Origin of the sequence: Burkholderia sp. LS-044 (genome assembly GCF_004803625.1) — a bacterium.
Classification (GTDB): Bacteria; Pseudomonadota; Gammaproteobacteria; order Burkholderiales; family Burkholderiaceae; genus Burkholderia; species Burkholderia cepacia.
On the sequence record NZ_SSWO01000004.1, the window covers coordinates 280,275 to 336,717 of the forward strand.

Here is a 56,443-nt window from a genome sequence, read left to right on the forward strand (position 1 = left end):
GGCGACGGCGAACACAACGCGGGCGGCGCGGGCCATGCAAGCCCCGCCGCAGGCCATCACGCCGAACCTTCCGCTGCGCAATCCTCTAAAGCATAAATGGCCCAATCGACTCTCTATTCCCGCGTGCTCGGCACGGGCAGCTACCTGCCGCCTGACCGCGTCACGAACCAGCAGTTGACCGATCGTCTTGCGAAGGAAGGCATCGAGACGAGCGATGAATGGATCGTTGCGCGCACGGGCATCCATGCGCGCCATTTCGCCGCACCGGACGTCACGACCAGCGACCTCGCGCTCGAGGCGTCGCGTCGCGCGATCGAGGCCGCCGGCATCGATCCGCAGTCGATCGACCTGATCATCGTCGCGACTTCGACCCCCGATTTCGTGTTCCCGAGCACCGCGTGCCTGCTGCAGAACAAGCTCGGCATCAAGAACGGCGGCGCGGCCTTCGACGTGCAGGCCGTGTGTTCGGGCTTCGCATACGCGATGGCGACGGCCGACAGCTTCATCCGCAGCGGCCAGCACCGCACCGCGCTCGTGGTGGGCGCGGAGACGTTCTCGCGCATTCTCGACTTCAAGGACCGCACGACCTGCGTGCTGTTCGGCGACGGCGCGGGCGCGGTGATCCTGTCCGCGTCGGAAGAGCCGGGCGTGCTCGGCAGCGCGCTGCACGCGGACGGCAGCTACTCGCATATCCTCTGCACGCCGGGCAACGTCAATCGCGGCGTGATCGAAGGCAGTGCGTTCCTGTACATGGACGGGCAGGCCGTGTTCAAGCTCGCGGTCAACGTGCTCGAGAAGGTCGCGATCGAGGCGCTCGCGAAGGCGAATCTCGCGCCCGAGCAGATCGACTGGCTGATTCCGCACCAGGCCAATATCCGCATCATGACCAGCACCTGCCGCAAGCTCGGCCTGCCGCAGGAGCGCATGGTCGTGACGGTCGACCAGCACGGCAACACGTCGGCCGCGTCGATCCCGCTGGCGCTCGACACCGCGGTACGCGACGGTCGCATCCAGCGTGGCCAGCACGTGCTGATCGAAGGCGTCGGCGGCGGCTTCACCTGGGGCGCGTCGGTCTTCCGCTACTGATCCGCGGCGCGCGACTGCTGCGCGCGGATCCCACCGGCGCGCCATTCGTGCGCGCCGTCCGAATCGATTCAATTGGGGACGATATGAAATTTGCATTCGTATTTCCGGGGCAGGGCTCGCAGGCGGTTGGCATGCTCAACGCATTCGCCGATCTGGCCGTCGTGCGCGAGACGCTCCAGGAAGCGTCCGATGCACTCAATCAGGATCTCGGCAAGCTGATCGCCGAAGGCCCGGCCGAAGAGCTGAACCTCACCGCCAACACGCAGCCCGTGATGTTGACCGCGGCCTATGCGTGCTATCGCGCGTGGCAGCAGGCGGGCGGCCCGGCGCCGTCGATCGTCGCCGGCCACAGCCTCGGCGAATACACGGCGCTCGTCGCCGCCGGCGCGCTCGCGTTCAAGGATGCCGTGCCGCTCGTGCGCTTTCGCGCGCAGGCGATGCAGACGGCCGTGCCGGTCGGCCAGGGCGGCATGGCTGCGATCCTGGGGCTCGATGACGACACGGTGCGTGCGGTATGCGCGGAAGCCGCGGAAGCGGGCGTCGTCGAAGCAGTGAACTTCAATGCGCCTGCACAGGTCGTTATCGCAGGCAACAAGGCCGCAGTCGAAAAGGCCTGCGAGATCGCGAAGGCGAAGGGCGCGAAGCGCGCGCTGCCGCTGCCGGTGTCGGCGCCGTTCCATTCGTCGCTGCTCAAGCCGGCGTCGGATCAGTTGCGCGACTACCTCGCGAACGTCGACGTGAAGGCGCCGCAGATTCCGGTCGTCAACAACATCGACGTCGCCGTGGTCAGCGATCCGGCCGCGATCAAGGACGCGCTGGTGCGCCAGGCCGCGGGCCCGGTGCGCTGGGTCGAGTGCGTGCAGTACATCGCAGGCACGGGCGTCACGCACGTGATCGAATGCGGTCCGGGCAAGGTGCTCGCCGGCCTGACGAAGCGCATCGACGGCAACCTGACGGGTGCGTCGGTGTTCGATCCGGCGTCGCTCGACGAAGCGCTCAAGCTGGTGACCGCCTGACGCGGCGCCTTTTCTCAAGAGACGGATATTCGATTCATGGACAAGACTCTCGATAAACAGGTTGCGATCGTTACCGGCGCATCGCGCGGCATCGGCCGTTCGATCGCGCTCGAACTCGCGCGCCTGGGCGCGACGGTGATCGGCACGGCGACGAGTGAGTCGGGCGCCGCGGCGATCACCGCGGCGTTCGCGGAAGCGGGCGTCGCGGGTCGCGGTGCGGTGCTGAACGTCAACGACGCGGCAGCCGCCGAGGCGCTGATCGACGCGACCGTGAAGGAATTCGGTGCGCTGAACGTGCTCGTCAACAACGCGGGCATCACGCAGGACCAGCTCGCGATGCGGATGAAGGACGAGGATTGGGACGCGGTGATCGACACCAACCTGAAGTCGGTGTTCCGCCTGTCGCGCGCGGTGCTGCGCCCGATGATGAAGGCGCGTGGCGGCCGCATCATCAACATCACGTCGGTGGTCGGCTCTGCCGGTAACCCGGGTCAGGTCAACTACGCGGCCGCGAAGGCCGGCGTCGCGGGCATGACCCGTGCGCTCGCACGTGAAATCGGCAGCCGCGGCATCACCGTGAACTGTGTGGCGCCGGGCTTCATCGACACCGACATGACGAAGACGCTGCCGGAAGAACAGCAGGCCGCGCTCAAGACCCAGATTCCGCTCGGCCGCCTCGGCAGCCCGGAAGACATTGCCCATGCCGTCGCGTTCCTCGCATCGCCGCAGGCCGGTTACATCACCGGTACGACGCTGCACGTGAACGGCGGCATGTACATGTCGTAACGATTTTCGTTTACCATCCGCGCCGTATCCCGTTTTTCAGGCGGATCGGCGCTTGATCGACCATCAAGCCAACGCGCGTTTTGGCGTCAGCAAACCTGATAAAATGCGCGCACTTGTAAATCTGAACTTTCCCTCGGAGGGGTAATGGACAACATCGAACAACGTGTCAAGAAGATCGTCGCTGAACAACTGGGCGTCGCGGAAGCCGAGATCAAGAACGAAGCTTCGTTCGTGAACGACCTGGGCGCCGACTCGCTCGACACCGTCGAACTGGTGATGGCTCTCGAAGACGAGTTCGGCATGGAAATCCCGGACGAAGAAGCAGAGAAGATCACGACCGTTCAGCAAGCGATCGACTACGCTCGCGCAAACGTCAAGGCGTAACAGGCGCCTTTCGCGCTTGTCCGCCACGTCGCCGCGATCTTCGCGATTGACGCGCCATCCTGCCGGCCTCGCGCCGGACGGACTAACAGCCACAGGGCTCGCAGGGCTGGTTCCTGTGGCCACTGTGGCTTTTGTTTTTGTCATCCAATAATGGAAAAGAGGTTACCGTGAGCCGCCGTCGTGTTGTTGTTACAGGCCTGGGGCTGATTTCGCCTGTTGGCAATAATGTTGCCGACGGCTGGGCCAATCTCGTCGCCGGCAAGTCCGGCATTGCCACCGTCACGAAGTTTGACCCGTCGAACCTCGCCGTCCATTTCGCGGGCGAAGTGAAGGGGTTCAGCGCCGAGGAGTACATCCCGGCGAAGGAAGCCCGGAACATGGATACGTTCATCCATTACGGCATCGCCGCCGGCGTCCAGGCCATCAAGGACAGCGGGCTGGAAGTGAACGAAACCAATGCGGAACGCATCGGCGTGCTGGTCGGTTCCGGCATCGGCGGCCTGCCGATGATCGAAGATACGCACCAGACCTACGTCGATCGCGGCGCGCGCCGGATTTCGCCGTTCTTCGTGCCGGGCTCGATCATCAACATGATCTCGGGTCACCTGAGCATCATGTTCGGCCTGAAGGGCCCGAACCTCGCGGCCGTCACGGCCTGCACGACCGGCCTGCACAGCATCGGCCTCGCGGCGCGCCTGATCCAGGCCGGCGACGCCGACGTGATGGTCGCGGGCGGCGCCGAATCGACGGTGTCGCCGCTCGGCATCGGCGGTTTCGCGGCAGCGCGCGCGCTGTCGACCCGCAACGACGATCCGGCCACCGCGTCCCGACCGTGGGACAAGGACCGCGACGGCTTCGTGCTGGGCGAAGGTGCGGGCGTGATGGTGCTCGAGGAATACGAAGCGGCGAAGGCGCGCGGTGCGAAGATCTACGCGGAAGTCTCGGGCTTCGGCATGACGGGCGATGCGTACCACATGACCGCGCCGAACATGGACGGCCCGCGCCGCTGCATGGTCGCGGCACTGCGCGACGCCGGCGTGAACGCGGACGAGGTCCAGTACCTGAACGCGCATGGCACGTCGACGCCGCTGGGCGACAAGAACGAGTCCGATGCGGTGAAGGCGGCTTTCGGCGAGCATGCGTACAAGATCGTCGTGAACTCGACGAAGTCGATGACGGGCCACCTGCTGGGCGGCGCGGGCGGCCTCGAGTCGGTGTTCACGGTGCTCGCGCTGCACAACAACGTGTCGCCGCCGACCATCAACATCTTCAACCAGGATCCCGAGTGCGATCTCGATTACTGCGCGAACACCGCACGTGACATGAAGATCGACGTGGCCGTGAAGAACAACTTCGGCTTCGGCGGTACCAACGGCACGCTGGTGTTCAAGCGCGTCTGACGCCGCAGTCACTTGACGAGTCCATTCGATGCGCCGGCCGGGCGTCCGCAGCGCTTTGCGTTGCGGGCCTCGGCCGTGTCATATGTCGTGCTGGCCGCGTTCGTCGCGTCGGCTGCCGCGTCGGCCTACCTGTTCTGGGCGCCGCGCGCGGGCGCTGCTGCGGGCGCATGCGTGTCAGCCGTGACGGCTGCGCTGCTGGCCGTATGCGCCGCACGGGCCTGTGCCCGCCGGCTGCCGGCCGAGCTGCGGATCGACGCGTTCGGGGAAATTGCGGCGTTTGGCCGCACCGGGCGCCTGCTGGCCCGTGGCCGCGTGACGGGGCATGCGCACTGGAGCAGCCTGCTGCTGGTGCTGTCGGTCGGACAGGGTGCCCGGCGGGCCCGGCCGCTGCTGATTCCGGCCGATGCGCTCGACGCCGCATCGTTCAGTGCGCTTTCCGTGCTGGCGAAGACGGCGGGCGCGGCGGGGCGGGCATGACGGCGGCGCGGTTACGTACCGTAACCAGCGTCCGGCGCGGGAACGTTACAATGACGCTCCGCGTTGCATCCCTAGTTAACGGATTTGTCAGGTGAGTGAAAAAGAAATCGATCAGGCTCTGGTCGAACGCGTACAGAAGGGCGACAAGGCGGCGTTCGAACTCCTGGTCTCCAAATACCACCGCAAGATCATTCGGCTGATCTCGCGCCTCGTGCGGGATCCCGCCGAGGTCGAGGATGTGGCCCAGGACGCGTTCATCAAGGCGTATCGTGCGCTGCCGCAATTCCGCGGCGAATCGGCGTTCTATACGTGGTTGTACCGAATTGCCGTCAACACGGCGAAGAACTACCTTGCGACGCAAGGCCGCCGGGCGCCGACCTCGACCGAGGCCGATGCGGAGGAAGCGGAAACTTTCTCCGACGCAGACCAACTAAGGGATATCAACACGCCTGAGTCGATGTTGATGAGCAAGCAGATTGCCGAGACGGTCAACGCTGCCATGGCTCTGCTGCCCGAGGAACTGCGCCAGGCAATTACGCTGCGCGAGATCGAGGGCCTGAGCTACGAAGAGATCGCGGAAATGATGGGCTGTCCGATCGGGACGGTCCGGTCGCGGATCTTCCGTGCACGCGAGGCAATCGCTGCCAAATTGCGTCCGCTGCTCGATACGCCCGAAGGCAAGCGCTGGTAAGCGCGACAGGCGGAGCGACGCGGGTCGGGGTCTAGTTACGTAGAGTCGTGAAGTCACGACGGGGTGTGCAAGATGGGGAGCATCATGGGGTCGGTCAATACGCAGTCGCAAGCGTGCTCGCGCGGCGAGCGCCTTTCCGCGCTGGTCGACGGCGAAATGTTCGATGGCCCGGACAACGGGCAGTTTCTGGCTGAGCTCAACCGCGCGGATCGCGCTGCGTGGGCCCATTACCACCTGATCGGCGATGCGCTGCGCTCGGACGAACTGGCGCTGTCGCCCGCGCTGAGCGTAGCGTTCACCGCGCGCATGTCGGCTGCGCTCGAAAGCGAGCCGCACCTGCTCGCGCCGGCGGCCGCGCCCGTCGCGCGCAAGCTGCTGTCGCTGCGCCGGCGCGTCGTGCCCGCGTTCGCGGTTGCCGCCGCGGCGGCCACGCTGACGTGGATCGTCGTCCCGCAAATGCAGACGGCCGGTGCCCCGGGCGCCGTCCAGGTCGCGTCGGCCGGTGCGCCGCAAGGCGGCAACCTGCAGCGTGTGACGGTTGCGCAGGCATCGGCCCAGCCGGGGCTGCAGGACGTCAACATCATCCGCGACGCCAGCCTCGACCAATACCTTGAAGCGCACCAGCAATTCGCGCAGCAGCCCGTCGTCACGGGTTCGATGCCGCTGATCCGCGCTGCCGTGACCACCACGCCAGGCCAATAAACCCGATGCGGACTTTGCAGTTGAATCAAGCCATCTCCGGATGGAAGCGGCTGCCGGCCCTCCTGCTTTGCGCAGCCGCCCTGTTGTCCGTTCAATCCCTTCCTGCCAGCGCCCAGCAACCGGACGATCCCGTCGCGACCCGCAAGGGTGCCGCGGACTGGCTCGACCGCGTCCAGCAAGCGGCGCAGCAGCAGAGCTACGAAGGCACGTTCGTCTATCAGCGCGGCGGGTATGTGCAGTCGTCGCGCATTGCGCACGTCGCGTCCCGCGACGGCGAGTTCGAACGCATCGAGACGCTCGACGGCAAGCCGCGCAAGCTGCTGCGCCACAACGACGAGCTGTACACGTTCGTACCCGAGCGCAAGCTGTGCGTGGTCGAGCGCCGTCAGACGCGCGACTCGTTCCCCGCGCTGCTCGGCGCGAGCGGCGAGCACGTGATGTCCGTCTACGACGCGAAGTCGCTCGGCAAGGATCGTGTCGCGGGGATCGACGCGCAGGTCGTCGAGCTCGTGCCGAAGGACGCATACCGCTTCACGTACAAGCTGTGGGCCGATGCGCGCACGGGGCTGCTGCTGCGTTCGCAGACGCTCGATGCGAACGATCATGTGCTCGAGCAGATCGCGTTCTCGCAATTGCAGACGGGCGGCGCAAGCGGCGACAAGGCCGCGATTGCGGCCGGCATGCGCAACCTGAGCGGCTGGACGGTCGTACGTCCGCCGGTCGCGACGGTCGACATGGAAGCGCAGGGCTGGCAACTCGCACCGAGTGTCGCCGGTTTCCAGAAGATTCGTGAGGTGCGCCGGCCGATGGCCGCGCGCGACGCGGGTGAGCCGCCGATTCCGGTCGATCAGGCCGTCTTCACCGACGGTCTCGCGACGATTTCGGTTTTCATCGAGCCGGCCGAAAAGAATACGCGCAAGGAAGGCGCGGGCAGCACCGGTGCAACGAACGTTCTCGTGAAGCGCCGCGGCGACTACTGGATCACCGTGCTCGGCGAAGTGCCGCCGGCTACGTTGCAGCAGTTCGCGTCTGCCATAGAATACAAGGCTTCCAAGTAACGCTACGGCTTCCGACATGATGAAACTCACGCTGCGCAAATGGCTCGCGGCGGCGGCGCTGTCTGCCTGCCTGCCGCTCGTGCCACATACCGCGGTCGCGGTGACGGCTCCCGCTGCCAGCCTGCCCGACTTCGCCGATCTGGTCGAAAAGGTCGGGCCGGCCGTCGTGAACATCCGGACCACCGCCAACGTGCCGACGAGCAGCGGCCCGCGCGGGATGCTCCCGCCGGGCTTCGACAACGGCGACATGTCGGAATTCTTCCGGCGCTTCTTCGGCATTCCGCTGCCGCAGGCGCCCGGCAATGGTGGCGGCAACCCGAAGAACGCGCCGGCGCCGGACAATCCGCCCGACACCGAACAGAATCGTGGCGTCGGTTCGGGTTTCATCGTGTCGGCCGACGGTTACGTGATGACCAATGCGCACGTCGTCGACGATGCGGACACCATCTACGTGACGCTGACCGACAAGCGCGAATTCAAGGCGAAGCTGATCGGCGTCGACGATCGCACGGACGTCGCGGTCGTCAAGATCCAGGCGTCGAACCTGCCGGTCGTCGCGATCGGCGATTCGAACAAGGTGCGTGTCGGCGAGTGGGTCGTCGCGATCGGTTCGCCGTTCGGCCTCGACAACACGGTGACGGCCGGCATCGTCAGCTCGAAGAGCCGCAACACGGGCGACTACCTGCCGTTCATCCAGACCGACGTCGCCGTGAACCCCGGCAACTCGGGCGGCCCGCTGATCAACATGCAGGGCGAGGTGATCGGCATCAACTCGCAGATCTACAGCCGTACCGGCGGCTTCATGGGCATCTCGTTCGCGATTCCGATCGACGAGGCGATGCGCGTGGCCGACCAACTGAAGGCGACGGGCAAGGTCACGCGCGGTCGGATCGCGGTAGCGATCGGCGAAGTGACGAAGGACGTGGCCGACTCGATTGGGCTGCCGAAGGCGGAGGGCGCGCTCGTCAGCAGCGTCGAGCCGGGCGGTCCGGCCGACAAGGCGGGCATCCAGCCGGGCGACATCATCCTGAAGTTCAATGGCCGTTCGGTCGACACGGCGTCGGATCTGCCGCGCATGGTCGGCGACACGAAGCCGGGCACGAAGGCGACGGTCAGCGTGTGGCGCAAGGGTCAGGCACGTGATCTGCCGATCACGATCGCGGAAACCCCGGCCGAATCGACGGCGAAGGCCGAACAGCGCAAGAACGCGCCGCAGAAGCCGCGCCAGGCCAACTCGCTCGGTCTGACGGTCAGCGATCTGACGGCGGAGCAGATGAAGACGCTGAAGCTGAAGAACGGCGTGCAAATCGACGGCGTCGACGGCCCGGCCGCCCGTGCGGGCCTGCAGCGCGGCGACATCGTGCTGCGTGTCGGCGACACCGACATCACGAACGCGAAGCAGTTCGCCGAAGTGACCGCGCAGCTCGATCCGCAGAAGGCGGTCGCGGTACTCGTGCGGCGCGGCGACAACACGCAGTTCGTGCCCGTGCGGCCGCGCCAGAAATAACGCGCCGATGTTCACGCTCTACGGCCGCGGCTGGTGCCACCTGTGCGACGACATGCGCGACGCCCTGGCGCCGGTGGCGGCCGAATTCGGTGTTGCGGTCGATTACATCGACATCGATACCGATGCGGCACTCGTCGCCCGCTACGACGAGGACGTGCCCGTGCTGCTGCTGGACGGTGCGGAAGTGTGCCGCCACCGGTTCGACGCCGCGAAGGTGCACGACGCGCTCGCGGCCCGGCGCTGAAGCCGGGCTGCTGCCTTGCGGCGGCGCCTGGCACCGGGCTTTGCCCGGCGGGCGGCCCCGGCAGGGTGCCGCGCGGGCCGGCGTTGGAAATACCGCCCGGCGAAGGCCTTTTCGGCTAAAATAAGCCGTTTTTTCACCGACTTACACAAGGCGTGCTCAGCGGTCGTCGAGCGCGCCTTTTTCGCTTGATCGGCACTGAATGGATCATATTCGCAATTTCTCGATCATCGCGCACATCGACCATGGCAAGTCGACGCTCGCGGATCGCATCATCCAGGTATGCGGCGGCCTCGCCGACCGTGAAATGGAAGCGCAGGTGCTCGACTCGATGGATATCGAGCGCGAGCGCGGCATCACGATCAAGGCGCAGACAGCCGCGCTGTCCTATCGCGCGCGCGACGGCAAGGTCTACAACCTGAACCTGATCGACACGCCGGGGCACGTCGACTTCTCGTACGAAGTCAGCCGTTCGCTGTCCGCGTGCGAAGGCGCGCTGCTGGTCGTCGATGCGAGCCAGGGCGTCGAGGCGCAGACGGTCGCGAACTGCTATACGGCGATCGAGCTCGGCGTCGAGGTCGTTCCCGTGCTGAACAAGATCGACCTGCCGGCCGCGAACCCCGAGAACGCGATCGAGGAGATCGAGGACGTGATCGGCATCGACGCGACCGACGCGACGCGCTGCAGCGCGAAGACGGGCCTCGGCGTCGAGGACGTGCTCGAAGCGCTGATCGCGAAGGTGCCGCCGCCGAAGGGCGATCCGGCCGCGCCGCTGCAGGCGCTGATCATCGACTCGTGGTTCGACAACTACGTCGGCGTCGTGATGCTGGTGCGCATCGTCAACGGCACGCTGCGTCCGAAGGACAAGATCAAGATGATGGCGACCGGCGCGCAGTATCCGGTCGAGCACGTCGGCGTGTTCACGCCGAAATCGCGCAATCTCGAATCGCTGTCGGCGGGGCAGGTCGGCTTCATCATCGCCGGTATCAAGGAACTGACGGCCGCGAAGGTCGGCGATACCGTCACGCATGCGACCAAGGCTGCCGCCGAGCCGCTGCCGGGCTTCAAGGAAGTGAAGCCGCAGGTGTTCGCGGGGCTGTATCCGGTCGAGGCGAACCAGTACGACGCGCTGCGCGAATCGCTCGAGAAGCTGAAGCTGAACGACGCGTCGCTGCAGTACGAGCCGGAAGTGTCGCAGGCGCTCGGTTTCGGTTTCCGCTGCGGCTTCCTCGGGCTGCTGCACATGGAAATCGTGCAGGAGCGGCTCGAGCGCGAGTTCGACATGGATCTCATCACGACGGCACCGACGGTCGTCTACGAGGTCGTGCAGAGCGACGGCTCGACGATCATGGTCGAGAACCCGGCGAAGATGCCGGAGCCCGGCCGCATCGCCGAAGTCCGCGAGCCGATCGTCACCGTGAACCTGTACATGCCGCAGGACTACGTGGGCTCGGTGATCACGCTGTGCGAGCAGAAGCGCGGCTCGCAGATCAACATGCAGTATCACGGCCGCCAGGTACAGCTCACGTACGAGATCCCGATGGCCGAGATCGTGCTCGATTTCTTCGATCGCCTGAAGTCGGTGTCGCGCGGCTACGCGTCGATGGACTACGAGTTCAAGGAATACCGTTCGTCGGACGTCGTGAAGGTCGACATGCTGATCAACGGCGACAAGGTCGATGCGCTGTCGATCATCGTGCACCGCTCGCAGTCGCAATACCGCGGCCGCGAAGTGGCCGCGAAGATGCGCGAGATCATCCCGCGCCAGATGTACGACGTGGCGATCCAGGCCGCGATCGGCGCGCACATCGTTGCGCGCGAGAACATCAAGGCGCTGCGCAAGAACGTGCTTGCGAAGTGCTACGGCGGCGACATCACGCGAAAGAAGAAGCTGCTCGAAAAGCAGAAGGAAGGCAAGAAACGGATGAAGCAGGTGGGTTCGGTCGAGATCCCGCAGGAAGCGTTCCTTGCGATCTTGCGCGTCGAAGACAAATAACAGGACTGTTCCTTTTATGAATTTTGCGCTGATTCTTTTTGTGCTCGTCATCTTGACGGGCGTAGCGTGGGTGCTGGACAAACTGGTGTTCCTGCCGCAGCGACGCAAGGCGGCCGACTCGGCGATCGAGGAGTTCGATCGCCAGCAGTCGCGCATCGACAAGCGTTTCGCGGATGAAAACGCGGTGCAGACGCGTTCGAAGCTGCGCGACGAAAAGCTGCGCCAGCCGTGGTGGCTCGAGTACACCGCGAGCTTCTTCCCGGTGATCCTGGCGGTGTTCGTCGTGCGTTCGTTCGTCGTCGAGCCGTTCAAGATTCCGTCGGGCTCGATGGTGCCGACGCTGCTCGTCGGCGACTTCATCCTCGTCAACAAGTTCGAATACGGGCTGCGCCTGCCGGTGACGAACACGAAGATCACGCAGGGCAGCCCGCTGTCGCGCGGCGACGTCGTCGTGTTCCGCTATCCGAAGGACGAGTCGGTCGACTACATCAAGCGCGTGATCGGCCTGCCGGGCGACACCGTCGCATACCAGGACAAGCAGCTCACGATCAACGGCCAGCCGGTGCCCGAAACGCCGCTGCCCGATTTCTTCGACGACGAGCGCCAGAATTACGCGAAGCAGTTCGAGGAAACGATCGGCAACAAGAAGAACGCGATCCTCAACAACCCGGCCGTGCCGCCGTTCGTGATGGGCGCATACGACTATCCGTTTCGCGACAACTGCACGTACAACAGCCGCGGCGTGATCTGCAAGGTGCCGCCCGGTCACTACTTCATGATGGGCGACAACCGCGACAACAGTGCGGACAGCCGCTACTGGGGTTTCGTGCCGGACCAGAACATCGTCGGCCGCGCGTTCTTCATCTGGATGAACTTCAGCGACCTCAAGCGCATCGGTTCCTTCAACTGATCGCATCCGGGTCACTCGCAATACGCGACGCACGGGCCGCGTCGCGTATTGCCGAACTACTTTAAGAACCGGCGGTAACACCGCCTCGTCACGCCTTTTCGCGTCCGGCCGTGCCGTTTCGGCCCGACCGGCGCCCGCGTTATACTCCTGCACATGCCCCTATCCCAGTTGGAAAGCCGGCTGCGCTACGAATTTCGCAATGCGGAATTGTTGCGCCAGGCTTTGACCCATCGTAGTCACAGTGCCACGCACAACGAACGGCTCGAGTTTCTCGGCGATTCCGTTCTGAATTGCGCGGTGGCTGCCCTTTTGTTCCAGCGTTTCAGCAAGCTGGACGAAGGCGATCTGTCGCGCGTACGCGCCAACCTCGTCAAACAGCAGTCGCTGTACGAAATTGCTCAGGCCCTGAATATCTCGGAGGGGCTGCGGCTCGGCGAGGGGGAGTTGCGCAGCGGCGGGTTCCGCCGCCCGTCGATCCTCGCGGACGCGTTCGAAGCCATCATCGGGGCGGTGTTCCTCGATGGCGGCTTCGAAGCCGCCCAAGGGGTCATCAAGCGCCTCTATATCCCGATTCTCGACCACATCGATCCGCGCACGCTCGGCAAGGACGCCAAGACGCTGCTGCAGGAATACCTGCAGGGGCACAAGATCGCGCTGCCGACCTACACGGTGGTCGCCACGCATGGTGCGGCGCACAATCAGCAATTCGAAGTCGAATGTACGGTGCCGAAGCTCGACGTGAAGGTGTCGGGCTCCGGGGCGAGCCGGCGCGCGGCCGAGCAGGCCGCCGCGAAGAAGGCGCTCGACGAGGTGATGGCGGCCGCGCCGATGCTGGCCGCCAAGCCGAAGCGCTCGAAAAACGCACGCGGGTCGAAGCATGTCGAACCCGAAATCGTACCGGGCGTGAAGGGTGTGCAGGAAGCGCTCGACCTGCGCTCGCCGGAGCGCAAGGAACGCGCGGCGGCGCGCGAGGCGAGGGCGGCCGGTGCAGCGCCCGCGGCAACCGCGGCGGCCGCAGCGACCGGTAATGAGCCGGCCGCGGCGCCGATGGCCGCGATTCGCGCGGCGCATGTAGACGCAGTTGCCGAGAAGGGTGAGCGGGCGGCGAAGCCGGCGGTCGACAAGGCTGCCGAGAAGCCAGCTGAAAAACCGGCCGAGCGACCCGACAAGTCCGCGGAGAAGCCCGCTGAAGCCGTGCCCGCCGCACGCGCAGCCGACAAGCCGGCTGAGCAGGCCGCCGATCCGGCCCCCGCGTCTGCCGACAAGACTTCCGCCGGTACCGACTCCGCTTCGCGCACGGCTGCGCGCACGCGCGACACGGCGGCACCGGATTCCGAGACGCCGCCGGGCGGCGTGAGCCTCGCTGCCGCGCAGGCGCGCGTGGCCGATGCCGACCACTGAATTGCCCATCGATCGTGCCGCGCGCCGCGCGGCCGTTTCCGAACCTGTCTCCCAAACGATATGAACACTCCCGCTCCTACCGGTTTCCGTTGCGGCATGATCGCGATCGTGGGCCGCCCGAACGTCGGCAAGTCGACGTTGATGAACGCACTCGTCGGCCAGAAGATCAGCATCACGTCGCGCAAGGCGCAGACGACCCGCCACCGCATCACCGGCATCAATACGTTCGACGACGCGCAATTCGTGTTCGTCGACACGCCGGGCTTCCAGACCCGCCACAGCACCGCGCTGAACCGTTCGCTGAACCGCGCGGTCACGTCGACGCTCACGTCGGTCGACGTGATCCTGTTCGTGATCGAGGCCGGCCGTTTCGGGCCCGACGACCAGAAGGTGCTCGACCTGATCCCGCCGGGCATGCCGACGCTGCTGATCGCGAACAAGATCGACCGCGTGACCGACAAGGCGTCGCTGTTCCCGTTCATGCAGCAGATGAGCACGCTGCGCGAATTCACCGAACTCGTGCCGCTGTCGGCGCAGCGTCCGGAAGACATCAAGCGCCTGCTGGACACGATCAAGCCGTACCTGCCGGAAGGCGAGCCGATCTACGGCGAGGACGAGCTGACCGACCGCAGCTCGCGTTTCCTCGCCGCCGAAATCCTGCGCGAGAAGGTGTTCCGCTGGACCGGCGACGAACTGCCGTACACGAGCACCGTGCTGATCGACAAGTTCGAGGAGGAAGGGCGCCTGAAGCGCATCTTCGCGACGATCCTCGTCGAGCGCGATTCGCACAAGGCGATGGTGATCGGCAAGAAGGGCGAGAAGCTCAAGCAGATCAGCACCGAGGCGCGGATGGACATGGAGAAGCTGTTCGACGGCCCCGTGTATCTCGAGACCTTCGTGAAGGTGAAGAGCGGCTGGGCCGACAACGAGGCAGGGCTGCGCGCCTATGGGTACGAATGACGCACTGACGTCGACCGAAGACGCGGTGACGGCCGGCGCGAACGACGCGCCGTTGCCGGCACCGCCCGAACCGCCGCGCAAGGCGCGGCGCGCGACGTCTCGCACGTCCGATTTCCGCGTCGCCGAGCAGCCGGCGTTCGTGCTGCACAGTTACCCGTATCGTGAAACGAGCCTGATCGTCGACGTGCTGACGCGCGATCACGGCCGGCTCGCGCTCGTCGCGAAGGGCGCGAAGCGCCCGCACTCCGCGCTGCGCGGTGTACTGCAGACTTTCCAGCCGCTGCTGCTGTCGTGGTCGGGCAAATCCGAGGTGCGCACGTTGACGGGCGCCGAGTGGGTCGGCGGGATGCTGCCGCTCGGCGGCGACGGACTGCTGTGCGGCTTCTACGCGAACGAGCTGCTCGTGAAATTCTGCGCGCGCGAGGATCCCCAGCCGCCGCTCTTCAATCACTACGTGCTGACCCTCACGCGCCTCGCCCACGGCGAGCCCGCGGTGCAGGTACTGCGCTCGTTCGAGCGCGTGCTGTTGCGCGAGACCGGCTACGCGATGGCGCTGAACCGCACGGTCGCGCGCCGCGCGGTCGAGCCTGACCGCCGCTACGTGTTCGATCCCGAGCGCGGCGTGCGCAACGCGGACGACGAAGTACCGTCGCACTGGCCGGTCATTTCCGGGCAGACGTTGCTCGACATGGAGCAGGACGATTACCATCGAGCCCAGACGGTTGCGCAAAGCAAGACGCTGATGCGCTTCCTGCTGAACACCTATCTCGGCGGTACGCCGCTTGCCACGCGTCAGATCCTGATCGACCTGCAAAACCTATGAGCTTCTTCCTGACAACGCCCACCGCCATCGACCTCGGCGTGAACATCGACCACGTCGCGACGCTGCGCAATGCGCGCGGCACGACCTATCCCGATCCGATCCGCGCCGCGCTCGCCGCCGAGGAAGCCGGCGCCGACGCGATCACGCTGCATCTGCGCGAGGATCGTCGCCACATCGTCGATGCGGATGTGCGCAAGCTGCGCCCGCTGCTGAAGACCCGCATGAATCTCGAATGCGCGGTGACGGCCGAGATGCTCGATATCGCCTGCGAAGTGCGCCCGCACGACGCGTGCCTCGTGCCCGAAAAGCGCGAGGAACTGACGACCGAAGGCGGTCTCGATGTCGCCGGCCGCTTCGAGGCCGTGCGTGCGGCGTGCAAGCAGCTTGCCGACGTGGGCGTGCGCGTGTCGCTGTTCATCGACCCGGACGAGACGCAGATCCGTGCCGCGCACGAAGCAGGCGCGCCGGTGATCGAGCTGCATACGGGCCGTTATGCCGAAGCGCACGACGAAGCCGAGCAGCAGCGCGAATACGAGCGCATCGTCGCGGGCGTACAGGCCGGTGCGCAGCTTGGCCTGAAGGTCAATGCCGGTCACGGGCTGCACTACACGAACGTGCAGCAGATCGCCGCGATCGACGGCATCGTCGAGCTGAACATCGGCCATGCGATCGTCGCGCACGCGATTTTCGCGGGCTGGGACAATGCGGTGCGCGAAATGAAGGCGATCATGGTCGCCGCACGCGTTGCCGCGCTGCATGGCGGCGCGCGTTGAAGATGAAAGGCCGCTGCGCATCGCACGTCATGCCTGACCCGGCTCAGCCGGGCCACACCGGCGCGTACTGACATGGCGATCTACGGCATCGGTACCGACATCGCACAGGTGAGCCGCGTCGCGGCCGTGCTTGAACGCACGGGCGGCCGGTTTGCCGAGAAGGTGCTGGGCCCCGACGAGCTGCGCGTGTTCCATGCGCGCCGCGCCCGCTCCGAGGCGCGCGGCATCGCGTTCCTCGCGACGCGCTTTTCCGCGAAGGAAGCGTTCTCGAAGGCGATCGGGCTCGGCATGCACTGGCCGATGACGTGGCGTGCGCTGCAGACCCTCAATCACCCGAGCGGCGAGCCGTACGTGGTCGCGTCGGGCGAGCTGGCCGACTGGCTTGCCGCCCGCGGCATCACGGCACGCGTGACGGTCAGCGACGAGCGCGACTACGCGGTGTCGTTCGTGATCGCCGAGACGGACGCCGCGCCTGCCCCTGTTTCCCGAACCTCCTCCTGACGGAATTCCCGATTCGATGAAAACGACTCCCGGCCCGGTCATGCTCGACGTCGTCGGCACGGCCCTGTCGCGCGACGATGCGCGGCGCCTCGCGCATCCGAATACCGGCGGCGTGATCCTGTTCGCGCGGCACTTCCAGAACCGTGCGCAACTGACCGCGCTGACCGACTCGATCCGCGCGGTGCGCGAAGACATCCTGATCGCCGTCGATCACGAAGGCGGGCGCGTGCAGCGTTTCCGCACCGACGGCTTCACCGTGCTGCCCGCGATGCGGCGTCTCGGCGAGCTGTGGGATCGCGACGTGCTGCTCGCGACGAAGGTCGCGACGGCCGTCGGCTATATCCTGGCCGCGGAATTGCGCGCATGCGGGATCGACATGAGTTTCACCCCCGTGCTCGACCTCGATTACGGGCACTCGAAAGTGATCGGCGATCGCGCGTTTCATCGCGATGCGCGCGTCGTCACGCTGCTCGCGAAGAGCCTGAACCACGGGCTGTCGCTCGCCGGGATGGCGAACTGCGGCAAGCATTTCCCGGGGCACGGTTTCGCGGAGGCCGACTCGCACGTCGCGCTGCCGACCGACGACCGTACGCTCGATGCGATCCTCAAGCAGGACGTCGCGCCTTACGACTGGCTCGGCTTGTCGCTGTCCGCGGTGATTCCCGCGCACGTGATCTACACGCAGGTCGACAAGCGGCCGGCCGGTTTCTCGCGCGTGTGGCTGCAGGACATCCTGCGCGGGCGGCTCGGCTTCACCGGCGCGATCTTCAGCGACGACCTGTCGATGGAAGCCGCACGCGAAGGCGGCACGCTCACGCAGGCGGCCGACGCCGCGCTCGCTGCCGGTTGCGACATGGTGCTCGTCTGCAACCAGCCGGACGCGGCCGAGGTCGTGCTGAACGGGTTGAAAACGAGGGCAACGGACGAGTCGGTGCGACGCCTCAAGCGGATGCGCGCGCGCGGCAAGGCACCCAAGTGGGACAAGCTGATCGCGCAGCCCGAATACCTGCAGGCGCAGGCGCTATTGAGCAGCGCACTGGCATGAACGGCGAGGGGATGGCGCGACGTGTGCCATTCCCCGTCGCCGAAACAAAAAGCCGCGCAGTTGCGCGGCTTTTTCATGGGTTACTGCAGGTGCGAACCGGGTAGCGTCACGAGTCAAGCGGGCGGGGACGGTGATTCTCTTGGCGCAACTAACGGTCTGATTCCGCCAGTGCCTGCAAGCATCGACGCCCGCTCAGTTCACCTTCATCCGCTGCAGCTTGTTGTACAGCGTCTTCGGGCTGATGCCGAGCAGCGTGGCCGCGCGGTGGCGCGTACCGCCGACCGCATCGAGGGTCGCGCGGATCAGCAGATCCTCGACGTCGGACAACGGCGTGCCGACCTTGATCTGCACGCTGCTGCCGTTCAGCGCGGCGCCGGCCGAGAAACTCGGCTCGCCCGCGCGCAGCGTCTCGATGAAATCGCCCGATGCGTCGTACGCGAAGCGCACGCGTTCCTGCAGTTCGCGCACGTTGCCCGGCCATTCGTAGGACAGGCATTCGCGCACGAAGCCCGGTGCCGCGCGCTTGTCGGTCGTGCTGCGGCCGGTTGCGCGCGCTTCGCGGTTCAGCTCGTCGATCAGCGCGTCGCCGATCGCGAGTGCATCGCCGTCGCGCTCGCGCAGCGGCGGCATCGTGATCGACGCCGCGTCGAGGCGCAACCACAGATCCTCGCGCAGCGTACCGTTCGCGACCGCTTCGCGCGCCGGGCGGCGGGTGGTCGCGATCAGCCGGAAATCGCTCGTGATCGAACTCGTGCCGCCGATCCGCATGAAGTTCTGCGAATCGAGTGCATGCAGCAGCGCTTCTTGCAGCACGAGCGGCAGCGCGGTGATTTCGTCGAGGAACAGCGTGCCGCCGCCGGCCTGCTCGAACAGGCCCGATTCGCGGCGCTCGGCGCCGTCGAACGCGCCGCGCTCATGGCCGAACAGTACGCTGTCGAGCGATGCGCCGTGCCGACCGGCCTGCGCGATCGTCCTGCAATCGAACGACACGAACGGCCCCTTGCGGCGCCGGCTCAGGTCGTGCAGCGTGCGCGCGGCCAGCTTCTTGCCGGTACCGGCTTCGCCGGAGAACAGGACGGCCGTTTCGGTGCGCGCGTTGTGCTCGATCATGTCGTACACGTGCTGCATCGCGTCGCTGCGGCCGACCAGCGCGCCGAAGCGGCCGAGATGGCGCAGCGATGCGCGCAACGACTGCACTTCGTCGATCAGTTCGTAGGGGCGGGGAATCCGCGCGAGCAGGCTGCGCAGGCGCGGAATGTTGATCGGCTTCAGCAGGTAGTCCCAGATACCGTGACGCAGGCCCTCGATGGCGCTCTCGACCGTCGCATTGCCCGTCAGCACGATGACGGGCAGCGAGCCGTTCGGCTGTTGCTGCGGCAGGTGCTGGAGCAGGTCGAACCCGCTGCCGTCCGGCAGGTTCAGGTCGACGAGCACGACATCGGGAATCGAGCGGCCGAGCGCCGTGCGCGCTTCGGCGAGCGACGTGGCCGTGTCGACCGAGAAGCCGTCCGCGGCGAGCAGCGCGGTGAGGCCGGACAGACTGTTGGGATCGTCTTCGACAATCAGGGCGTGTGGCATGGTGGACGCGAGTCGAGTCAAGAGAGGCGGGCTGTCGGTCATCGGGGCCGCAGCCGCATGTCAGATTAAAGACTGATTTTATGCCCCGCTGAACGCGTAACGAGCATTATTTCTCCGGCGCTATAAAACAGTTACCGATGATACAAATTGAATATCTTTACCGGTGGCTTTTGTGCTTTACATGAGCCTGGCCCGCGCTCGCTTGTTGGCGCCGGACAAACAAAAAGCGCCCCGAAGGGCGCTTTGTTCGATGCGGGCATCGCCGGCGATTACGCGCGGCTGCGGTATTCGTTCGTGCGCGTATCGATTTCGATCTTGTCGCCGGTGTTGCAGAACAGCGGCACTTGCAGTTCGAAGCCCGTTGCGAGCTTGGCGTTCTTCAGCACCTTGCCCGACGACGTGTCGCCCTTGACTGCCGGTTCCGTGTAGGTGATCTCGCGAACGAGGACCGTCGGCAGTTCGACCGAGATCGCCTTCTCGTTGTAGAACACGACTTCGCAAGCCATGCCGTCTTCGAGGTAGTTCAGCGCTTCGCCCATCATTTCGGCTTCGACTTCGAACTGGTTGTAGTCGGCGTCCATGAACACGTACATCGGGTCGGCGAAGTACGAGTACGTCACTTCCTTGCGGTCGAGCACGACGACGTCGAACTTGTCGTCAGCCTTGTAGACCGCTTCCTGGCCTGCATTCGTCAGCAGGTTCTTCATCTTCATCTTGACGACGGCGGAGTTACGGCCCGACTTGTTGTATTCAGCCTTGGCGATGACCCATGCGTCGCTGCCGATCTGCACGACGTTGCCTACGCGGAGTTCCTGTGCGGTTTTCATAAAAAACTGTCCTGATCAAATCAAATAAATAGGTGCCTGAGCGTTGCACAACGGGTGAGGCGCCAAGCAGACGCGTTCCGGTGGGCGCCAAAAGCAAGCGCTTGCGCGGTCGGCCGTCGGATAACCGCTTATTTTAACTGAGATTTTGCGTATTCCGCCAGCTTTCCCGTGAGATCGCCGACGGCCGCGAGCGCATCGGCCCAGCGGGCCGCGTTGACGTCCAGTGCGGCGCGGTGCTGCCAGAAATCCGCCCAGTCGGGCGTGCCGGCGCCGTTCCAGGCATGCCAGAACCGCTCGAGCGCCGCGCGCGGCGCGTCGGCGAGGCCGGCCGACAGGTGCGCGAGCGCGGCGTCGAGCTTCGGCAGGTGCACGTCGTCGGCCTGCGGATAGATGTGCCACACGAACGGCTTGCGTGCCCACTGCGCGCGGACGAACGAATCCTCGCCGCGCACGAAATTGATGTCGGCCACCCACAGCAATGGATCGTAGTCAGCCTGGGGGACGAACGCGAGCCCGTGAGCCGTCAGGTTGCCGCTGTGCGCATGTGTGCCCGCGTCGAACGACTCGACCCCGAAAAAACGCGCGACGGCAGGCGACACGCGGCCGGCCGGCACGAGCGCGACGACCGGCGACGGGCCGTCGCGCCACTGCGCGAGCAGCGCGTCGACGGCCGGATTCTCGTACGCGAACAGGCTGACGACCGTCGTGCCGGCGGCCGGCGGCGCGCCGCCGGTCGCGCGCCGCCACCATGCGTCGCGCGCCGCCGCGTCGGCTTCAAAGGCCGTGCGGCGCGAATCGAGGTCGTGCTCCTTCAGGACGCCGCCGGTGCCGGCCGACAGGCCGGGGAAGAAGAACGTCTTCAGCAGCGGGTAGCGCGGATGCGGCGACGGGCGCAGATGGAAGTCGGCGACCCAGTCCTCGGCGCTCAGGTATTCGAGGTTGATCCACACCGGGCGGCGCGTGCGGCGCGCCATCGCCGCGAGATACGCGCCGGGCAACTCGCACGCGAACGCTTCGATCACGACATCGGCGATCTCCAGCGCGTCGCCGACTTCCGCATGCCAGTGCTCGACCACGATCGTGTCGACCGTCTGCCGACCCGCGTCGGGATCGACCCCGGGCAGCAGGCGCGAGAACGTGCGCAGGTCGTCGATGAACAGGCGAACCTGCCAGCCGTGCTCGTGCGCGAGCTGGCGCGCGAGGCGCCAGCAGACGCCGATGTCGCCGAAATTGTCGATCACGGTACAGAAGAGGTCGCAGGCGATCGGTTCGCCCGGCGCGGCGGGCAGGGGGGCAGCGGTGGTGCGTGGCATCGAAGCGGGCCGGTGAATGCTCTAAACTGGCGATTCTAATAGACCCGTTCCGCGTTACAAGGCGCCCGGATCACGCATGACATCCCCTGAAGCTCCCGATACCCCGTTCGAACCGAAGAAGATCCTTGCGCAGTTGCCGCACATGCCGGGCGTCTATCGCTATTACGACACGACGGGCGCCGTGCTCTATGTCGGCAAGGCACGCGACTTGAAGAAGCGCGTATCGAGCTATTTCACGAAGACGCAGCTGTCGCCGCGCATCGCGATGATGGTCACGCGCATCGCGCGCATCGAGACGACCGTCACGCGTTCGGAGGCCGAAGCGCTGCTGCTCGAGAACAACCTGATCAAGGCGCTCGCGCCGCGCTACAACATCCTGTTTCGCGACGACAAGTCGTATCCGTACCTGAAGCTCACCGCGCACCGCTTTCCGCGCATGGCCTATTACCGCGGCTCGGTCGACAAGCAGAACCAGTATTTCGGGCCGTTCCCGAGCGCCTGGGCCGTGCGCGAGAGCATCCAGATCCTGCAGCGCGTGTTCCAGTTGCGCACTTGCGAGGATTCGGTCTTCAACAACCGCACGCGGCCGTGCCTGCTGCATCAGATCGGGCGCTGCACGGCGCCGTGCGTCGGCGCGATCTCCGACGAGGATTACGCGATCGACGTGTCGAATGCCGCGCGTTTTCTGCTCGGCCGGCAGTCCGAAGTGATGAAGGAGCTCGAGCAGAAGATGCACGCGTTCGCGTCCGAGCTGAAATTCGAGCAGGCGGCGGCCGTGCGCAACCAGATGAGTTCGCTCGCGACGGTGCTGCACCAGCAGGCGATCGAGGTCGGCAGCGACAGCGACGTCGACATCCTGGCGGTGGTCGCGCAGGGCGGGCGCGTGTGCGTGAACCTTGCGATGGTGCGCGGCGGCCGGCATCTCGGCGACAAGGCGTATTTCCCGACGCACGTCGAAAGCGCGCTGACGCTCGCCGAAGGCGGTCTCGGCGACGAGTCCGAACTGGCGGAGGCGGCCGCCGCGTCGGCCGACGCATTCCCCGACCTGCCCGCCGAAGAAACCGGCCGCGCGCGCGGCGACGCGGCGGCGTCGGTCGAGGCCGAGGTGCTCGACGCGTTCATCGCTCAGCACTATCTCGGCAATCGCGTGCCGCCTGTGCTGGTCGTGAGCCATGCGCCCGCGAGCCGCGACCTGCTCGAGTTGCTGTCCGAGCAGGCCGGCCACAAGGTGTCGCTGGTGCGGCAGCCGCAGGGGCAGCGGCGCGCGTGGCTGTCGATGGCCGAGCAGAATGCGCAGATCGCGCTCATGCGGCTGCTGTCCGAGCAGGGCTCGCAGCAGGCGCGCACGCGTGCGCTCGCGGAGACGCTCAGCTATGAATGCGACGATCTGGCGACGCTGCGGATCGAATGCTTCGACATCAGTCATACGATGGGCGAGGCGACGCAGGCGTCGTGCGTCGTCTACCACCATCACAAGATGCAGTCGGGCGAGTACCGCCGCTACAACATCACCGGGATTACGCCGGGCGACGACTACGCGGCGATGCGGCAGGTGCTCACGCGTCGCTACGAGAAGATGGTCGAGCAGGCGGCCCAGGCGGCGGCTGTCGACGAAGCGGCCGGCATCGACGGCGAGTCGACGCGCCAGGCCGAGGCGTCGAGCCTGCTGCCGAACATCGTGCTGATCGACGGCGGCAAGGGTCAGGTCGAAATCGCGCGCCAGGTGTTCACCGAGCTCGGCCTCGATACGTCGATGCTGGTCGGCGTCGCGAAGGGCGAGGGGCGCAAGGTCGGCCTCGAGACGCTCGTGTTCGCGGACGGCCGCACGCCGCTCGAACTCGGCAAGGAGAGCGCCGCGCTGATGCTCGTCGCACAGATTCGCGACGAGGCGCACCGCTTCGCGATCACCGGCATGCGCGCGAAGCGGGCGAAGGCGCGCCAGACGTCGCGGCTCGAGGAACTCGAGGGCGTGGGCGCGAAGCGCCGGCAGCGGCTGCTCGCGCGGTTCGGCGGGTTGCGCGGTGTCGTTGCCGCGAGCGTCGAGGAACTCGCGAGCGTCGAGGGCATCTCGCACGCGCTCGCCGAGCAAATCTACAAGCAGCTTCACTGACGCGGCCGTGCGGCCGGCTGCCTTGCCAGCGTTCTTGTGGCAGGCCGGTCGACACGGCACAATTGCGAATCCTTTACTGTCCCGCATGCCATGCCGTTCAATTTCCCGATTTTCCTGACGTGGGTACGGATCGTGCTGATTCCGCTCGTCGTCGGCGTGTTCTATCTGCCGGACACGGTGATGGGCGGCGCGCACCGCAATCTCGCGGCGGCGGCGATCTTCATTCTCGCTGCGCTGACCGACTGGTTCGACGGGTTTCTAGCCCGCAAGTGGAACCAGACGTCGTCGTTCGGCGCCTTTCTCGATCCGGTGGCGGACAAGCTGATGGTGACGGCGGCGCTGCTGATCCTCGTGCAGATCTCGCGCGTCGATGCGGCGATCGCGCTCGTGATCGTCGGCCGCGAGATCGCGATTTCGGCGCTGCGCGAATGGATGGCTCAGATCGGCGCGTCGAAGAGCGTGGCGGTGAACCAGCTCGGCAAGTTCAAGACCGCATGCCAGATGGTCGCGATTCCGATGCTGCTGTTCTACGGGCCGCTGCCGCTCGGCATCGCCACGATCGATACGCGCGTGTGGGGCGAGTGGCTGATGTATCTCGCGGCGGTGCTGACGATCTGGTCGATGCTGTACTACATGAAGCTCGCGTGGCCGCAAATTCGCGAGCGCGGCGGCGCGTGATGCGTGTCACGCGTTCGGTCGAGCAGGTTTTTTGGAAAAAGGGCTGGAAAAGCCCTTGACACACGAATGTGCCTTCGACATAATCTCGCTTCTCCGCTGCACGACGAAGTAAGTGTGTGACGGGGAAGCAGTAGCGCAGCAATATGCGGGAGTAGCTCAGTTGGTAGAGCGCAACCTTGCCAAGGTTGAGGTCGCGAGTTCGAGACTCGTCTCCCGCTCCAGATTTTTTCTGGCAGCGTGTAGTACGGCAAAGCGCTGCAGGTGCAGGACACATGCGGGAGTAGCTCAGTTGGTAGAGCGCAACCTTGCCAAGGTTGAGGTCGCGAGTTCGAGACTCGTCTCCCGCTCCAGATTTTTCTGGCAGCGTGTGGTACGGCGAAGCGCTGCAGATGCAGGACAATGCGGGAGTAGCTCAGTTGGTAGAGCGCAACCTTGCCAAGGTTGAGGTCGCGAGTTCGAGACTCGTCTCCCGCTCCAAGTAATGGGGAAGCCACGCTTCCCTTTTTATTTGATGGACCTCCGGTCCTCGAATAAAAAATCTGTCTCTTGCCTCACGGCATCCGGACAGTCCGCTTTTGGCGCGATAGCAAAGCGGTTATGCAGCGGCCTGCAAAGCCGTTTAGGCCGGTTCGACTCCGGCTCGCGCCTCCAAGTAAGAAAAGAAAAAGCCCTGAGAAATCAGGGCTTTTTCTTTTGACTATCACGAACGGTTGCACAAGAAGAATGCGGAAGCTGCGCGCATGATGCTGCAGTTCTATCCGGCGGAACAGATGGCCGCGGAGCCAAAGTAACTTGGGCGGTGACATGCATGCAGCGCCGGTGTTGCATGTTCGAATCATTATTCGGTGACGTACTGGCACACTCGCCGAGTTCCAGTAAAGGCATTTGGCGAGCGCGGAACCGTTGTGTTGCGGCGCCTCTCACATCGTCAGTCTCGACACTTTTCGCCGATTTCGTCCCATCGACCACCCGCACGGTGTATCGACGCTGCAACGCATTTGCCAGGACTCGCCCGTACTTGATGCTCGGCATCGCCGAGCACTGTTCGGGCGGTGCAGTCGTGAGGCTGGCACGTTGTTCGCTTCATCAGTTGCGTTGGGAACGATAGTCGTTGCCCATTCACGATCGCCCGACGATTCAACTTGCATGCGTCTCGGGAGAGCGTCCGAAACGTGGTGCGTTCGCTCTCCACTGCCAGGGAAAAGGGGGCGCGTCCGGACGAAATTGCGTCGTTGCGAGGCCAAACGCAGCATCGAAACTTGTGGTCTGGCAGGCGATCCCAATTAAAACATCAGACAAATAAGCGGCATCCAGGGGACGACCATGGCGAACATTCAACATACAATTCCTCGTCGTCTGAAAATGGCTGACCGTGCCCAGCAACTGCTGGATCTTCATTTTCCCGGCATACCTGAAATTTGGCTTTGGCACCCACATCGAAACGTTGGGTTCGTCACTATTCCTCGTACGCTGCCGATTGCGATGCAAGCCGTCGACGCCCAGTCAAAGAGACAGCCAGCAGGTCAAACACTTTTCTGCCTGTGGGCAAGGGCGTGGAATTATCCAGTGCTGTCAATTGCCGATCCCTTGACCTTGGCGGCAGAGGTCGGATTCACCGGCGAGTGCGCTGTCGACACCTGGCGTCGCAGGATGAGTAGGCTACGCGACCTGAATTTCATCCGAGCCAAGCCTGGGCCGTCTGGGCAGTTCCATCATGTCTTGCTACTGAACCCAAACGCAGCCATGGAATGGATGCGATCAAACGGCCTAGTACAGGACGAACTCTACGTCCGGTTCGTTGAGTGTCTTGCGGACATAGGTGCTCTTGACGAAACGGAGCCGATACGCCAATTGGGGGCGCAGCAACCAGTTCCTATGGCCTGTAATTCGCAAACAAAGTCTGGACAGGCCCGCTGAATGCGGGCCCCTGTGCAATCAGCAATTGCCTTTCTTCGCCTGTCCCGGTGGGCAGAATCCGTTCCCCGGGCCACCCTGCGGTGCAACAACTACCGGTGCACCCGGAACATATGCGACGCACCCACTGAGCGTGCCGACCATGCTCGCCGCTGCAAGCAACGCGATAACCCCTTTTTTCACTTCGTTCTCCCGTTATTGATGAAAGGGCCGAACGGCCCTTTCGGTGCGCTGCCGACGCGTCAGAAGCTGAAATTGACGTTCGACTGGCTGGTCGTTGCGTTGACGTTCGTCGATTGCGTTGCCCCCGACGCTGCGTCCGCTTCGATCGTATATTGTGCGGCGGCGGCCGGCGATGCGGCGAGCGCGACCGGTAGCGAACCCGAGTAAGTGCCGACGATCGGCGCGGCAGTGGGTACGTTGAGCGCATAGGCGCCCGTATCCAGGTTCGCGTTGATCGACGTGATCTCGTAGGCATTCGCGTCGATCGTCTGCAGCGCGCGCACGAATGCATTGGCGCTGGCAGTCACCGCACCGCTGACGGTGCTCATCGTCGACGCCGGCAGCGTGATCGGTGCGGTCGACGCCGACACCGCCGTGGTCGTGTTCACGACGACCGGGACGGAGCGCACGATACCCGACGCGAAGTTGTTCTGCACGATCACGACATCGTAATTGCCTTGCGTCGAGCTCTGGATCAGCGGCGACAGCACGAACTTGCCGGTGCTGTCGGCCACTGTGCCGCGGACGACCTTGCCGCCTTGCTCGGCATAGACCGTCGCGCCGGCTTCGGCCGAGGCGACGTAACCGGAGATCGCGCCGCTCACAACTGTCGGGACCGCAGTGACGACGGGTTTCAGCGCATACGAGCCGTTGCCGCGCTGGACGATCGACTTGCATGCGTTGAAGTCGAGCACGAGATCGACGAGCGTGTTGGGCTGGACCGTGAACGGGTGGATGATCTTGTAGCCACTTTGCGTCGCGCTCGGCGTGGCGAGCGCCTGTTCGGTGCCGCCGGTCGGGACGACCGAGTTCGCGAGGTTGTTACCTTGATTCTGTGCGAGAACCAGGCGGACTTGCTGATACTGGCCGGCGGGCAGGGCGGTCTGCCCGAGATCGGCGAGCACGCCGTTGGTCAGCGACAGCAGATCGATTTTCTGCGGTGTAGCGAGAGATACGGTCGACCAGCCGGCGTCGTTGTCTGCGGCGTTCGCGTTTGCGTTGACGCGGACTTGCGAGACGGTGATGTACACATGGTCGAAGCCACAGGATGGCGCATCCGTCATCGCGACGTGCAGCGTACCGGTTTGCATGCCGCCACCGTCGTCGCCGCCGCCGCCGCAACCGGCGAGGATGAATGGTACGAAGGCGGCGCAAAGGGCGCCTTTGATGATGTTGTTCATGTCACCCCCCAAGTTGGGATCGTTATTGTGGGTGACGGAAGAATAGCGGCACTCCAGCCTACTATCTGGGCATCTTTGAAACCAACAGTAACATTCTGTTTGATCGGTCAATTTTTACCGGGATTGGTGTCGCTTCGGATGGCAGCGTGCGAACCCAGGAGCGATTGCTTCTTCGTTGCTCGCGATATGCGCATCGCAGATAGGAGGCGACGACCTGATGTCGGATGACGAGCATATGCGCCGGCAAAATCTCTTTTGTCACACGGTAGCGTCGCTTGGCCCAAGTCTATTTGAATGCCCCACGCGAGCAGACATGACTGCGTCGTTCGGCACTGCAAGTTGCTTTGCAACTCCGGTGGCGGGATCTGACGTCCAGAAATACGAAAGCCCGCTACGAGCAGGCTTCGGCCATGCGATGCCGCTCGTCCATCGCGACATCCGCTCAGCCGTCCACCGGTTGCGCAGGCGTGTCGAGCGTCAACTGATAGAACGCCGCATCGAGCCAGCGGCCGAACTTGAAGCCCGCTTCCTTGATCGTGCCCGAGTGCACGAATCCCAGCTTCGCATGCAGTGCGATGCTCCCCGCATTGGCCGCATCGATGCAGCCGACCAGTACGTGTACTTCCGCTTCCCGCGCGCGCCGGACGACCTCGCGCAGCAGCACCTCGCCAAGCCCGCGGCCGCGCTGGTCGCGATGCACGTACACGCTGTGTTCGACCGTGTACTTGAACGCGGGAAACGCGCGGAACGTGCCCCAGCTCGCGAAGCCGAGCAGCGTGCCCGACGCGTCGACCGCGCCGATGACCGGGAAGCCGCCTGTGCGTTTCGCCGCGAACCACGCGACCATCGCTTCCGGCGGACGCGGCTTGTAGTCGTACAGCGCGGTCGAGTTCGCGATCGCGTCGTTCAGGATCTCGAGAATGGCCGGCGCATGCTCGGCCTCGCTGCAATCGATCAGGCGCACGTCGTCGCGCTGTTTCGGGGAATTCATACGGACTCCTGTGGGCAGTAAGTGGGTCGCGCGCACGGCTGCTGCGACGACGCGTTCATCAGAGGGTGCGCACGCCGGCGGTGGATGCGTCGCAGATCACGACGACATAACGCGCGGCGTGCGGCGACGGGTTGCTGAAAATCAGCGGCTGGTCGAGCCGCATGGCCAGGCAGTCGCCTTCGTGAAGTTCGTGAAGCGTTTCACCGAGCGTGACGTCGACGCGGCCGCTGATGATCCACACCTGCTGATGCAACGCGCTTTCGCGCCCGCCACTGTCGTACGCGACGCGCGCACCGGGCGGGAAATCCACCTCGACTAGCTGGATCGGCGACGGCCAGCCAGCCGGGGAGAGGTTGCGGCGCACATAACCGGACGCCGGATCCCGCCATTCGGCCTGCTGCGCGCGGCGTGCCAGCGGCTGCGCGGGCGCGTCGTCGTGGTCGCCGCCGAACAGCCCGGCCAGCGACACGCCGAGACCGGCTGCCAGCTTGTCGAGCACGACGGCCGTCGGGCTGGCCGATGCACGTTCGATGAGCGAGATCATCGAACGGCTGACGCCGGAGCGCGCAGCCAGCGCATCGAGCGTGTAGCCTCGTACGGTGCGCAGGTCGCGCACGCGCCGGGCGATGCGTTCGTTGATGCCGGTGTCGTCGGCAGCGGCGGTGACGGATTCTTTCATGGTGGATTTATTTTCCAGCAAACTGGAATTCAGTGTCAACGCTGGTGACGGGCTGGCGGCCGGCCGACGGCTCAACGGAATCCGCATGGCTTGCCCGCCAGCCGACCGCAGCGTAATATACGAACCGACTACGTTTCGTTTAATTGGGGATATATGGGCATCATCAAGATTTCCGAGCACATGCACGAGCGGCTGCGCTCGACCAGCACGGCGCTGAGCCGCTCGATCAACGCACAGGCCGAGCACTGGCTGCGCGTCGGGATGCTGGCGGAACTCAATCCGGCGCTGTCCTACGGCGACATCTGCCGGATGCTGATCGAGGCCGAAGCGCGGGGCGGCGACGCGGGGCCGGCGGAACCGGTCGAACACGGCATCGAGCAGGTGGCGTAATGGCGAAGCGAGACATCCCGATCCGCGGCATGGCGGAAATCGCCAAGTCGCGCGAAGCCGCGAAGCTGGCGTCGCAGGTGCTGACGATGATCACCGAGCACGTGAAGCCGGGCGTCACCACCGACGAACTGGACGCACGCTGCCGCGAATACATCGTCGACGTGCTCGGCGCGATCCCGGCGAACATCGGCTACCACGGTTATCCGAAGACGCTGTGCACGTCGGTCAACCACGTGGTGTGTCACGGTATCCCGACGTCGCGGCCGTTGCGCGACGGCGACATCGTGAACCTCGACATCGCGGTGATCAAGGACGGCTGGTTTGGCGATACGAGCCGCATGTATTTCGTCGGCGAACCAAACGAACTCGCGCGGCGTCTCGTCGCGACGACCTATGAGGCGATGCATGCGGGCATCCGCGCGGTGCGCCCGGGCGCCACGCTCGGCGACGTCGGCTACGCGATCCAGCAGGTCGCGCATCGCGAAGGATTCAGCGTGGTTCGCGAGTACTGCGGGCACGGCATCGGCGACGTCTATCACGACGAGCCGCAGGTGCTTCACTACGGCCGCCCGGGCACCGGTGTACCGCTGCGGCCGGGGATGATCTTCACGATCGAGCCGATGCTCAACGCGGGCAAACGCGACACGCGCATGCTGGCGGACGGTTGGACGGTCGTCACGAAGGACCATTCGTTGTCGGCTCAATGGGAGCACATGGTCGTGGTGACGGAAACGGGCTTCGAGGTGCTGACCGAGGATGTGAAGCCGCAAGCGTTCCCGGCGCTGTCCGGCACGCATGCTGCCTGACGCGTAAAGGGCGCCGCGAAGGGCGGTGCGGCGGCACAGTGAAACGGGCTCCTTTGCGGAGCCCGTTTCGTTCGAGGTCATGCGGCGCGATTCATACGTGAACGCGGCGACCTGCCGCGCGCCGCGCGATGGATGAACGCGGCTCAGCCGCCGCTCAACCGCGCGCCTTCTGCCAGGCGGATTCGACGAATACGCGGCAGAGCGCCTCCATTCCCTGGCGGTCTTCTTCGTCGAAGCGCGCGGCTACCGGGCTGTCGACGTCCCACACGCCGATCAGCGTGCCGTCGCCGGCCACCAGCGGCACGACGATTTCCGATTCCGATGCGGCGTCGCACGCGATATGGCCGGGGAAGTCATGCACGTCGCGCACGACCTGCGTCTCGCGCGTCTGCGCAGCCGTGCCGCACACGCCCTTGCCGAGCGCGATCCGCACGCAGGCGGGCTTGCCCTGGAACGGCCCGACCACGAGTTCCGTCCCGTCGAAGAAGTAGAAGCCGGCCCAGTTGAGACGGTCGAGCGAGTGGTAGACCAGCGCGGCGAAGTTGGCCGCGTTCGCGGTCAGGTCGCGTTCGGATTCGACGAGCGCGCGTGCTTGCTCGACGAGCGTCGAATATTGATCGGCCTTGGAGGCGTTGGGGTCGTTGGACAGCGTGAACATGGCGGAAAAGCGATCAGGGTTGTGGAATGCGCGATGCGCGTACCGCAGTCTACGGCACGCACGCACGGTTTGCAGCGCGCGGTTGCGCGTGACGCGGCAAGCTCAGTCGGGTTCGAGTTCGGCAAACCGCGCGGCCAGAAAATCGAGCAGCGCGCGCACCGCAGGCAGCAACCCCCGGCGCGACGCGAACACCGCATGCACGATCTCGCGGCGCGGTGCCCAGTCGGGCAGCACGGTTACCAGCGCGCCGCGCGCGACCTCGTCGCGCACCATCATCGTCGGCAACTGCACGATGCCGACACCCGCGACGGCCGCCGCGCGCAATGCGAGCATGCCGCCGGTCACAAAGCGCGGCAGGTGGTGGATTTCCGCATGCGCGCCGTCGGGCCCGTGCAGCCGCCACACGTGCATGGACTGCGGGACGCCGTGATCGAGGCTCGGCAGGCGCGCGAGATCGGCGGGAACGGCCGGTGCGCCATGCTCGCGCAGCAGCGCGGGGCTCGCGACGAGGCACTGACCGCGCTCGGCCAGCACGCGCAGCGCGAGATCGCTGTCCTCGAGCGGCGGCGGACGTACGCGGATCGCGACGTCGATCCCTTCGCCGACCACGTCGACGCGCCGGTTGGTCGCTTCCAGATGAATCTCGACGCGCGGGCACGCGACCATGAACGCGGCGATCATTTCGCCGACGAGCGAATCGAGCAGCACGATCGGGCAACTGACGCGCACGATGCCACGCGGCTCCTCGTGCAGCAGCGCGATCGCCTCGTCGGCCGCATCGGCCTCGACGAGCATCGCGTGGCAATGCGCGTAGTAGGTCTGGCCGACGTCGGTAACGGTGAAGCGGCGCGTCGAGCGCTGGATCAGCCGCATCCCGAGCCGCGCCTCGAGCAGCGCGATGCGGCGGCTCAGCTTCGATTTCGGCATGTCCAGCGCACGCCCGGCCGGTGCGAAGCCGCCGTGTTCGACGACCTGCACGAAATAATAGAGATCGTTCAGATCCCGCGCTTTATCGTTCATGAAATGGAACGCTGAGTGCGATTTTGGCAGTCTACCGGATCGATCGTTCCACCTCTATATTCCTGTCCAGGATGCGAAACACGTGTTTCGCCGCAATTCGGAGAAGGCAATGAAGAAGATCCAGGGTGTGTACAGTGCGCCGCGCGGCCATTGGGTCGGCGACGGTTTCCCGGTGCGTTCGATGTTCAGCTACCAGTCTCACGGCGCGCATCTGAGCCCGTTCCTGCTGCTCGACTACGCCGGCCCGGCCACGTTCGAGCCGGGCTCGGCCTCGGCGCCGCGCGGTGTCGGCCAGCATCCGCACCGCGGGTTCGAGACGGTGACGATCGTCTATGACGGCGAGGTCGCACACCGCGACTCGACCGGCGCGGGCGGCGTGATCGGCCCGGGTGACGTGCAGTGGATGACGGCCGCGAGCGGGATCCTGCACGAGGAATTCCACTCGGAAGGGTTCACGAAGCGTGGCGGCCCGCTCGAGATGGTCCAGCTGTGGGTGAACCTGCCCGCCAAGGACAAGATGGGGGCGCCCGGCTACCAGACGCTGCTGGACGCGGACATCCCCGTGGTCGAGCTGCCGGACGGCGCGGGGCGTGCGCGGATCATCGCGGGCGAGCTCGACGGGCGGCGCGGCCCGGCCCGCACGCATACGCCGATCGACGTATGGGACGTGCGGCTCGTGGCCGGCGGCCATGCGCGGTTCCCGGTCGCCGAAGGGCGCACGCTCGCGGTGGTCGTGCTGAGCGGTACCGTGCAGGTGAACGGCGAGACGGTCGCCCGCGAAGCGCAGTTCGTGCAGCTCGGCCGCGACGGCAGCGACGTCGAGATCGAAGCGAACGGCGACGCGAAGCTGCTGATCCTGAGCGGCGAACCGATCGACGAGCCCGTCGTCGGATACGGGCCGTTCGTGATGAACTCGCAAGCGGAGATCCGCACCGCGATCGAGGACTTCAACAACGGCCGCTTCGGCCAGATGCCGGCATGACGGACAGGCCCCGCGCAATGCGGGGCCTTTTTTTCGGGGACGGGCAGCCGGTCGCGCGGCGCGTGCGCTTCGGGGCATAATCGACGATTGCCGCGCGCCGGCCGGCGCGCCCGAATCAGGACCGACCATGAACGCATCCGCCGCATCCCCGAGCGCCGCCGATCTCGACTGGCGCTGGAAATCCTTTGACGCGCTGACGGCGCGCGAAGTCTATTCGATCCTCGAAGCCCGCAGCGCCGTGTTCGTCGTCGAGCAGAATTGCGTGTATCGCGACATCGACGACGCGGACCAGGCCGCGTGGCACCTGGCTGCATTCGATCCGGCCGGGCGCCTCGCCGGCTATCTGCGCGTGCTGTTGCCGGATGCGCAGAACACCGATGTCCGCATCGGCCGCGTGCTGACGACCGCCGCGTTTCGCGGCGCCGGCCTGGGCAACGGGCTGCTGTCGCGCGCGCTCGAGCATATTCGCGCGCAGTGGCCGGATACGCCGGTGAGCCTGCATGCGCAGGCCCACTTGCAGCGTTTTTACGGGGCATTCGGCTTCACGCCGAGCTCGGACGTGCACGACGAGGACGGCATCCCGCACGTGTGGATGAGCAGCGCGCGCGCGTAATGCGCGCCGCGCCGCGCGGCAGTCAGTGCGCGGCGCGCGCGACCGACGGCGCGTCCGCGCGTTGCGCGGCCCGTTCGCCGATCAGGCGGCCGCGGGCGGACAGCCGCAGCCAGTGCCGCAGCGCGATCAGCGCGCCGATCACGCTCATCATCGAGCCGGGAATCCACAGCAGCAGGCCGCCGATCTGCTGGTCGCGCAGCGGGCTCAGCCACGTGAACGCGCGGCCGCAGATCGAATAGATCGGATACAGCTCGTGCGGCGTGAAGAAGATCAGCGCGCCGAGTGCGATCTGCGGCGGGATCGCCGCGACGACGATCAGGATCCGGCGGCCCGGCGACAGCCGCGCAGGCGGCGCGGGGCGCGGATCGACGACGAGCCACCAGAACAGCAGCCCGTCGATCACCATGCTCCAGTTCATCACGCGATAGAGACGCCAGTCGAGCATCGCGATGAAGTGGATCGGCGACAGCAGCCAGAAATAGATCAGCCCGACGAACAGCACGACCGCGACGACGGGATGGAACACCACGTCGAGTGTCGCGCGCACGGGCGCCCACGCGAGGGCGGGGCGCACGAAGCGCTGCCGCCAGCGAAACGGGATGCCCGCGCGAATCGCCGCGCCCGGATAGGACAGCGCGATGAAGAACGGCCCGAGGTGGTGCAGCACGAGGTGCTGCGCGCGGTGCAGGAAGAACTCGTGCTCGAAGAAATAGTCGAGCCGTGTATGCAGTGCGATGTAGAGCGCCGTCAGCCCGAACCAGAACGAGAACTGCCGCAGCGGCGACACCTTCGCCTTCTTTACGCCGCGCGCGAACAGCACGGCAGCGGTGAGCACCGCGATCACTACGGTCGGCGACGGTTCCCACGGATCGAGCCAGTACAGGAGGTTCATCGCGCGCGCATCACTTCGCCTGGGCCGGCGATTTCACGGCGAACGGCGCATCGACCGTTTCGCCGTCGGAGAATTTCAGGCGCAGGTGCACGGTGTCGCCCGGCTTGATCGCGTGCTTCGGCTCCTCGAGCATGAAGTGGTAGCCGCCCGGCGCGATGTCGACCTTGCCGCGCGCCGGAACCGTCAGCTTGTCGACCATTTCCATTTTCTGCGTCGAGCCGTTCGAGACGGTCTGGTGCAGCATCGCCATCCCGTAGTCGGGGCTGTCGACGTCGACGAGATCGACCGGCTTGTCGCCCGTGTTCACGATCGTCACGTAGCCGCCGGCCGGCAGCTTGTTCGGCAGCCAGCGCACCCAGGCGTTCTGCGCGGTGATCGCGCCGGCGGCATAGGCGTGGGTGCCGGCGCACAGCGCGGCGAGGAGGGCGAGCGTCTTGAGTGTCGTCTTCGTCTTCATGTCGTGAGAGGAATTCAGGTGGTGGAGGCGGTGTCGATGATCCGGCGCACATCGGCGGCGATGGCGTCGGGCGAGTCGCGGTCGGTTGCAAGCAGGCGGGCGCGGCCGGTTGCGTCGAAGATGTAGACGGCCGAGCTGTGCGTGACTTCGTAGCCGCCGGACGGATCGCGCTGTTCCATCTGGTACGCGACGCGATAGCGCTTCGCGAGCGATTCTATCTGGCGGTCGGTGCCGGTCAGGCCGCGCGCATGCGCGGCGTCGAACGCGGCGACATACGATTGCATCGCCTGCGGCGTGTCGCGCGCAGGATCGACCGAGACGAACAGGATGCGCACGTCGTTGGCCTGCGGGCCGAGCTTCGCCAGCACTTCCATCAGCCGTGCCATCGTTTCGGGGCAGACGTCGGGGCAGTGCGTGTAGCCGAAGTAGACGAGCGCGACCTGGCCGCGGAACGCATCGGCGTCGACGGGATGGCCGTCGCCGCCCGTCAGCGTGAACGACAGGTCGGGCAGGTGGCCGGTGACGTTGGTCAGGTTCCAGCGCGGCTCGTCGTGCGTGCACGCGGCGAGCGCCACGGCGGCGGCGAGGGCCGCGGTCGTGCGGATGAGGCGGGAGAAGCGCCGGTGCGGCGCTGGGCGGGCAGACGACATCCTGGGGCTCGATCGGACGGAAAGGTGACCGGCCGGCGCGATGCCATGCGTCGCGCGGCAGGCGGTTGCGACTGTAGCGCAATTCGCGCGCCCGCGTCCTTTCGAAACCCGTACGGGGCGGGCGAGCGGGGCAATATGTCGCAGTTGACGCAATCGGCGGCGCACGGCCGGCGATGCGCCGGTTTCGCCCATCTCGGTGCGCAGGCGCGGTAAGATGCGCACAATTCCATCGCGCAGCGGCGGTGCGGCGTTTGCCGGGCCGCCTCTCAGACTATCGAATCGATGCAATCCGTTCCGGCTTCCCTGTCCCTGACCGATACCGCGTTCTTCTTCGACTTCGACGGCACGCTCGTCGAACTGGCGCCGACGCCCGACAGCATTCACGTTCCGCCGTCGCTGCTGACGCTGCTCGACGAGCTGCGGCGCCGCTCGCACGGTGCGGTCGCGATCGTGTCCGGGCGCGGTATCGACAACCTCGACACGTTCCTCAAGATGCCGGGCCTGCCGATCGCCGGCCTGCACGGCGCGGAGCGCCGCGATGCGAACGGCGACACGCAGCGCATCGGCTTCAACGACGAACGCCTGCTGCGCATCGAGCGCGAGCTGGCGGCCGTCGTCGACCGTCATCCGGGCATGCTGCTCGAAATCAAGGGCGCGGCCGTTGCGCTGCACTACCGCAACGCGCCCGAGCGCGAGGCGGCTGCGCGGGCGGCCGCCGAGCGCCTCGTCGCCGACTATGCCGATGCGTATGTGCTGCAGCCCGGCAAGATGGTGTTCGAGATCAAGCCGAAGGGGGTCGACAAGGGGCGCGCGCTGGCCGCGTTCCTCGACGAGCCGCCGTTCGCGGGCCGCGTGCCGCTGTTCGCGGGCGACGACCTGACCGACGAGAAGGGCTTCGCGGTGGTCAACGCGCGCGGCGGCCTGTCGATCAAGGTCGGCGCGGGCGAGACGTCCGCCCGCACGCGGCTCGATTCGGTCGACGCGCTGCATGAGCAGATCGCGCACTGGCTCGGTGCGGGGCAGCCGCACGCATGAGTCGCCTCATCATCGTTTCAAACCGCGTCGCACCGATTTCGGAAGGCGAACCGGCGGCAGGCGGCCTCGCGATCGGTGTCTACGATGCGCTGAAGGAGACGGGCGGCATGTGGTTCGGCTGGAGCGGCGAGGTCGTCGCGTCCGGCGCGCCGCAGATTCGCGTCGAGGAGCACGGGCCGGTCACGTTCGCGACCATCGGCCTGTCGCGGCGCGACTACGACCAGTATTACCGCGGCTTCTCGAACGCGACGCTGTGGCCCGCGTTTCACTACCGCACCGACCTGATCCAGTACGACCGTCACGAGTTCGAAGGCTATAGCCGGGTGAACGTGTGGCTCGCGCAGCAGCTCGTGCCGCTGCTGCAGGACGACGACGTGATCTGGGTGCACGACTATCACCTGATCCCGTTCGCGCGCGCGCTGCGCGCGGCCGGCGTGAAGAACCGCATCGGTTTCTTCCTGCACATCCCGTTTCCCGCCGCGCAGGTGCTCGTCAACGTGCCGCCGCATCGCGACCTGGTCGAATCGCTGTGCGCGTTCGACCTGCTCGGCTTTCAGACCGAACCCGACCTGCGCGCATTCTGCGATTACGTCGAATCCGAAGCGGACGGCGTGATCGAGCGCGACGGCCACCTGGTGACGGTGCGCGCATTCGGCCGGACGCTGCGCGCGGCCGCGTATCCGATCGGCGTGCATCCGGACGAGATCGCGTCGCTCGCGCAGGCCGGCGAGCACGGCAAGGCGGTGCGCACGCTCGCGACGTCGCTGCGGGGCCGCAAGCTGATCATGAGCGTCGACCGGCTCGATTACTCGAAGGGACTCGTCGAGCGCTTCCGCGCGTTCGAGAAGTTGCTCGAGCACGAGCCGTCGCATCGCAATCGCGTGTCGTTCCTGCAGATCGCGCCGTCGACCCGTGCAGAGCTGCGCGCGTACCAGGACATCCGCCTGCAGCTCGAAGGAGAGTCGGGACGCATCAACGGACGCTTCGCCGAGCTCGACTGGGCACCGATCCTCTATATCCATCGCCAGTACGACCGCCAGCTGCTCGCGGCGTTGTACCGGCTCGCGCGGGTCGGCTACGTGACACCGTTGCGTGACGGGATGAACCTCGTCGCGAAGGAGTACGTATCCGCGCAGGATCCGGACGATCCGGGCGTGCTCGTGCTGTCGCGTTTCGCGGGCGCCGCGCGCGAGCTGACGGGGGCGCTGATCGTCAATCCGATCGATATCGACGGGATGGCCGATGCGTTGTCGCAGGCGCTGACGATGCCGCTCGCCGAGCGGCGCGCGCGTTATACGGACATGATTGCGCAGCTTCGCGAGAACAACGTGTCGGTGTGGCGCGACAACTTCCTGCGCGATCTGCAGCACGCGTAACCGACGCCTCCCGCCGGAAATGAAAAAGCCGCAGTGCGAGCAGCACTGCGGCTTTTTTGCTGGCTGCGGGCCGGTGCGTCAGGCCACGCGTTCGCCGGTCGGCGTGCTGCCGTCGGGCGCCGCGTGATGGCGGCCGTGCTGCTTCGCGAGCAGGTCGCGGTACAGGCCGGGGCGGTTGCGCAGCACGTCGGGCGGCCCGTCGTCAATGACCTTGCCGTTGTTCATCACGATGATCCGGTCGAAGTTGCGCAGCGTCGACAGGCGGTGCGCGATCGCGATCACCGTGCGACCGACCATCAGGCGGTCGAGCGCGCTCTGGATCGCTTCCTCGGATGCGCTGTCGAGCGCGGACGTCGCTTCGTCGAGCAGCAGGATCGGCGCGTTCTTCAGGATCGCGCGCGCGATCGCGATGCGCTGACGCTGGCCGCCCGACAGCTTGACGCCGCGGTCGCCGACGATCGTGTCATAGCCTTCCGGCATCGCTTCGATGAACTCCGCGCAGCGCGCGTCGCGCGCGGCCGCGAGCACTTCGTCGCGGGTCGCATCGGGGCGGCCGTATGCGATGTTGTCGTAGATGGTCCGGTGCAGCAGCGAGATGTCCTGCGGTACGAGCGCGATCGCGTGGCGCAGGCTGTCCTGCGTGATCGTCTTCACGTCCTGGCCGTCCACCTGCACGACGCCGTCCTGCGTGTCGTAGAAGCGCTGCAGCAGCGCGAGCACGGTCGACTTGCCGGCGCCCGACTTGCCGATCAGGCCGACGCGCTGGCCCGGCTCGATATGGAGATCGAAGTGGTCGAGGATCGCGCGGCGGTGCGGATACGCGAACGTCACGCGCTCGAAGTCGACGCGGCCGCCCTTGGCCGACAGCGGCTGGGCGTCCGAGCGATCGGGCATCCCGTGCGGCTCGAGCAACGTCTTGACGGCTTCGGACAGGCGCGCGACGTGCTGGGTGACGTCGACGAGCGCGACCGCGAGGTCGCGCGTGCCGTGCAGGATCGTGAAGCCGAGCGAGCTGACGAGCACGATGTCGCCGGACGTCGCGCGGCCCTGGTCCCACAGCCACAGCGCCCAGCCGAGCAGGCCGGCGGACAGCATCGCGGTGATCACCGCGTGCAGCAGGCGCAGCTTTTCGAGATAGAGCAGGCTTTGCTGGCGCGCATCCATCTCGGCCTTGACCGTTGCGCCGAAGCGCTTCTGTTCGCGCAGCGTCATCCCGAACGCACGCACGAGGCCCATGTTGCCGATCACGTCGACGAGTTCGCCGTCGACCGCGGCGGCCTTCGCCGCGAACGCATGGTGGCGGGCCGAGCCGCGCCCGGCGAGCTTGAACAGGATCACGGACAGCACGGCCGAACAGCCGAGCAGGCCGGCGGCCATCATCGGATTGACGACGATGATCATCAGGATCGCGCCCATCACCGCGATGCACGGCGGCAGCACGTTCCACGCCATCGTGTTCTCCGACGTGTAGACGGCGTTCGACGTGGCCGTGATGCGGCTCGCGAGCGTGCCCGGCTGCTTTTCGGAGTAGTAGGTCGGCGAATGACCGATCAGGTACTGGAACAGGTCGCGCCGCAGGTCGCCGGTGACCGCGACGAACGTATGCGCGGCGACCCAGCCGCCGACGCGCCACAGCAGGTTGTCGGCCGCGATCAGCCCGACGAGCAGCGCGAATGCGCTCCACAGCGGGCCGGGGTGATGACGCCCGGTCGCCAGCACGTCGATCAGGTGCTTGATCGCGTATTGCGAGCCGAGCGCGCAGCCGACGGCGGCCAGCACGCTGCAGAGCACGATCAGGTGGGCAACGGGATGCAGGCGGATGTAGCGGAACAGGAACGCGATCGGCCGGTGCGCGTAGCTCGACAGCTTCGCGTTGTGGGCGTTGCGCTGGGCAGGGGTGAGAGATTCCAAAATATGCGTGCGGTGATTCGGTGATTGAGCGTGGCGGCGGGATCGCTTGCCGGCGTTCGCCCGGACTGAATAATCCGGCATTGTAAACAAGGCCGTGCGCTGCGCTGCGCGAATCTTGCCTCGGCCAGGGGTGTGCGATCGATTTTGAGATAAAATCCGGCATCCCGTCCTGTCTCATGTGCCGGAATCACGCTGCCGGCAGTCACGGGGGCAAGGAATGCCAAAAGGGCCTTCCACTCTAGAACGGACACCCAAGTCCGCGGGTTGCAAAGTGTTGCACCTTTGTAACAAAGTAAAGTGTTTGAAATGTTGTGCGCCGTATCGGGATTAACCCTAGATAATCGGCTCCGGGTTCGATTCCAGGTTTTTTACGAACCCCTGTCAACGGGTCTTCGTTTCAAACGTTCTATGCCTGTCGCGTCGCCGACGCTCCTTGAGCAGCGCGGGTTTGACGCCCCCGGCAGGCTGATTCGTCCGACTTTTCGGACGAAATGCATCCAGCCCGGACCGCCGGCAGGTTGCCGACCCATACCTGGTTTTTAGCCGATTTTTTAGGAGTTACGCATGCGAATCGCCCAAATCGCTCCGTTGCACGAAGCGGTGCCCCCGAAACTGTACGGTGGTACCGAGCGAGTGGTGTCCTACCTCACCGAAGCACTTGTCGAGATGGGGCATGACGTTACGCTCTTCGCGAGCGGCGATTCGCAAACCTCCGCGAAGCTCGAGGCGTGCTGGCCGCAGGCGCTGCGCCTCGACCCGACGATCCGCGACGTGATGGCCCCGCACATGCTGCTCCTCGAGCAGGTGCGCCGCCGCGCGGAAGAGTTCGACGTCCTGCACTGCCACATCGACTACTACCCGTTCTCGCTGTTCTCGCGCCAGCCGGTCCCGCATCTGACGACGATGCACGGCCGTCTCGACCTGCCGGAACTGCAGCCGATCTTCAACGCGTTCAGCGACGTGCCGGTCGTGTCGATCTCCGACAACCAGCGCATCCCGCTGCCGCAGGCGAACTGGCTGTCGACCGTTTACCACGGCCTGCCGGAAAACCTGCTGACGCCGATCCCGAACGTGAAGCCGAGCTACCTCGCGTTCCTCGGTCGCATCTCGCCGGAAAAGCGCGTCGACACGGCGATCCGCATCGCCGAGCAGGCCGGCCTGCCGATCAAGATCGCCGCGAAGCTCGACAAGGCTGACCGCGCGTACTACGAAGAGAAGATCAAGCCGCTGTTCGCGCTGCCGCACGTCGAGTACATCGGCGAAATCAGCGAAGCCGAGAAGACGGAATTCCTGGGCAACGCGCACGCGCTGCTGTTCCCGATCGACTGGCCGGAGCCCTTCGGCCTGGTGATGATCGAGGCGATGGCCTGCGGCACGCCGGTGATCGCGTTCAAGCGCGGCTCGGTGCCGGAAGTGATCGACAACGGCGTGTCGGGCTTCGTCGTCGAAGACGAACTGTCGGCCGTCGCGGCGCTCAAGCGCCTCGATACGCTGCCGCGCGAGAAGGTCCGCGCCGCGTTCGAAGCACGCTTCTCGTCGAAGGTGATGGCGCAGAACTACGTGAAGGGCTACGAGGAACTGCTGCGCCAGAAGCGTCGCACGGTGCTCCGCGAAGTCAACGCAGGCTGATTGCGGGCCGCCGCCTGGCGGCGCGCGGCTCGCCAACGACGCCCCGTCCGGGTTTCCGGCGGGGCGTTGTCACATCCGCGGCGCGGATCTGTTGTATTCTCGCCGCGCCCGACGCCGCGAACGGCCCTCGAAGTGGCCCGGCATGGCATCCAGCCATCTGTCCAGACGGTAATGTCCCTATAATGGCCGTGCCGTGAAATCCGGCCCCGCACGAATATCCAGAGGAGAGCAGTCTTGGCGAGAACGAAATCCACGCGCGCAGCGCCGGCCCCCGGCGCCGGTGTGATCTTCGCGTTGCGTGCGATCGGTCTCGTGCTGCTCGCGCGCTGGCTGTTCTCGATGTCCCAGATGGGTTATCGCTCGTCGCTGTCCGCGATGGTGTCGTCGCCCTGGGCGTTCGTCTACCTCCTGCTGATCTTCCTGCTGCTCGCGTTGCCGGGTGCAGTCGCGCGCGCCGAGCGGCCGTTCCATCCGCTGCCGCAATGGCTGCGCCAGGCGCTGCGCGTCTTCGCGCTGATCGGTTTCCTGTTCGCGATCTGGTCGATCGGCATGTTCGTCTGGGTGGATGGCTGGCGCCTCGCGCTGCATGCTGTGACGGCGACCAACGGCTGGCTCGTTGCGGCCCCGGCGCTTTATGCGGCGATCGTCTGGATCTGCCGCCCGCGGCCGCTGTGGCGGACCAACGTGGCGGCCCGCCGCTTCGCGGTCGGCCGTTATGCGATTTCGCTCGACGTGCTGACGCGCACCGCGATCGTCTGGATGGAAAGCCGCAAGGTCGGCCAGTATGACGCGCGCGAACTGTCGGTGCGCTGGCCTGGCCGTACGGCGCCAGCCGCCGGCGAAGGGGCGACGGGCGGACAGCCCTCGGTCGTGCCGCCGCGCCGCGGCGGCCTGTTCAATCGGCCGAAGGTCGAACTGCTGTGGGATTCGCCGGCGGCCGTCGGCCATAACCGGCAGATCGTCATGCGCGCGCCGCTCGCGACCGAAGGCGACCGCGTCGCGGTGCTCGCGCTCGACGCCGCGCTCAAGCAGATCGTCTGACAAGTCCCGCGCACAGCGGGCAGGTGGGGGGATTGGGGCGGCCGGCTAGGTGCGGGCGACCAAGACCGGCCAGGCCCGGCCGAGTGTCGATATGGCCGGCCCGGTTCGCATCGCCATCCCGATCTGGATCCGGATCCTGTTCGACTCGAGCGGCGTTTTCCGCCAGACACCCGCCAGCCGGGCCTCGCCGCTCCTATCGAGCCCGTCTCGGCCGGGCGATTCAGCCGCCCGGTCCGTTCCGCGCTCAGCGCACGAGGCAGGGGCGCTTGTTGTTGAAAGTCCACCCCGGAATCAGGTACTGCATCGCCGCCGCGTCGTCGCGGGCGCCGAGCCCGTGCTGCTTGTACAGTTCGTGCGCGACCGCGACGGCATCCATGTCGATATCGATGCCGAGACCCGGCCGCTTCGGCACCTCCACCAGCCCGTTCTCGATCTTCAGCGGCTCGCGCGTCAGCCGCTCGCCGTCCTGCCAGATCCAGTGCGTGTCGATCGCGGTGACCTGGCCCGGTGCGGCGGCCGCGACATGCGTGAACATCGCGAGCGACACGTCGAAGTGGTTGTTCGAGTGCGAGCCCCATGTGAGGCCCCAGTCGCGACACATCTGCGCGACGCGTACCGAACCCTGCATCGTCCAGAAGTGCGGATCGGCGAGCGGGATGTCGACTGCCTGCAACTGCACCGCGTGGCCCATCTGCCGCCAGTCGGTCGCAATCATGTTGGTTGCCGTCGGCAGCCCTGTCGCACGGCGGAATTCGGCCATCACCTCGCGGCCCGAGTAGCCGTTCTCGGCGCCGCACGGATCTTCCGCGTAGGCGAGCACGTGATGCTGGTCGCGACACAGCCGCACGGCCTCGTCGAGCGACCATGCGCCGTTCGGGTCGAGCGTCACGCGCGCGTCGGGGAAGCGCTCGGCGAGCGCCGTCACGGCCTCGATCTCGCTCGCACCTTCGAATACGCCGCCCTTCAGCTTGAAGTCGTTGAAGCCGTAGCGCGCATGTGCGGCCTCGGCGAGCCGCACGACGGCCTCGGGCGTCAGCGCGGCTGCGTCGCGCACACGCGTCCAGTCGTCGGTCGCGCCGCTGCCGTCGCGGTAGGGCAGCTCGGTCTTCGTGCGATCGCCGACGTAGAACAGGTAACCGAGCATTTCGACACGCTCGCGTTGCTGGCCCTCGCCGAGCAGCGCGGCGACCGGCACGCCGAGATGCTGGCCCAGCAGGTCGAGCAGCGCGGCCTCGAGCGCGGTGACCGCGTGGATCGTCGTGCGCAGGTCGAAGGTCTGCAGACCGCGGCCGCTCGCGTCGCGGTCGGCGAAGGTGCGCCGCACGTCGTTGAGCACCGCATGGTAATTGCCGACCGGCTGGCCGACGACGAGCGCACGCGCATCGTCGAGCGTGCGGCGGATGCTTTCGCCGCCGGGCACTTCGCCGACGCCGGTCCGGCCCGCGCTGTCCTTCAGGATCACGAGGTTGCGGGTGAAGAACGGGCCGTGTGCGCCGCTCAGGTTGAGCAGCATGCTGTCGTGGCCGGCGACCGGAATCGCTTGCAGGTCGACGATGCGCGGCGTGTCGTGGGAGGGCGAGGCAGGGACGGCGTTCATGGGCGGCGATGGCAGAAGGGTGGGCAATGCCGTGCGGCAAAAGCTTTGCCGCGCGCGGCAGGAGGTGCGATCATTCGACAACCGACGTGCGCGGCGCGCAAGCCCCCGCAGGTCGATGCAACCCGGAACGGGGTGGGAGCGACAACCTGACCAGCGGAGCGCAGAACGCGAAAGCTGGCTGATCGTAAGGCATGGGACCAGGCAGTGCCGGCGTGCGCGCTTGAGTCGACAGGAGATCCGTGTTTTGATCATCAGTCGTCGGATGACTTGTGACGCAGTATAATGAATCATCGGCTTTCGCTCAAACCCCGCGTAAACCCTCGGCTCACATTACGATCATTCAAAAAGGAACCGGCCTCATGTCCGTGCCTACGCTTCCCGCAGCGCCGCGCCGTCGCGCACGCAGCCTCGCACAAGATGTCGTCGACGCGCTGACCGCGCAGATCGAAAACGGCACGCTGCGTCCCGGCGACAAGCTGCCGACCGAAACCGAAGTCATGGCGGCGCAGGGCGTGAGCCGTACGGTCGTGCGCGAGGCCATCTCGCGGATGCAGGCGAGCGGCCTCATCGAGACGCGCCACGGCATCGGCAGCTTCGTGCTGGAGCCGTCGCGCCGCCAGACGCTCGGAATCGACCCGGCGACGATCACGACGCTGCGCGACGTGCTCGCGGTGCTGGAACTGCGCATCAGCCTCGAGAGCGAATGCGCGAGCCTCGCCGCGCAGCGCGCGAACGATACCGACCTGGTCGCGCTGCGGCGCGCGCTCGACGCGATCGCAACGGGGGCGGGCGGCGGCCGTGACACGGCGCAGCTCGATTTCCAGTTCCACCTGCAGATCGCGCAATCCACCGGCAACCGCTATTTCGTCGACATCATGACGCAGCTCGGCACGTCGATCATCCCGCGCACGCGCGTGAATTCGGCCCGTTTTGCCGGTGACGATCTGGAGCGGTACGTCGGCCGGCTGAACCACGAGCACGAGGACATCTACGAGGCGATCGCGCGCCACGACCCGGAGGCCGCACGCGCCGCGATGCGCACGCACCTCACCAACAGCCGCGAGCGGCTGCGCCGCGCGCACGAGGCGGCCGAGGCCGAGCGCGACACGCAGGCCGGCTGATGCGCCGGGCGGTGCGTCCGCCCGGTCGAATCCCGTCAACATCAGTCGTCATACGAGATCGATATCCGTTCATCGATCTCCGCGGCCGGGCGGCGTGTCCGCCGCCGGCCGCCGGCACCGCCGATCAGCCTCCCTTCGTCGTGATCGTCTTCCACGCGCCGCTCTTCACCTGGTACAGCGTCGACATCCCGCTCTTCAGCGAGCCGTCGTTCGCGAACGAGATGCGGCCGGTGACGCCTTCGAAGTCGATCTTCTTCAGCGCCGGACGATAGACCTTCGGGTCGGTCGAGCTGGCCGCCTGCATCGCCTTGATCGCCGCCCACGCGGCGTCGTAGCCGAACTGCGCGTACGACAGCACGTCGACCCCGAAGCGCTTCCTGAAGCGCTGTTCGAAATCCTTCCCTTGCGGCAGATCGTCGAGCGGCCGGCCGTATTCCCATGCCATCGCGCCTTCGGCGGCCGGGCCCGCGATCTTGATGAACTCGTTGTCCTTCACGCCGCCGCCGCCGACGAACTGCGCGTTCAGCCCGAGCTGGCGCATCTGCTTGATGAAGTTCGCGGCGAGCGAATCGAGCCCGCCGAAGAAGATCAGGTCGGGATTCTTGGCCTTCAGGCTCGTGATCTGCGCGCGAAAGTCGACCGCCTGGTTGCTGGTGAATTCGCGGCCGATGAGGTTCCCGCCGGCGGCTTTCACGGCCTTCTCGAACTCGTCGGCCTCGCCCTGGCCGAACGCGGTGCGGTCGTCGATGATCGCGATGCGCTTCGCCTTCGTCACGTCGACCGCGTACTTGCCCGCGTTGCCGGCGTTCTGGCCGTCGGTCGCGATCACCATGAACATGTTCGCCAGCCCGCGCGAGGTGAGCGTCGGGTTGGTCGCCGCCGGATCGATCACCGGGATGCCGGCCTTGTCGTAGACGACCGAGGCCGGAATCGTCGTCCCCGAGTTGAAATGGCCGACCACGACCGACACGTTCTGGTCGACGAGCGCCTGCGCGGCCTGCACGCCGATGCGCGGGTCGGCCTGGTCGTCCTGCACGACGAGGTTGAAGTGCGCGGGCTTGCCGGCGATCTGCACCTTCTGCGCGGCGGCATCGTCGAGCGCGAGCTGCACGCCGTTCTGCAGGTCCTTGCCGTAGCCGGCGTTCACGCCCGTGAGCGGCGCGGCGAAACCGACCTTCACGTCGGTCGTGTCGGCAGCCCGGGCGGCCTGTTGCGAGAGGAGGGCAAGCGCGGATGCAATCGACACCGACAGCAGGGAATGACGGAATTTCATGTTGTTCCTCTTGTTCGATACCTGCGGGTAAGTACCGCACACGCTCGGGATGGCTGAACGCGTGCGACGGGCGGGCGGTTCGACCGCTTCTCGGAATCGGGCGGGGAGGTCGGCATCGTGATCCTCGGAAGAATCTCCCGTCAGGCTCGGCGAAGAGCCCCGATGGTTTCGATATATAGGTCGCCGATATGCGTGGGTCTTGGCAATTTGCCGCGCATTCGATGCGGATTTGCGCATAGCTTCCGCGCGTGCGGAGGCAGCCGGTATCGGGAGTTTCCCGTCGCGAACGGAGCGGGCGGAGAGGAGGAGCGGAAGCGTGGGGAGGCGGCCCGGCCCGCCGGGGCCGTGCCGCCTCACGTGAGGCCGTCAGTCGGACAGCGCGTCCGATGCGGCTTCGGCATCGTCGTGCGATGCGTGCGTGCGGATCAGCGGATCGCTGGTGCTCGGGCGCCCCGTCTCGACGTGGCCCGCGAAGCGGCGCAGGAAGCCGAGCAGCCGGCCGTCGCTGACGGTCAGGTCGTACCAGCCGTGGCTGCCGCGCAGATCCCAGTAGTCGTCGATCTGCTGGCCCGGCGCGAGATCGAACGTGCGCGCGCGGCCGTGGCCGTATGCGTTCGTGACCTTGAGCCGCACCGCCTTGTGGCCGCGGTTCATCAGGCGCAGCGTGATGTTGCCGTTCGCGACGTCATAGCCGTAGATCACCTCGGGGTTCACGTTCGCGCTGCCGACGCCGGTCGCGAACGGGCCGCGGAAATGGCAGTAGAAGCCGTTCGGGCCGTACACGTCGAGGTCGTACAGGCCGAGCGACGCCGCGGCGCTCCACGTGTCGGCGATCCGCTTGCCGGCTTCGACCGTGTACGCCCACGGGCCGTCGAGGCGGTTGCGCGACTGCACCTGGAACGCGGCGCCCGCCCGGCCCGTGTTCGCGAAGGTCAGCCGGAACAGGCCGTTGACCGATTCGACGCGGCCGTGCACGAACAGCTCGTAAGGCAGCGCGCGCGCCGGCCGCAGCCCGGCCTCCTGCTTCGGCAGCTTCTGCAGTACCGGCGGCACGGGGATGTAGTCGGGGTGGCGCAGGCGGTCGGGCGGCGCGTAGCCGCTCGTATCCGGCAGCGTCGGCCAGCCGGCGTCGGCCGTCGCGAAATCGAACGCGGCGGTCAGGTCGCCGCACACCGCGCGACGCCACGGCGACACGTTGCCCGCCTTGACCGGGTATTGCGCGCCGAAACGCGCCTCGATGAATTGCAGCAGCGACGTGTGATCGAAGGTCTGCGAGCAGACCCAGCCGCCTTTCGTCCACGGCGACACGACGAGCATCGGCACGCGCGGCCCGAGCCCGTACGGGCCGGCCATGTGCGATGCGTCGCCGGGGAACACCTCGTTGGTCGTCGCGACCGTCGACAGCCCGTTGTCGCGCGACTGCGGCGCGAACGGCGGCTGCACGTGGTCGAAGAAGCCGTCGTTTTCGTCGTACGTGATGAAGAGCGCGGTCTTGCTCCACACGTCCGGATTCGACACGAGCGCCTTCAGCACCTGCTCGATGTACCACGCACCGTAGTTCGCCGGCCAGTTCGGGTGCTCGGAATACGCTTCCGGCGCGCAGATCCACGACACCTGCGGCAGCGTGCCGTTCTTCACGTCCTGCTGCAGGATGTCGAACAGCGTGCCGCCGGCGCTGATGTTGGTGCCGGTGCGCGCCTTGTCGTACAGCGGCGTGCCGGGCAGCGCGGTGCGGTACTGGTTGAAGTAGAGCAGCGAGTTGTCGCCGTAGTTGCCGATGTACGGGTTCTGCGTCCAGCCCCACGAGCCGTTCGCGTCGAGCCCCGTGCCGATGTCCTGGTAGATCTTCCACGACACGCCGGCCTGTTCGAGCACTTCCGGATAGGTCGTCCAGCCGTAGCCCTTTTCCTCGTTGCCGAGCACCGGGCCGCCGCCCGTGCCGTCGTTGCCGACGTAGCCCGTCCACATGTAGTAGCGGTTCGGGTCGGTCGAGCTCGGGATCGCGCAGTGGTACGCGTCGCAGATCGTGAACGCGTCGGCGAGCTGGTAGTGGAACGGGATGTCGTCGCGCTTCAGGTACGCCATCGTCGTGGTGCCCTTGTTCGGCACCCACTGGTCGTAGCGGCCCTTGTTCCATGCCGCGTGCATGTCCTGCCAGCCGTGCGGCAGGTCCTGCAGAAATTGCAGGCCGAGCTTGTCCGCGCCCGGATGGAACGGCAGCAGCTCGGCCGGGCCGACCGGCTGGTGGAACACCGACTTGCCGTTCGCGAGGCGCAGCGGGCGCGGGTCACCGAAGCCGCGGACACCGCGCATCGTGCCGAAGTAGTGGTCGAACGAGCGGTTCTCCTGCATCAGGATCACGATGTGTTCGATATCGCGGATGGTGCCGGTGCGGCGGTTCGCGGGAATCGCGAGCGCATCGCGGATCACGGGCGGGAACAGGTTCAGCGCGGCGGCGCCGGCGGTGCCGGCAGCGACGCGCAGGAAGTCACGACGGTTCGATCGGGTCATGGTCGTTATCGTGGGGTAAAAGGGAGAGCCGATTGGCGGGACCTGCTGAAAGGGCGCACTCGGGTCGCAGGATGCGGCTGCGCCGGGTGGTGCCGCCGCGAGCATAGCGAGGAATCAGTGTCATTCATGTGAAGTCCGGAAACGTTTGCATCCGCGTCGAAGCGATATCGACGCAGCGTCGGGGCATATCGCGAACGGTCGTGGTGATGCAGGGGGTAGCGCGGGACAGCAGGACAGCAGGAAAGCAGGAAAGCAGGAAAGCAGGACAACGGGACAACGGGACAACGGGACAACGGGACAACGGGACAACGGGACAACGGGACAACGGGAAAGCGCGGGACGCGCGCCGCTGAAGCGGCGGGCGATGCCGGTACGTCAGGCGTCCGTCACCCACGCGCCGAACCATTCGCTCGGGCGTGCGATCTCGTCCTGCGCGGCGACGAGTTCGAGCTCGTAGCGGCGTGCATCGTAGGTCGCCTTCACGACCGCATGCACGGCTGCGAGCGTGTGCTCGAACGCGGCGCGCACGGAGTCGCCGCGCAGCCGGCATGCGACGAAGATCGCGCTGGTCAGGTCGCCGACGCCGACCGGATGGCGCGGAAACGCGTACAGCGGGCGCTGGCCGATCCATGCCTCGGTTTCGGTGACGGCGAGCATGTTGAAGCGATCGGCCGGGCTGTTGCGGTCGTGCAGGTGCTTGACGAGGATGATTTGCGGGCCGCGCCGGATCAGCGCGCGGCATGCTTCGACGGCTTCGGCGACGGTTTCGATGCGCCGCCCGACCAGCTTCTGCAGTTCGGTGTGGTTCGGCGACATGCCGTCGGCGAGCGCCGGCATTTCCTGGACCATGAATTCCTCGACGCCGGGTTCGGGCCGGATGCCGCCCGTCTGGCCCATCGCCGGATCGCAGAAGTACCACGCGTTCGGGTTCATCGCCTTCACCGAGCGGACGATCTCGACGGCCGCGCGGGCCTGCGGCGGCGAGCCGAGGAAGCCGGACAGCACGGCGTCGCAGCGCTTGAGCGCGCCGATCGCGGCGATGCCGTCGACGAGCTGCTCCATCTTCGCGGCATCGATCGCGCTGCCCGCCCAATGGCCGTACTGCATGTGATTCGACAACTGGACGGTATTGAGCGGCCAGACGTTGACGCCGAGGCGCTGCATCGGGAACACGGCCGCACTGTTGCCGGCATGGCCGTAGATGACGTGCGACTGAATGCTGAGGACGTTTTTCATGGGAATCGCCTGCACGCGTTTCAGGGTCACGTCACACGATACCCGAGTTCGTCGCGCGCGCGGAAGTCGCGCGGCCCCGGAGTGTTGCGCGCCGTCGTCAGCGCGACCGCGTAGAATCGCGTGGCGCGAGGCGGCCCGGCTGCCCGCGTGCGTCTCCAATCACCGTGATCGCCATGCTTTCGATTCGCAAGATGTTGTATGCCGTGCGCGCCGTCGTGCTCGGCGCGGGTGTCGCCGCCGCGTGCGCCATGCCTGTCGCGGCGGCCGCCGCATCGCCCGCCGGCAACGACGGGCCCGTGTACGGCCCGCGCCTGGAAGGGTTCACCTATCCGGCACCCGTGCGGGTGTATACGTTCGTGTCGCAACGCGAAACGCTCGAGATGGCCTATCTCGACGTGCCGCCGGCGCACCCGAACGGCCGCACCGTCGTGCTGCTGCACGGGAAGAACTTCTGCGCGGCGACCTGGGAGGACACGATCGGCGTGCTGAGCCGTGCCGGCTATCGCGTGATCGCACCTGACCAGATCGGCTTCTGCAAGTCGTCGAAGCCCGATCGCTACCAGTACAGCTTCCAGCAACTGGCGCGCAACACGCACGCGCTGCTCGAATCGGTGGGGGTGAAGTCGGCGACGATCGTCGGCCACTCGACGGGCGGGATGCTCGCGATGCGCTACGCGCTGATGTATCCGAAGGCGACCGAGCAGCTCGTGCTCGTGAACCCGATCGGCCTCGAGGACTGGAAGGCGCTCGGCGTGCCGCCGCTGCCGGTCGACTACTGGTATGCGCGCGAGCAGAAGACCACGGCCGACAGCATCCGCCGCTATGAGCAGGGCACGTACTACGCGGGCAAATGGTCGCCGTCGTACGAGCGCTGGGTGCAGATGCTGGCCGGGATGTACCGTGGCGCCGGCCGCGATGCAGTCGCCTGGAACTCCGCGCTGATCTACGACATGATCCTCACGCAGCCGGTGGTCTACGAACTCGGCGCGATCCGCGTGCCGACGCTGCTGATGATCGGCGACAAGGACACGACCGCGATCGGCAAGGACGTGTCGCCGCCCGACGTGCATGCGAAGCTCGGCCGCTACCCGGAACTCGCGAAGCGGACGCAGGCCGCGATCCCCGGCGCGCAGCTCGTCGAATTCCCCGCGCTCGGGCACGCGCCGCAGATCCAGGACCCGGACGCGTTTCACAAGGCGCTGCTCGACGGGCTGGAGGCCGTGCACCCGCAGTGACGCGGGGGCGGCCGCGGGCGTGTGCCGTCAGCGCACCTCGCTCGCGAGCTCGTCGCGGATCTGCGCGGTCAGTTCGAACGAACGCAGCCGTGCCGCGTGATCGTAGATCTGCGCGGTGACGATCAGCTCGTCGGCTCCCGTCTGCGCGATGCGGTCGCGCAGCTTGTCGCGCACGGTGTCGCGCGAGCCGACCGCCGCGAACGACAGCGAATGCGCCACGGTCGCGAGCTCGAGCTCGTTGGCCTCGAGCACGTCGACGGGCGGCGGCAGCTTGCCCGGCGTGCCGCGCCGCAGGTTGATGAACTGCTGCTGCAGCGACGTGAACAGGCGCCGCGCCTCGTCGTCGGTATCGGCGACGAACACGTTGACGCCGACCATCGCATGCGGCTTCGGCCACGCGGCCGACGGCCGGTACTGCGCACGATAGATCTCGAGCGCGCGCATCAGGTAATCCGGCGCGAAGTGCGACGCGAACGCGAACGGCAGCCCGAGCATCGCGGCCAGCTGCGCGCTGAACAAACTCGATCCGAGCAGCCACACGGGCACGTCGAGCCCCGCGCCGGGCACCGCGCGCACGCGCTGGCCGGGCACCGGCTCCGCGAAGTAGCGCTGCAGCTCGGCGACATCGTCCGGAAACGAATCGGCGCTGCCGATCAGGTCGCGGCGCAGCGCGCGCGACGTGGTCTGGTCGGTGCCGGGCGCGCGGCCGAGGCCGAGGTCGATGCGCCCCGGATACAGCGACGCGAGTGTGCCGAACTGCTCGGCGATCACGAGCGGCGCGTGGTTCGGCAGCATGATGCCGCCCGACCCGACGCGGATCGTCTGCGTGGCGCCCGCGACATGGCCGATCACGACGGCCGTTGCCGCGCTCGCGATGCCGGGCATGTTGTGATGCTCGGCGAGCCAGTAGCGCAGGTAACCCCAGCGTTCCGCGTGCTGCGCGAGATCGACGGTATTGCGGAAAGCCTGGGAGGCGTCGGCGCCGGCCGGAATGGGGGCGAGATCGAGTACGGAAAACGGAGTCATCGGTTGGCCTTCGAACAGGGGGGGGCGGGGTGATGCGCTTACGCAACAAATGCCAGGGATTTTGCCAAAGGGTTCCGGAACCTGCTGATGGCGGCGCGATACCCATGCGCCTTTCAGGGGTGCAAGGCTGAATCCGGCGATCGTTGCAAAAATCAATCCAATCGACGATTAATTACCAATCTTTACCGCGATTGGATGTGAATCCGCATCGACGTACAAATTTGCACGAAACGATTGATTTTCAAGACTGCAATACGCCTGCAAACCGCTTACGCTAACGTGAACACGGGTGCGCTCAAATGGTTCGCCGACTGCGCAGCTTTGCCGGAATTGCACAAGTCCGTTTCTCGGAGCGCCGAGCGCGGGGTGCCGCAGACTGCTAAAATCCGGCGCCTGCCCATGTTGTGCCGAAGGTAGCCATACGAGTCTTCCCGCATCTCGTCCGGGTTTCGCGCGGAGGTGCCCCACGCGAAGCCGGGCATGGCCACACCCGAAGGATGGGTCGAGCCTCCCTCATATACAGACGCTGCTGGAACAAGGAGTCGGGTCGTGCCCGCGTTCGTCGTTGTCGGAATACCGAATCACGCTCAATCGCGCTCAAGCGTTTTCCATGGCGTTCAGGTCGCCGGGAGGCGTCGCGCATGACGGCAACCGCAACGATGCTCGACTGGCTCCTGATCGTCTTTACGCTGGCCGCGGCCGGCTATGCGCTCGTCGCCGCGTTCGCACCGCGGCCGCGTACGCCGCGCACGGCCGCGCGCGACGGCTTCGAGCCGGTCAGCGTGCTCAAGCCGCTGTGCGGCGCGGAGCCGCACCTGTACGAAAACCTCGCGACGTTCTGCGAGCAGCGTCATCCGCGTTACGAAGTACTGTTTGGCGTCGCGTCGGCGGCCGATCCGGCCGTCGCCGTGGTCGAACGGCTGCGCGCCGATTACCCCGAGTGCGACATCACGCTCGTGATCGATGCGCGCGTGCACGGCAAGAACCTGAAGGTCAGCAACCTGATCAACCTCGCCGAACGCGCGAAATACGGCCGCATCGTGATCGCGGACAGCGACATCGCGGTGACGCGCGATTATCTGGAGCGCGTGACGGCACCGCTCGCCGACGTGTCGGTCGGCGTCGTCACGTGCCTGTATCATGCGCGCAGCGTCGGCGGGTTCTGGACGCGAATCGGCGCGCAGTTCGTCGACGCCTGGTTCGCGCCGTCGGTCCGGATCACGCATCTCGGCCGCTCGAGCCGCTTCGGCTTCGGCGCGACGCTCGCGCTGACGCGCGACACGCTCGACCGGATCGGCGGCTTTCCCGTGCTGAAGGACGAACTGGCCGACGATTTCTGGCTGGCCGAGCTGCCGCGCCGCCTCGGACGCCGCACCGTGTTGTCGGAAGTCGAGGTCGCGACCGACGTGATCGAACCGTCGTTCGGGCCGCTTTGGCACCGCGAGACGCGCTGGTTGCGCACGATCCGTTCGCTGAACCCGGCCGGTTTCGCGTTCCTGTTCATTACGTTCACCGTGCCGTGGCTCGCGATCGGCGCGGCGCTCGCGCTGCGCCTCGACGGCACCTTCGCCGGCTCGCTGGCGGGCTGGGCGGCCGTGGTGGGCGCGTTCGGGCGGCTCGTGCTGCACGCGCGCGGCGAGGACGGCTGGCGCGCATTCTGGCGCGACTTGCCGCTCGTCGCGGTGCGCGACACGCTGCTCGCGCTCGAGTGGCTCGCGGCCGTGTTCGGCACGCATGTCGTGTGGCGCGGCGCGAGGATGACGGTCGTCGGCGGCGAGCGCGCGACGGCGGCCGTGGAAGCAGTGGACGGCCGCTAGGGCCGTTCCGGTCGAACCCGGCCCGAGGGCCGAGACGCGCTGCGCGGCGAGGCCGCGCGGCGCGACATGACAGAGAGGCGGGCGCCGGCAGGGCGGCCCGCGGTTTTTTGACTGAATCGTTGTAACGAAACGAACTATGCAGGCTACCGGAGCATTCATGAAAACGCTGTTCTTGCAGGCCCCTTCGTATGACGGCTTCGACGGCGGAGCCGGCTCGCGCTATCAGGCGAAGCGCGAAATCCGTTCCTTCTGGTATCCGACGTGGCTCGCGCAGCCGGCCGCGCTCGTGCCGGGCAGCCGCGTCGTCGACGCGCCGGCCGACGGCCTGTCGGTCGAGGAAACGCTGAAGATCGCCAACGACTACGACCTCGTGATCATCCACACGAGCACGCCGTCGTTCCCGACCGACGCGATGTTCGCGCAGGATCTCAAGAAGATGAAGCCGTCGATGCTGGTCGGCATGGTCGGCGCGAAGGTGATGGTCGATCCGCACAACTCGCTCACGGCGAGCGAGGCGATCGACTTCGTGTGCCGCGAGGAATTCGACTACACCTGCAAGGAAATCGCCGAAGGCAAGCCGTTCCCCGAGATCAAGGGCTTGAGCTGGCGCGCGAAGGACGGCTCGATCGAGCACAACGAAGCGCGTCCGATCCTCGAGAACATGGACGAACTGCCGTTCGTCGCGCCCGTCTACAAGCGCGACCTGAAGATCGACAACTACTTCATCGGCTACCTGAACTACCCGTACGTGTCGATCTACACGGGCCGCGGCTGCAAGTCGCGCTGCACGTTCTGCCTGTGGCCGCAGACGGTCAGCGGCCATCGCTACCGCACGCGCTCGGTCGAGAACGTGCTCGCGGAAGCGAAGTGGATCCGCGACAACATGCCGGAAGTGAAGGAACTGATGTTCGACGACGACACCTTCACCGACGACCTGCCGCGCGCCGAAGCGATCGCGATCGGCCTGGGCAAGCTCGGCATGACGTGGTCGTGCAACGCGAAGGCCAACGTGCCGTACAAGTCGCTCAAGATCATGAAGGAAAACGGCCTGCGCCTGCTGCTGGTCGGCTTCGAATCCGGCGACGACCAGATCCTCGTGAACATCAAGAAGGGCGTGCGCACCGATTTCGCGCGCCGCTTCAGCGCGGACTGCAAGAAGCTCGGCATCAAGATCCACGGCACCTTCATCCTCGGCCTGCCGGGCGAGACGCAGGAGACCATCAAGAAGACGATCGAGTACGCGAAGGAAATCAATCCGCACACGATCCAGGTCTCGCTCGCCGCGCCGTATCCGGGCACGACGCTCTACAAGCAGGCCGTGGAGAACGGCTGGATGGAAGAGAACAAGACCATCAACCTGGTGAGCAAGGAAGGTGTGCAGCTCGCGGCGATCGGCTACGCGCACCTGTCGCGCGACGAGATCTATCACCACCTCGAGCAGTTCTATCGCCAGTTCTACTTCCGTCCGTCGAAGATCTGGGAGATCGTGCGCGAGATGCTGACGAGCTGGGACATGATGAAGCGCCGCCTGCGCGAAGGCGTCGAGTTCTTCCGCTTCCTGCGCGCGCACGAGGCGTAATCCGTGGCGACGCAGCGGGCGGCGCGGGCGCTGATCTTCACCGCGGACGACTTCGGGCTGCACCCGCGCGTCAACGCGGCAGTCGAACGCGCGCACCGCGACGGCGTGCTGAACGCCGCGAGCCTGATGGTCGGCGCGAGCGCCGCACCGGATGCGATCGAGCGCGCGCGGCGGCTGCCGTCGCTCGCGGTCGGTCTGCATCTCGTGCTCGCGGACGGGCCGGCCACGCTGCCCGCGCATGAGATTCCCGCACTCGTCGGCCCCGACGGGCGGTTCGGCGACGCGATGGCGAAGGACGGCTGCCGCTTCTTCTTCCTGCCGCACGTGCGGGCGCAGCT

The 56,443-nt window shown here is 66.3% G+C and carries 53 protein-coding genes and 4 tRNA genes (2 of these 57 only partly in view); 40 read left to right on the forward strand and 17 right to left on the reverse strand.

Annotated features, from left to right (window positions below):
- The 20 genes from plsX to nagZ all read left to right on the forward strand — a co-directional run.
- Positions 1-96, forward strand: partial view of a phosphate acyltransferase PlsX gene (plsX, locus tag E9536_RS12720; RefSeq protein WP_027788012.1) — the 3' end only. It extends 1,011 nt beyond the left edge of the window; 96 of the gene's 1,107 nt are visible here — the last part of the coding sequence; its start codon lies off the left edge, out of view; its stop codon occupies positions 94-96.
- Positions 97-1,086 carry a beta-ketoacyl-ACP synthase III gene (locus tag E9536_RS12725; protein WP_027788011.1) on the forward strand — a complete coding sequence of 330 codons (990 nt, stop codon included), beginning with the start codon at positions 97-99 and terminating at the stop codon, positions 1,084-1,086.
- Positions 1,087-1,169: 83 nt separating this feature from the next.
- Positions 1,170-2,102, forward strand: a complete 933-nt coding sequence (fabD, locus tag E9536_RS12730) for an ACP S-malonyltransferase (protein WP_060323431.1) — start codon at positions 1,170-1,172, stop codon at positions 2,100-2,102.
- A 36-nt stretch (positions 2,103-2,138) separates the two neighbouring features.
- Positions 2,139-2,888 carry a 3-oxoacyl-ACP reductase FabG gene (gene fabG / locus E9536_RS12735; protein WP_034206773.1) on the forward strand — a complete coding sequence of 250 codons (750 nt, stop codon included), beginning with the start codon at positions 2,139-2,141 and terminating at the stop codon, positions 2,886-2,888.
- A 144-nt stretch (positions 2,889-3,032) separates the two neighbouring features.
- Entirely contained in the window at positions 3,033-3,272 is a 240-nt protein-coding gene (gene acpP, locus E9536_RS12740; RefSeq protein ID WP_004197638.1) for an acyl carrier protein, read from the forward strand.
- Between the two features lie 167 nt (positions 3,273-3,439).
- Entirely contained in the window at positions 3,440-4,672 is a 1,233-nt protein-coding gene (gene fabF, locus E9536_RS12745) for a beta-ketoacyl-ACP synthase II (protein ID WP_021159697.1), read from the forward strand.
- Positions 4,673-4,684: 12 nt separating this feature from the next.
- A complete protein-coding gene (locus E9536_RS12750; RefSeq protein WP_021159696.1) occupies positions 4,685-5,149 on the forward strand; it encodes a hypothetical protein in 465 nt (154 codons plus the stop codon).
- Between the two features lie 91 nt (positions 5,150-5,240).
- Positions 5,241-5,840: an RNA polymerase sigma factor RpoE gene (gene rpoE / locus E9536_RS12755; RefSeq protein WP_006490873.1), complete on the forward strand. Its 600-nt coding sequence runs from the start codon at positions 5,241-5,243 to the stop codon at positions 5,838-5,840.
- Positions 5,841-5,924: 84 nt separating this feature from the next.
- Positions 5,925-6,542: a sigma-E factor negative regulatory protein gene (locus E9536_RS12760; protein ID WP_027788009.1), complete on the forward strand. Its 618-nt coding sequence runs from the start codon at positions 5,925-5,927 to the stop codon at positions 6,540-6,542.
- Positions 6,543-6,547: 5 nt separating this feature from the next.
- Positions 6,548-7,600: a MucB/RseB C-terminal domain-containing protein gene (locus tag E9536_RS12765; RefSeq protein ID WP_021159694.1), complete on the forward strand. Its 1,053-nt coding sequence runs from the start codon at positions 6,548-6,550 to the stop codon at positions 7,598-7,600.
- 16 nt (positions 7,601-7,616) lie between these two features.
- Complete coding sequence (locus E9536_RS12770; RefSeq protein WP_060173756.1) at positions 7,617-9,107, forward strand: DegQ family serine endoprotease; 1,491 nt, start codon at positions 7,617-7,619, stop codon at positions 9,105-9,107.
- Positions 9,108-9,114: 7 nt separating this feature from the next.
- Complete coding sequence (locus E9536_RS12775) at positions 9,115-9,351, forward strand: glutaredoxin family protein (RefSeq protein WP_027788006.1); 237 nt, start codon at positions 9,115-9,117, stop codon at positions 9,349-9,351.
- Positions 9,352-9,550: 199 nt separating this feature from the next.
- Positions 9,551-11,344, forward strand: coding sequence for a translation elongation factor 4 (gene lepA / locus E9536_RS12780; RefSeq protein ID WP_021159691.1), 1,794 nt, complete (start codon positions 9,551-9,553; stop codon positions 11,342-11,344).
- A gap of 16 nt (positions 11,345-11,360) precedes the next feature.
- Complete coding sequence (lepB, locus tag E9536_RS12785; protein WP_027788005.1) at positions 11,361-12,254, forward strand: signal peptidase I; 894 nt, start codon at positions 11,361-11,363, stop codon at positions 12,252-12,254.
- 153 nt (positions 12,255-12,407) lie between these two features.
- A complete protein-coding gene (gene rnc / locus E9536_RS12790) occupies positions 12,408-13,655 on the forward strand; it encodes a ribonuclease III (RefSeq protein ID WP_136469934.1) in 1,248 nt (415 codons plus the stop codon).
- Positions 13,656-13,715: 60 nt separating this feature from the next.
- On the forward strand, positions 13,716-14,615 hold the full coding sequence (gene era, locus E9536_RS12795) for a GTPase Era (protein WP_027788003.1): 900 nt from the start codon (positions 13,716-13,718) through the stop codon (positions 14,613-14,615).
- Positions 14,602-15,438: a DNA repair protein RecO gene (recO, locus tag E9536_RS12800; RefSeq protein ID WP_021159687.1), complete on the forward strand. Its 837-nt coding sequence runs from the start codon at positions 14,602-14,604 to the stop codon at positions 15,436-15,438. Before era ends, recO begins: the two co-directional genes overlap by 14 nt.
- On the forward strand, positions 15,435-16,211 hold the full coding sequence (gene pdxJ, locus E9536_RS12805) for a pyridoxine 5'-phosphate synthase (RefSeq protein ID WP_021159686.1): 777 nt from the start codon (positions 15,435-15,437) through the stop codon (positions 16,209-16,211). Before recO ends, pdxJ begins: the two co-directional genes overlap by 4 nt.
- A gap of 72 nt (positions 16,212-16,283) precedes the next feature.
- A complete protein-coding gene (gene acpS, locus E9536_RS12810) occupies positions 16,284-16,712 on the forward strand; it encodes a holo-ACP synthase (protein ID WP_021159685.1) in 429 nt (142 codons plus the stop codon).
- Positions 16,713-16,728: 16 nt separating this feature from the next.
- Entirely contained in the window at positions 16,729-17,757 is a 1,029-nt protein-coding gene (gene nagZ, locus E9536_RS12815) for a beta-N-acetylhexosaminidase (RefSeq protein WP_091922196.1), read from the forward strand.
- Positions 17,758-17,949: 192 nt separating this feature from the next.
- Here nagZ and E9536_RS12820 read toward each other — a convergent pair whose 3' ends face one another.
- From E9536_RS12820 to earP, 3 genes are all read right to left on the reverse strand, one after another.
- Entirely contained in the window at positions 17,950-19,335 is a 1,386-nt protein-coding gene (locus E9536_RS12820; RefSeq protein WP_027788001.1) for a sigma-54 dependent transcriptional regulator, read from the reverse strand.
- 269 nt (positions 19,336-19,604) lie between these two features.
- Complete coding sequence (gene efp, locus E9536_RS12825) at positions 19,605-20,162, reverse strand: elongation factor P (RefSeq protein ID WP_011351421.1); 558 nt, start codon at positions 20,160-20,162, stop codon at positions 19,605-19,607.
- Positions 20,163-20,290: 128 nt separating this feature from the next.
- Positions 20,291-21,475 carry an elongation factor P maturation arginine rhamnosyltransferase EarP gene (earP, locus tag E9536_RS12830; RefSeq protein WP_136469935.1) on the reverse strand — a complete coding sequence of 395 codons (1,185 nt, stop codon included), beginning with the start codon at positions 21,473-21,475 and terminating at the stop codon, positions 20,291-20,293.
- A gap of 76 nt (positions 21,476-21,551) precedes the next feature.
- Here earP and uvrC point away from each other — a divergent pair, with 76 nt between their 5' ends.
- From uvrC to E9536_RS12865, 7 genes are all read left to right on the forward strand, one after another.
- Entirely contained in the window at positions 21,552-23,585 is a 2,034-nt protein-coding gene (uvrC, locus tag E9536_RS12835; protein WP_124545049.1) for an excinuclease ABC subunit UvrC, read from the forward strand.
- A gap of 90 nt (positions 23,586-23,675) precedes the next feature.
- Positions 23,676-24,263 carry a CDP-diacylglycerol--glycerol-3-phosphate 3-phosphatidyltransferase gene (gene pgsA, locus E9536_RS12840; RefSeq protein WP_021163085.1) on the forward strand — a complete coding sequence of 196 codons (588 nt, stop codon included), beginning with the start codon at positions 23,676-23,678 and terminating at the stop codon, positions 24,261-24,263.
- Between the two features lie 145 nt (positions 24,264-24,408).
- Positions 24,409-24,484 (forward strand) — tRNA-Gly (locus E9536_RS12845).
- A 53-nt stretch (positions 24,485-24,537) separates the two neighbouring features.
- Positions 24,538-24,613: transfer RNA gene (locus E9536_RS12850), tRNA-Gly, on the forward strand.
- 51 nt (positions 24,614-24,664) lie between these two features.
- Positions 24,665-24,740: transfer RNA gene (locus tag E9536_RS12855), tRNA-Gly, on the forward strand.
- Positions 24,741-24,840: 100 nt separating this feature from the next.
- Positions 24,841-24,914: transfer RNA gene (locus tag E9536_RS12860), tRNA-Cys, on the forward strand.
- Between the two features lie 672 nt (positions 24,915-25,586).
- On the forward strand, positions 25,587-26,180 hold the full coding sequence (locus E9536_RS12865) for a hypothetical protein (RefSeq protein ID WP_081064579.1): 594 nt from the start codon (positions 25,587-25,589) through the stop codon (positions 26,178-26,180).
- A gap of 239 nt (positions 26,181-26,419) precedes the next feature.
- On the opposite strand, the gene E9536_RS12875 is transcribed toward E9536_RS12865, so the two are convergent.
- The 3 genes from E9536_RS12875 to E9536_RS12885 all read right to left on the reverse strand — a co-directional run bounded on the left by E9536_RS12875 (position 26,420) and on the right by E9536_RS12885 (position 29,250).
- Positions 26,420-27,580, reverse strand: a complete 1,161-nt coding sequence (locus E9536_RS12875) for a DUF4382 domain-containing protein (RefSeq protein WP_136470028.1) — start codon at positions 27,578-27,580, stop codon at positions 26,420-26,422.
- A gap of 442 nt (positions 27,581-28,022) precedes the next feature.
- Positions 28,023-28,571, reverse strand: a complete 549-nt coding sequence (locus E9536_RS12880; RefSeq protein WP_060312011.1) for a GNAT family N-acetyltransferase — start codon at positions 28,569-28,571, stop codon at positions 28,023-28,025.
- A 58-nt stretch (positions 28,572-28,629) separates the two neighbouring features.
- Positions 28,630-29,250 carry a helix-turn-helix domain-containing protein gene (locus E9536_RS12885; RefSeq protein WP_136469936.1) on the reverse strand — a complete coding sequence of 207 codons (621 nt, stop codon included), beginning with the start codon at positions 29,248-29,250 and terminating at the stop codon, positions 28,630-28,632.
- 153 nt (positions 29,251-29,403) lie between these two features.
- Here E9536_RS12885 and E9536_RS12890 point away from each other — a divergent pair, with 153 nt between their 5' ends.
- Together E9536_RS12890 and map are read left to right on the forward strand one after the other, a co-directional pair.
- Positions 29,404-29,640, forward strand: a complete 237-nt coding sequence (locus E9536_RS12890; RefSeq protein ID WP_021163089.1) for a ParD-like family protein — start codon at positions 29,404-29,406, stop codon at positions 29,638-29,640.
- Entirely contained in the window at positions 29,640-30,446 is an 807-nt protein-coding gene (map, locus tag E9536_RS12895) for a type I methionyl aminopeptidase (protein WP_027787994.1), read from the forward strand. The genes E9536_RS12890 and map overlap by 1 nt, the downstream gene beginning before the upstream one ends.
- A gap of 154 nt (positions 30,447-30,600) precedes the next feature.
- Here map and E9536_RS12900 read toward each other — a convergent pair whose 3' ends face one another.
- Positions 30,601-31,104: a GAF domain-containing protein gene (locus tag E9536_RS12900; protein ID WP_136469937.1), complete on the reverse strand. Its 504-nt coding sequence runs from the start codon at positions 31,102-31,104 to the stop codon at positions 30,601-30,603.
- A gap of 102 nt (positions 31,105-31,206) precedes the next feature.
- A complete protein-coding gene (locus E9536_RS12905; RefSeq protein WP_136469938.1) occupies positions 31,207-32,124 on the reverse strand; it encodes a LysR family transcriptional regulator in 918 nt (305 codons plus the stop codon).
- A gap of 109 nt (positions 32,125-32,233) precedes the next feature.
- Here E9536_RS12905 and E9536_RS12910 point away from each other — a divergent pair, with 109 nt between their 5' ends.
- Together E9536_RS12910 and E9536_RS12915 are read left to right on the forward strand one after the other, a co-directional pair.
- Positions 32,234-33,106, forward strand: a complete 873-nt coding sequence (locus tag E9536_RS12910; protein ID WP_060196103.1) for a pirin family protein — start codon at positions 32,234-32,236, stop codon at positions 33,104-33,106.
- A 127-nt stretch (positions 33,107-33,233) separates the two neighbouring features.
- Positions 33,234-33,719 (forward strand): GNAT family N-acetyltransferase, encoded by a 486-nt coding sequence (locus E9536_RS12915; protein ID WP_021163094.1) that lies wholly within the window; start codon positions 33,234-33,236, stop codon positions 33,717-33,719.
- A 22-nt stretch (positions 33,720-33,741) separates the two neighbouring features.
- Here E9536_RS12915 and E9536_RS12920 read toward each other — a convergent pair whose 3' ends face one another.
- From E9536_RS12920 to E9536_RS12930, 3 genes are read right to left on the reverse strand one after another with little or no spacing between them, the layout of a single operon-like run.
- Positions 33,742-34,611, reverse strand: coding sequence for a cytochrome c oxidase assembly protein (locus E9536_RS12920; RefSeq protein WP_021163095.1), 870 nt, complete (start codon positions 34,609-34,611; stop codon positions 33,742-33,744).
- 10 nt (positions 34,612-34,621) lie between these two features.
- Positions 34,622-35,068: a copper chaperone PCu(A)C gene (locus E9536_RS12925; RefSeq protein WP_027787990.1), complete on the reverse strand. Its 447-nt coding sequence runs from the start codon at positions 35,066-35,068 to the stop codon at positions 34,622-34,624.
- 14 nt (positions 35,069-35,082) lie between these two features.
- Entirely contained in the window at positions 35,083-35,718 is a 636-nt protein-coding gene (locus E9536_RS12930) for an SCO family protein (RefSeq protein WP_124545052.1), read from the reverse strand.
- Positions 35,719-36,000: 282 nt separating this feature from the next.
- On the opposite strand from E9536_RS12930, the gene otsB reads away from it, so the two are divergent.
- Both otsB and otsA read left to right on the forward strand, forming a co-directional pair.
- Positions 36,001-36,753, forward strand: coding sequence for a trehalose-phosphatase (otsB, locus tag E9536_RS12935; protein WP_027787988.1), 753 nt, complete (start codon positions 36,001-36,003; stop codon positions 36,751-36,753).
- The gene (gene otsA, locus E9536_RS12940) at positions 36,750-38,129 is read left to right on the forward strand and encodes an alpha,alpha-trehalose-phosphate synthase (UDP-forming) (protein ID WP_027787987.1); all 1,380 of its coding nucleotides are present in this window, start codon (positions 36,750-36,752) and stop codon (positions 38,127-38,129) included. The genes otsB and otsA overlap by 4 nt, the downstream gene beginning before the upstream one ends.
- Positions 38,130-38,207: 78 nt before the next feature.
- On the opposite strand, the gene E9536_RS12945 is transcribed toward otsA, so the two are convergent.
- Positions 38,208-40,040, reverse strand: coding sequence for an ABC transporter ATP-binding protein (locus E9536_RS12945; RefSeq protein WP_027787986.1), 1,833 nt, complete (start codon positions 40,038-40,040; stop codon positions 38,208-38,210).
- 564 nt (positions 40,041-40,604) lie between these two features.
- Between E9536_RS12945 and E9536_RS12950 the strand changes: the two genes are divergently transcribed.
- Both E9536_RS12950 and E9536_RS12960 read left to right on the forward strand, forming a co-directional pair.
- The gene (locus tag E9536_RS12950; protein ID WP_027787985.1) at positions 40,605-41,669 is read left to right on the forward strand and encodes a glycosyltransferase family 4 protein; all 1,065 of its coding nucleotides are present in this window, start codon (positions 40,605-40,607) and stop codon (positions 41,667-41,669) included.
- Between the two features lie 234 nt (positions 41,670-41,903).
- On the forward strand, positions 41,904-42,710 hold the full coding sequence (locus E9536_RS12960) for a hypothetical protein (protein WP_060196113.1): 807 nt from the start codon (positions 41,904-41,906) through the stop codon (positions 42,708-42,710).
- Between the two features lie 244 nt (positions 42,711-42,954).
- On the opposite strand, the gene gudD is transcribed toward E9536_RS12960, so the two are convergent.
- The gene (gudD, locus tag E9536_RS12965) at positions 42,955-44,307 is read right to left on the reverse strand and encodes a glucarate dehydratase (RefSeq protein ID WP_136469940.1); all 1,353 of its coding nucleotides are present in this window, start codon (positions 44,305-44,307) and stop codon (positions 42,955-42,957) included.
- 359 nt (positions 44,308-44,666) lie between these two features.
- Between gudD and E9536_RS12970 the strand changes: the two genes are divergently transcribed.
- Positions 44,667-45,428: a FadR/GntR family transcriptional regulator gene (locus tag E9536_RS12970; protein ID WP_021163105.1), complete on the forward strand. Its 762-nt coding sequence runs from the start codon at positions 44,667-44,669 to the stop codon at positions 45,426-45,428.
- Between the two features lie 124 nt (positions 45,429-45,552).
- Here the strand turns inward: E9536_RS12970 and E9536_RS12975 are convergent, their stop codons facing one another.
- The 3 genes from E9536_RS12975 to pdxY all read right to left on the reverse strand — a co-directional run bounded on the left by E9536_RS12975 (position 45,553) and on the right by pdxY (position 50,448).
- Positions 45,553-46,701: a branched-chain amino acid ABC transporter substrate-binding protein gene (locus E9536_RS12975; protein ID WP_059681854.1), complete on the reverse strand. Its 1,149-nt coding sequence runs from the start codon at positions 46,699-46,701 to the stop codon at positions 45,553-45,555.
- A gap of 366 nt (positions 46,702-47,067) precedes the next feature.
- Entirely contained in the window at positions 47,068-49,212 is a 2,145-nt protein-coding gene (locus E9536_RS12980; RefSeq protein ID WP_027787981.1) for a phospholipase C, phosphocholine-specific, read from the reverse strand.
- Between the two features lie 375 nt (positions 49,213-49,587).
- Positions 49,588-50,448, reverse strand: a complete 861-nt coding sequence (gene pdxY / locus E9536_RS12990) for a pyridoxal kinase PdxY (RefSeq protein WP_027787980.1) — start codon at positions 50,446-50,448, stop codon at positions 49,588-49,590.
- A 173-nt stretch (positions 50,449-50,621) separates the two neighbouring features.
- Here pdxY and E9536_RS12995 point away from each other — a divergent pair, with 173 nt between their 5' ends.
- Positions 50,622-51,683 carry an alpha/beta hydrolase gene (locus E9536_RS12995; protein ID WP_027787979.1) on the forward strand — a complete coding sequence of 354 codons (1,062 nt, stop codon included), beginning with the start codon at positions 50,622-50,624 and terminating at the stop codon, positions 51,681-51,683.
- A gap of 27 nt (positions 51,684-51,710) precedes the next feature.
- Here E9536_RS12995 and E9536_RS13000 read toward each other — a convergent pair whose 3' ends face one another.
- Entirely contained in the window at positions 51,711-52,709 is a 999-nt protein-coding gene (locus E9536_RS13000; RefSeq protein WP_027787978.1) for an LLM class flavin-dependent oxidoreductase, read from the reverse strand.
- Positions 52,710-53,350: 641 nt separating this feature from the next.
- Between E9536_RS13000 and hpnI the strand changes: the two genes are divergently transcribed.
- The 3 genes from hpnI to hpnK form a co-directional block, all read left to right on the forward strand.
- Entirely contained in the window at positions 53,351-54,526 is a 1,176-nt protein-coding gene (gene hpnI / locus E9536_RS13005; RefSeq protein ID WP_027787977.1) for a bacteriohopanetetrol glucosamine biosynthesis glycosyltransferase HpnI, read from the forward strand.
- Between the two features lie 157 nt (positions 54,527-54,683).
- A complete protein-coding gene (hpnJ, locus tag E9536_RS13010; protein WP_021163186.1) occupies positions 54,684-56,105 on the forward strand; it encodes a hopanoid biosynthesis associated radical SAM protein HpnJ in 1,422 nt (473 codons plus the stop codon).
- A 3-nt stretch (positions 56,106-56,108) separates the two neighbouring features.
- Positions 56,109-56,443, forward strand: partial view of a hopanoid biosynthesis-associated protein HpnK gene (hpnK, locus tag E9536_RS13015; protein WP_059681864.1) — the 5' portion only. The gene runs 550 nt beyond the window's last position; the window shows 335 of its 885 coding nt (coding positions 1-335); it begins with the start codon at positions 56,109-56,111; its stop codon lies off the right edge, out of view.

Excerpts from the sequence above, each read along its gene's own strand:
- E9536_RS12765 (WP_021159694.1), top strand. The coding sequence starts at position 6,548 with ATGCGGACTTTGCAGTTGAATCAAGCCATCTCCGGATGGAAGCGGCTG.
- E9536_RS12890 (WP_021163089.1), top strand. The coding sequence starts at position 29,404 with ATGGGCATCATCAAGATTTCCGAGCACATGCACGAGCGGCTGCGCTCG.
- E9536_RS12930 (WP_124545052.1), bottom strand. The coding sequence starts at position 35,718 with ATGTCGTCTGCCCGCCCAGCGCCGCACCGGCGCTTCTCCCGCCTCATC.
- uvrC (WP_124545049.1), top strand. The coding sequence starts at position 21,552 with ATGACATCCCCTGAAGCTCCCGATACCCCGTTCGAACCGAAGAAGATC.
- E9536_RS12920 (WP_021163095.1), bottom strand. The coding sequence starts at position 34,611 with ATGAACCTCCTGTACTGGCTCGATCCGTGGGAACCGTCGCCGACCGTA.
- E9536_RS12880 (WP_060312011.1), bottom strand. The coding sequence starts at position 28,571 with ATGAATTCCCCGAAACAGCGCGACGACGTGCGCCTGATCGATTGCAGC.
- E9536_RS12950 (WP_027787985.1), top strand. The coding sequence starts at position 40,605 with ATGCGAATCGCCCAAATCGCTCCGTTGCACGAAGCGGTGCCCCCGAAA.
- E9536_RS12865 (WP_081064579.1), top strand. The coding sequence starts at position 25,587 with ATGGCGAACATTCAACATACAATTCCTCGTCGTCTGAAAATGGCTGAC.
- efp (WP_011351421.1), bottom strand. The coding sequence starts at position 20,162 with ATGAAAACCGCACAGGAACTCCGCGTAGGCAACGTCGTGCAGATCGGC.
- hpnI (WP_027787977.1), top strand. The coding sequence starts at position 53,351 with ATGACGGCAACCGCAACGATGCTCGACTGGCTCCTGATCGTCTTTACG.
- otsA (WP_027787987.1), top strand. The coding sequence starts at position 36,750 with ATGAGTCGCCTCATCATCGTTTCAAACCGCGTCGCACCGATTTCGGAA.
- era (WP_027788003.1), top strand. The coding sequence starts at position 13,716 with ATGAACACTCCCGCTCCTACCGGTTTCCGTTGCGGCATGATCGCGATC.
- acpS (WP_021159685.1), top strand. The coding sequence starts at position 16,284 with ATGGCGATCTACGGCATCGGTACCGACATCGCACAGGTGAGCCGCGTC.
- pdxY (WP_027787980.1), bottom strand. The coding sequence starts at position 50,448 with ATGAAAAACGTCCTCAGCATTCAGTCGCACGTCATCTACGGCCATGCC.
- E9536_RS12770 (WP_060173756.1), top strand. The coding sequence starts at position 7,617 with ATGATGAAACTCACGCTGCGCAAATGGCTCGCGGCGGCGGCGCTGTCT.
- E9536_RS12725 (WP_027788011.1), top strand. The coding sequence starts at position 97 with ATGGCCCAATCGACTCTCTATTCCCGCGTGCTCGGCACGGGCAGCTAC.
- E9536_RS12775 (WP_027788006.1), top strand. The coding sequence starts at position 9,115 with ATGTTCACGCTCTACGGCCGCGGCTGGTGCCACCTGTGCGACGACATG.
- rnc (WP_136469934.1), top strand. The coding sequence starts at position 12,408 with ATGCCCCTATCCCAGTTGGAAAGCCGGCTGCGCTACGAATTTCGCAAT.
- gudD (WP_136469940.1), bottom strand. The coding sequence starts at position 44,307 with ATGAACGCCGTCCCTGCCTCGCCCTCCCACGACACGCCGCGCATCGTC.
- earP (WP_136469935.1), bottom strand. The coding sequence starts at position 21,475 with ATGCCACGCACCACCGCTGCCCCCCTGCCCGCCGCGCCGGGCGAACCG.
- pgsA (WP_021163085.1), top strand. The coding sequence starts at position 23,676 with ATGCCGTTCAATTTCCCGATTTTCCTGACGTGGGTACGGATCGTGCTG.
- E9536_RS12760 (WP_027788009.1), top strand. The coding sequence starts at position 5,925 with ATGGGGTCGGTCAATACGCAGTCGCAAGCGTGCTCGCGCGGCGAGCGC.
- E9536_RS12970 (WP_021163105.1), top strand. The coding sequence starts at position 44,667 with ATGTCCGTGCCTACGCTTCCCGCAGCGCCGCGCCGTCGCGCACGCAGC.
- E9536_RS12885 (WP_136469936.1), bottom strand. The coding sequence starts at position 29,250 with ATGAAAGAATCCGTCACCGCCGCTGCCGACGACACCGGCATCAACGAA.
- nagZ (WP_091922196.1), top strand. The coding sequence starts at position 16,729 with ATGAAAACGACTCCCGGCCCGGTCATGCTCGACGTCGTCGGCACGGCC.
- fabD (WP_060323431.1), top strand. The coding sequence starts at position 1,170 with ATGAAATTTGCATTCGTATTTCCGGGGCAGGGCTCGCAGGCGGTTGGC.
- recO (WP_021159687.1), top strand. The coding sequence starts at position 14,602 with ATGGGTACGAATGACGCACTGACGTCGACCGAAGACGCGGTGACGGCC.
- E9536_RS12875 (WP_136470028.1), bottom strand. The coding sequence starts at position 27,580 with ATGAACAACATCATCAAAGGCGCCCTTTGCGCCGCCTTCGTACCATTC.
- E9536_RS12900 (WP_136469937.1), bottom strand. The coding sequence starts at position 31,104 with ATGTTCACGCTGTCCAACGACCCCAACGCCTCCAAGGCCGATCAATAT.
- lepB (WP_027788005.1), top strand. The coding sequence starts at position 11,361 with ATGAATTTTGCGCTGATTCTTTTTGTGCTCGTCATCTTGACGGGCGTA.
- E9536_RS12905 (WP_136469938.1), bottom strand. The coding sequence starts at position 32,124 with ATGAACGATAAAGCGCGGGATCTGAACGATCTCTATTATTTCGTGCAG.
- map (WP_027787994.1), top strand. The coding sequence starts at position 29,640 with ATGGCGAAGCGAGACATCCCGATCCGCGGCATGGCGGAAATCGCCAAG.
- E9536_RS12820 (WP_027788001.1), bottom strand. The coding sequence starts at position 19,335 with ATGCCACACGCCCTGATTGTCGAAGACGATCCCAACAGTCTGTCCGGC.
- E9536_RS12975 (WP_059681854.1), bottom strand. The coding sequence starts at position 46,701 with ATGAAATTCCGTCATTCCCTGCTGTCGGTGTCGATTGCATCCGCGCTT.
- E9536_RS12915 (WP_021163094.1), top strand. The coding sequence starts at position 33,234 with ATGAACGCATCCGCCGCATCCCCGAGCGCCGCCGATCTCGACTGGCGC.
- hpnJ (WP_021163186.1), top strand. The coding sequence starts at position 54,684 with ATGAAAACGCTGTTCTTGCAGGCCCCTTCGTATGACGGCTTCGACGGC.
- E9536_RS12925 (WP_027787990.1), bottom strand. The coding sequence starts at position 35,068 with ATGAAGACGAAGACGACACTCAAGACGCTCGCCCTCCTCGCCGCGCTG.
- E9536_RS12995 (WP_027787979.1), top strand. The coding sequence starts at position 50,622 with ATGCTTTCGATTCGCAAGATGTTGTATGCCGTGCGCGCCGTCGTGCTC.
- E9536_RS13000 (WP_027787978.1), bottom strand. The coding sequence starts at position 52,709 with ATGACTCCGTTTTCCGTACTCGATCTCGCCCCCATTCCGGCCGGCGCC.
- acpP (WP_004197638.1), top strand. The coding sequence starts at position 3,033 with ATGGACAACATCGAACAACGTGTCAAGAAGATCGTCGCTGAACAACTG.
- E9536_RS12910 (WP_060196103.1), top strand. The coding sequence starts at position 32,234 with ATGAAGAAGATCCAGGGTGTGTACAGTGCGCCGCGCGGCCATTGGGTC.
- fabG (WP_034206773.1), top strand. The coding sequence starts at position 2,139 with ATGGACAAGACTCTCGATAAACAGGTTGCGATCGTTACCGGCGCATCG.
- E9536_RS12980 (WP_027787981.1), bottom strand. The coding sequence starts at position 49,212 with ATGACCCGATCGAACCGTCGTGACTTCCTGCGCGTCGCTGCCGGCACC.
- otsB (WP_027787988.1), top strand. The coding sequence starts at position 36,001 with ATGCAATCCGTTCCGGCTTCCCTGTCCCTGACCGATACCGCGTTCTTC.
- lepA (WP_021159691.1), top strand. The coding sequence starts at position 9,551 with ATGGATCATATTCGCAATTTCTCGATCATCGCGCACATCGACCATGGC.
- pdxJ (WP_021159686.1), top strand. The coding sequence starts at position 15,435 with ATGAGCTTCTTCCTGACAACGCCCACCGCCATCGACCTCGGCGTGAAC.